Annotated in this window: 53 protein-coding genes, 1 tRNA gene and 4 pseudogenes; 15 read left to right on the top strand and 43 right to left on the bottom strand. The window is 60.8% G+C overall.

The genetic code is table 11. The features are described from left to right. Positions 1–96 precede the first annotated feature (96 nt). Positions 97–744: a LemA family protein gene (locus ACNA0I_RS04050; protein WP_415804755.1), complete on the top strand. Its 648-nt coding sequence runs from the start codon at positions 97–99 to the stop codon at positions 742–744. Positions 745–1,060: 316 nt separating this feature from the next. Next, positions 1,061–1,749 (top strand): annotated as a pseudogene (locus tag ACNA0I_RS04045) (TPM domain-containing protein); the annotation flags it as partial. 221 nt (positions 1,750–1,970) lie between these two features. Here the strand turns inward: ACNA0I_RS04045 and ACNA0I_RS04040 are convergent. From ACNA0I_RS04040 to ACNA0I_RS04010, 7 genes are all read right to left on the bottom strand, one after another. After that, on the bottom strand, positions 1,971–3,707 hold the full coding sequence (locus ACNA0I_RS04040; protein ID WP_415804754.1) for a dipeptide ABC transporter ATP-binding protein: 1,737 nt from the start codon (positions 3,705–3,707) through the stop codon (positions 1,971–1,973). A 9-nt stretch (positions 3,708–3,716) separates the two neighbouring features. Then, a complete protein-coding gene (locus tag ACNA0I_RS04035) occupies positions 3,717–4,643 on the bottom strand; it encodes an ABC transporter permease (protein WP_415804753.1) in 927 nt (308 codons plus the stop codon). A gap of 10 nt (positions 4,644–4,653) precedes the next feature. Then, the gene (locus ACNA0I_RS04030) at positions 4,654–5,625 is read right to left on the bottom strand and encodes an ABC transporter permease (RefSeq protein WP_415804752.1); all 972 of its coding nucleotides are present in this window, start codon (positions 5,623–5,625) and stop codon (positions 4,654–4,656) included. Between the two features lie 201 nt (positions 5,626–5,826). Then, positions 5,827–7,431, bottom strand: coding sequence for an ABC transporter substrate-binding protein (locus tag ACNA0I_RS04025; protein ID WP_415804751.1), 1,605 nt, complete (start codon positions 7,429–7,431; stop codon positions 5,827–5,829). A gap of 407 nt (positions 7,432–7,838) precedes the next feature. Further along, a complete protein-coding gene (locus tag ACNA0I_RS04020; RefSeq protein WP_415804750.1) occupies positions 7,839–9,224 on the bottom strand; it encodes a GTPase/DUF3482 domain-containing protein in 1,386 nt (461 codons plus the stop codon). Beyond that, a complete protein-coding gene (locus tag ACNA0I_RS04015) occupies positions 9,217–10,662 on the bottom strand; it encodes a DUF2868 domain-containing protein (RefSeq protein ID WP_415804749.1) in 1,446 nt (481 codons plus the stop codon). Before ACNA0I_RS04015 ends, ACNA0I_RS04020 begins: the two co-directional genes overlap by 8 nt. After that, positions 10,662–11,039 (bottom strand): YkvA family protein, encoded by a 378-nt coding sequence (locus ACNA0I_RS04010; protein WP_415804748.1) that lies wholly within the window; start codon positions 11,037–11,039, stop codon positions 10,662–10,664. The genes ACNA0I_RS04015 and ACNA0I_RS04010 overlap by 1 nt, the downstream gene beginning before the upstream one ends. Before the next feature lie 281 nt (positions 11,040–11,320). Between ACNA0I_RS04010 and ACNA0I_RS04005 the strand changes: the two genes are divergently transcribed. Further along, on the top strand, positions 11,321–11,506 hold the full coding sequence (locus tag ACNA0I_RS04005) for a hypothetical protein (RefSeq protein WP_415804747.1): 186 nt from the start codon (positions 11,321–11,323) through the stop codon (positions 11,504–11,506). 27 nt (positions 11,507–11,533) lie between these two features. On the opposite strand, the gene ACNA0I_RS04000 is transcribed toward ACNA0I_RS04005, so the two are convergent. The 6 genes from ACNA0I_RS04000 to petA all read right to left on the bottom strand — a co-directional run bounded on the left by ACNA0I_RS04000 (position 11,534) and on the right by petA (position 15,946). Continuing rightward, a tRNA-Thr gene (locus ACNA0I_RS04000) sits at positions 11,534–11,609 on the bottom strand. 132 nt (positions 11,610–11,741) lie between these two features. Further along, positions 11,742–12,200, bottom strand: a complete 459-nt coding sequence (locus ACNA0I_RS03995) for a ClpXP protease specificity-enhancing factor (protein ID WP_415804746.1) — start codon at positions 12,198–12,200, stop codon at positions 11,742–11,744. Between the two features lie 17 nt (positions 12,201–12,217). Continuing rightward, on the bottom strand, positions 12,218–12,829 hold the full coding sequence (locus ACNA0I_RS03990) for a glutathione S-transferase N-terminal domain-containing protein (protein ID WP_415804745.1): 612 nt from the start codon (positions 12,827–12,829) through the stop codon (positions 12,218–12,220). 160 nt (positions 12,830–12,989) lie between these two features. After that, positions 12,990–13,832, bottom strand: coding sequence for a cytochrome c1 (locus tag ACNA0I_RS03985; RefSeq protein ID WP_415804744.1), 843 nt, complete (start codon positions 13,830–13,832; stop codon positions 12,990–12,992). Positions 13,833–13,851: 19 nt separating this feature from the next. Continuing rightward, the gene (locus tag ACNA0I_RS03980; RefSeq protein ID WP_415804743.1) at positions 13,852–15,240 is read right to left on the bottom strand and encodes a cytochrome b; all 1,389 of its coding nucleotides are present in this window, start codon (positions 15,238–15,240) and stop codon (positions 13,852–13,854) included. Between the two features lie 64 nt (positions 15,241–15,304). Then, on the bottom strand, positions 15,305–15,946 hold the full coding sequence (petA, locus tag ACNA0I_RS03975; protein ID WP_415804742.1) for a ubiquinol-cytochrome c reductase iron-sulfur subunit: 642 nt from the start codon (positions 15,944–15,946) through the stop codon (positions 15,305–15,307). A 146-nt stretch (positions 15,947–16,092) separates the two neighbouring features. On the opposite strand from petA, the gene mscL reads away from it, so the two are divergent. After that, complete coding sequence (gene mscL / locus ACNA0I_RS03970; protein ID WP_415804741.1) at positions 16,093–16,539, top strand: large conductance mechanosensitive channel protein MscL; 447 nt, start codon at positions 16,093–16,095, stop codon at positions 16,537–16,539. A 159-nt stretch (positions 16,540–16,698) separates the two neighbouring features. Here the strand turns inward: mscL and ACNA0I_RS03965 are convergent, their stop codons facing one another. Then, complete coding sequence (locus tag ACNA0I_RS03965) at positions 16,699–17,475, bottom strand: Nif3-like dinuclear metal center hexameric protein (RefSeq protein WP_415804740.1); 777 nt, start codon at positions 17,473–17,475, stop codon at positions 16,699–16,701. Positions 17,476–17,495: 20 nt separating this feature from the next. Between ACNA0I_RS03965 and ACNA0I_RS03960 the strand changes: the two are divergent. Together ACNA0I_RS03960 and ACNA0I_RS03955 are read left to right on the top strand one after the other, a co-directional pair. Then, a pseudogene (locus tag ACNA0I_RS03960) lies at positions 17,496–17,708 on the top strand (2-alkenal reductase); the annotation flags it as partial. Position 17,709: 1 nt separating this feature from the next. Next, on the top strand, positions 17,710–18,683 hold a 974-nt coding region (locus ACNA0I_RS03955; RefSeq protein ID WP_415804739.1), incomplete at its 5' end, for a S1C family serine protease. Between the two features lie 176 nt (positions 18,684–18,859). On the opposite strand, the gene tatC is transcribed toward ACNA0I_RS03955, so the two are convergent. The 25 genes and pseudogenes from tatC to ACNA0I_RS03830 all read right to left on the bottom strand — a co-directional run bounded on the left by tatC (position 18,860) and on the right by ACNA0I_RS03830 (position 37,756). Further along, positions 18,860–19,573 carry a twin-arginine translocase subunit TatC gene (gene tatC / locus ACNA0I_RS03950; RefSeq protein WP_415804837.1) on the bottom strand — a complete coding sequence of 238 codons (714 nt, stop codon included), beginning with the start codon at positions 19,571–19,573 and terminating at the stop codon, positions 18,860–18,862. 86 nt (positions 19,574–19,659) lie between these two features. Beyond that, positions 19,660–20,220 carry a Sec-independent protein translocase protein TatB gene (gene tatB / locus ACNA0I_RS03945; RefSeq protein WP_415804738.1) on the bottom strand — a complete coding sequence of 187 codons (561 nt, stop codon included), beginning with the start codon at positions 20,218–20,220 and terminating at the stop codon, positions 19,660–19,662. Between the two features lie 97 nt (positions 20,221–20,317). After that, on the bottom strand, positions 20,318–20,548 hold the full coding sequence (gene tatA, locus ACNA0I_RS03940; RefSeq protein WP_094824085.1) for a Sec-independent protein translocase subunit TatA: 231 nt from the start codon (positions 20,546–20,548) through the stop codon (positions 20,318–20,320). An 18-nt stretch (positions 20,549–20,566) separates the two neighbouring features. Continuing rightward, positions 20,567–20,935: a histidine triad nucleotide-binding protein gene (locus tag ACNA0I_RS03935; RefSeq protein WP_415804737.1), complete on the bottom strand. Its 369-nt coding sequence runs from the start codon at positions 20,933–20,935 to the stop codon at positions 20,567–20,569. Positions 20,936–20,948: 13 nt separating this feature from the next. Beyond that, the gene (locus tag ACNA0I_RS03930) at positions 20,949–21,296 is read right to left on the bottom strand and encodes a phosphoribosyl-ATP diphosphatase (RefSeq protein ID WP_094824087.1); all 348 of its coding nucleotides are present in this window, start codon (positions 21,294–21,296) and stop codon (positions 20,949–20,951) included. Further along, entirely contained in the window at positions 21,293–21,697 is a 405-nt protein-coding gene (hisI, locus tag ACNA0I_RS03925) for a phosphoribosyl-AMP cyclohydrolase (protein WP_094836990.1), read from the bottom strand. The genes ACNA0I_RS03930 and hisI overlap by 4 nt, the downstream gene beginning before the upstream one ends. A 9-nt stretch (positions 21,698–21,706) precedes the next feature. Continuing rightward, positions 21,707–22,549 carry an imidazole glycerol phosphate synthase subunit HisF gene (gene hisF, locus ACNA0I_RS03920; RefSeq protein ID WP_415804736.1) on the bottom strand — a complete coding sequence of 281 codons (843 nt, stop codon included), beginning with the start codon at positions 22,547–22,549 and terminating at the stop codon, positions 21,707–21,709. Next, on the bottom strand, positions 22,546–23,286 hold the full coding sequence (gene hisA, locus ACNA0I_RS03915; RefSeq protein WP_415804735.1) for a 1-(5-phosphoribosyl)-5-[(5-phosphoribosylamino)methylideneamino]imidazole-4-carboxamide isomerase: 741 nt from the start codon (positions 23,284–23,286) through the stop codon (positions 22,546–22,548). The genes hisF and hisA overlap by 4 nt, the downstream gene beginning before the upstream one ends. Before the next feature lie 62 nt (positions 23,287–23,348). Then, on the bottom strand, positions 23,349–23,999 hold the full coding sequence (hisH, locus tag ACNA0I_RS03910; protein WP_415804734.1) for an imidazole glycerol phosphate synthase subunit HisH: 651 nt from the start codon (positions 23,997–23,999) through the stop codon (positions 23,349–23,351). A gap of 25 nt (positions 24,000–24,024) precedes the next feature. Further along, positions 24,025–24,612 (bottom strand): imidazoleglycerol-phosphate dehydratase HisB, encoded by a 588-nt coding sequence (gene hisB, locus ACNA0I_RS03905; RefSeq protein ID WP_415804733.1) that lies wholly within the window; start codon positions 24,610–24,612, stop codon positions 24,025–24,027. 16 nt (positions 24,613–24,628) lie between these two features. Further along, positions 24,629–25,729 (bottom strand): histidinol-phosphate transaminase, encoded by a 1,101-nt coding sequence (hisC, locus tag ACNA0I_RS03900; RefSeq protein WP_415804732.1) that lies wholly within the window; start codon positions 25,727–25,729, stop codon positions 24,629–24,631. After that, the gene (gene hisD, locus ACNA0I_RS03895; protein WP_415804731.1) at positions 25,726–27,030 is read right to left on the bottom strand and encodes a histidinol dehydrogenase; all 1,305 of its coding nucleotides are present in this window, start codon (positions 27,028–27,030) and stop codon (positions 25,726–25,728) included. Before hisD ends, hisC begins: the two co-directional genes overlap by 4 nt. 92 nt (positions 27,031–27,122) lie before the next feature. Further along, positions 27,123–27,803 (bottom strand): ATP phosphoribosyltransferase, encoded by a 681-nt coding sequence (gene hisG / locus ACNA0I_RS03890; protein WP_415804730.1) that lies wholly within the window; start codon positions 27,801–27,803, stop codon positions 27,123–27,125. Next, complete coding sequence (murA, locus tag ACNA0I_RS03885; protein ID WP_415804729.1) at positions 27,800–29,068, bottom strand: UDP-N-acetylglucosamine 1-carboxyvinyltransferase; 1,269 nt, start codon at positions 29,066–29,068, stop codon at positions 27,800–27,802. Before murA ends, hisG begins: the two co-directional genes overlap by 4 nt. Then, entirely contained in the window at positions 29,068–29,313 is a 246-nt protein-coding gene (locus ACNA0I_RS03880; protein ID WP_094824096.1) for a BolA family protein, read from the bottom strand. The genes murA and ACNA0I_RS03880 overlap by 1 nt, the downstream gene beginning before the upstream one ends. A gap of 4 nt (positions 29,314–29,317) precedes the next feature. Continuing rightward, positions 29,318–30,130 (bottom strand): ABC transporter permease, encoded by an 813-nt coding sequence (locus ACNA0I_RS03875; protein WP_415804728.1) that lies wholly within the window; start codon positions 30,128–30,130, stop codon positions 29,318–29,320. After that, entirely contained in the window at positions 30,127–30,936 is an 810-nt protein-coding gene (locus tag ACNA0I_RS03870) for an ABC transporter ATP-binding protein (protein WP_415804727.1), read from the bottom strand. Before ACNA0I_RS03870 ends, ACNA0I_RS03875 begins: the two co-directional genes overlap by 4 nt. An 88-nt stretch (positions 30,937–31,024) precedes the next feature. Then, positions 31,025–31,657 carry an MlaC/ttg2D family ABC transporter substrate-binding protein gene (locus ACNA0I_RS03865; RefSeq protein WP_415804726.1) on the bottom strand — a complete coding sequence of 211 codons (633 nt, stop codon included), beginning with the start codon at positions 31,655–31,657 and terminating at the stop codon, positions 31,025–31,027. A 29-nt stretch (positions 31,658–31,686) separates the two neighbouring features. Next, on the bottom strand, positions 31,687–32,490 hold the full coding sequence (locus ACNA0I_RS03860; RefSeq protein WP_415804725.1) for an MlaA family lipoprotein: 804 nt from the start codon (positions 32,488–32,490) through the stop codon (positions 31,687–31,689). Positions 32,491–32,585: 95 nt separating this feature from the next. After that, positions 32,586–33,095: an outer membrane lipid asymmetry maintenance protein MlaD gene (mlaD, locus tag ACNA0I_RS03855; RefSeq protein ID WP_415804724.1), complete on the bottom strand. Its 510-nt coding sequence runs from the start codon at positions 33,093–33,095 to the stop codon at positions 32,586–32,588. Between the two features lie 14 nt (positions 33,096–33,109). Further along, positions 33,110–33,898, bottom strand: coding sequence for a lipid asymmetry maintenance ABC transporter permease subunit MlaE (gene mlaE / locus ACNA0I_RS03850; protein ID WP_415804723.1), 789 nt, complete (start codon positions 33,896–33,898; stop codon positions 33,110–33,112). A gap of 77 nt (positions 33,899–33,975) precedes the next feature. Next, positions 33,976–34,800 (bottom strand): annotated as a pseudogene (locus ACNA0I_RS03845) (ABC transporter ATP-binding protein); the annotation flags it as partial. A 195-nt stretch (positions 34,801–34,995) separates the two neighbouring features. After that, positions 34,996–35,982 carry a Bug family tripartite tricarboxylate transporter substrate binding protein gene (locus ACNA0I_RS03840; protein WP_415804722.1) on the bottom strand — a complete coding sequence of 329 codons (987 nt, stop codon included), beginning with the start codon at positions 35,980–35,982 and terminating at the stop codon, positions 34,996–34,998. An 84-nt stretch (positions 35,983–36,066) separates the two neighbouring features. Further along, positions 36,067–36,693 carry an OmpW/AlkL family protein gene (locus ACNA0I_RS03835; protein WP_415804721.1) on the bottom strand — a complete coding sequence of 209 codons (627 nt, stop codon included), beginning with the start codon at positions 36,691–36,693 and terminating at the stop codon, positions 36,067–36,069. Positions 36,694–36,814: 121 nt separating this feature from the next. Continuing rightward, positions 36,815–37,756, bottom strand: a complete 942-nt coding sequence (locus tag ACNA0I_RS03830) for a LysR family transcriptional regulator (protein ID WP_415804720.1) — start codon at positions 37,754–37,756, stop codon at positions 36,815–36,817. Between the two features lie 208 nt (positions 37,757–37,964). On the opposite strand from ACNA0I_RS03830, the gene ACNA0I_RS03825 reads away from it, so the two are divergent. Genes ACNA0I_RS03825 through cuyB form a run of 3 tightly spaced genes read left to right on the top strand, consistent with a single transcriptional unit; the run spans position 37,965 to position 41,213 of the window. Next, on the top strand, positions 37,965–38,948 hold the full coding sequence (locus ACNA0I_RS03825; RefSeq protein WP_415804719.1) for a Bug family tripartite tricarboxylate transporter substrate binding protein: 984 nt from the start codon (positions 37,965–37,967) through the stop codon (positions 38,946–38,948). A gap of 23 nt (positions 38,949–38,971) precedes the next feature. After that, a complete protein-coding gene (locus ACNA0I_RS03820) occupies positions 38,972–40,423 on the top strand; it encodes an N-acyl-D-amino-acid deacylase family protein (RefSeq protein ID WP_415804718.1) in 1,452 nt (483 codons plus the stop codon). A gap of 55 nt (positions 40,424–40,478) precedes the next feature. Then, a complete protein-coding gene (gene cuyB, locus ACNA0I_RS03815; RefSeq protein WP_415804717.1) occupies positions 40,479–41,213 on the top strand; it encodes a cysteate racemase in 735 nt (244 codons plus the stop codon). 211 nt (positions 41,214–41,424) lie between these two features. Here the strand turns inward: cuyB and ACNA0I_RS03810 are convergent, their stop codons facing one another. The 3 genes from ACNA0I_RS03810 to ACNA0I_RS03800 form a co-directional block, all read right to left on the bottom strand. Next, entirely contained in the window at positions 41,425–42,891 is a 1,467-nt protein-coding gene (locus ACNA0I_RS03810) for a glutamate synthase subunit beta (RefSeq protein WP_415804716.1), read from the bottom strand. 16 nt (positions 42,892–42,907) lie between these two features. Beyond that, positions 42,908–47,644, bottom strand: a complete 4,737-nt coding sequence (locus ACNA0I_RS03805; protein WP_415804715.1) for a glutamate synthase-related protein — start codon at positions 47,642–47,644, stop codon at positions 42,908–42,910. Between the two features lie 376 nt (positions 47,645–48,020). Then, on the bottom strand, positions 48,021–48,737 hold the full coding sequence (locus tag ACNA0I_RS03800) for a hypothetical protein (protein ID WP_415804714.1): 717 nt from the start codon (positions 48,735–48,737) through the stop codon (positions 48,021–48,023). Between the two features lie 177 nt (positions 48,738–48,914). Here ACNA0I_RS03800 and fghA point away from each other — a divergent pair, with 177 nt between their 5' ends. Both fghA and ACNA0I_RS03790 read left to right on the top strand, forming a co-directional pair. Next, a complete protein-coding gene (gene fghA / locus ACNA0I_RS03795; protein ID WP_415804713.1) occupies positions 48,915–49,763 on the top strand; it encodes an S-formylglutathione hydrolase in 849 nt (282 codons plus the stop codon). Positions 49,764–49,856: 93 nt separating this feature from the next. After that, on the top strand, positions 49,857–50,546 hold the full coding sequence (locus tag ACNA0I_RS03790; protein WP_415804712.1) for a hypothetical protein: 690 nt from the start codon (positions 49,857–49,859) through the stop codon (positions 50,544–50,546). Positions 50,547–50,604: 58 nt separating this feature from the next. Here ACNA0I_RS03790 and ACNA0I_RS03785 read toward each other — a convergent pair whose 3' ends face one another. Further along, the gene (locus ACNA0I_RS03785; protein ID WP_415804711.1) at positions 50,605–51,546 is read right to left on the bottom strand and encodes a LysR family transcriptional regulator; all 942 of its coding nucleotides are present in this window, start codon (positions 51,544–51,546) and stop codon (positions 50,605–50,607) included. 156 nt (positions 51,547–51,702) lie between these two features. Here ACNA0I_RS03785 and chvE point away from each other — a divergent pair, with 156 nt between their 5' ends. The 4 genes and pseudogenes from chvE to ACNA0I_RS03765 all read left to right on the top strand — a co-directional run. Then, entirely contained in the window at positions 51,703–52,758 is a 1,056-nt protein-coding gene (chvE, locus tag ACNA0I_RS03780) for a multiple monosaccharide ABC transporter substrate-binding protein (RefSeq protein WP_415804710.1), read from the top strand. 9 nt (positions 52,759–52,767) lie between these two features. Then, a complete protein-coding gene (gene mmsA / locus ACNA0I_RS03775) occupies positions 52,768–54,303 on the top strand; it encodes a multiple monosaccharide ABC transporter ATP-binding protein (protein WP_415804709.1) in 1,536 nt (511 codons plus the stop codon). Beyond that, positions 54,300–55,502, top strand: a complete 1,203-nt coding sequence (mmsB, locus tag ACNA0I_RS03770) for a multiple monosaccharide ABC transporter permease (protein WP_415804708.1) — start codon at positions 54,300–54,302, stop codon at positions 55,500–55,502. Before mmsA ends, mmsB begins: the two co-directional genes overlap by 4 nt. A gap of 45 nt (positions 55,503–55,547) precedes the next feature. Continuing rightward, positions 55,548–56,137: pseudogene (locus ACNA0I_RS03765) on the top strand (dihydroxy-acid dehydratase domain-containing protein); the annotation flags it as partial. Positions 56,138–56,148: the final 11 nt, after the last annotated feature.

Here is a 56,148-nt window from a genome sequence, read left to right as displayed (position 1 = left end):
TAACAAGAGATAGGGGGCGCGTTACATCGCGCGCTGGGCAAAGCAGGCTCAACCTGCTGTAATGTTCCTCTCTCTGTTGAAAGGATTGAGGATACGATGAACATTCCCCGTTGGCTGGGTCTTTCTTGGTTGGCGTTGATTGCCGCTTTGCTGTCGGGTTGCGGCTACAACAGCATTCAGGCGGCGGACGAGGAGGTCAGTGCCTCATGGTCCGAAGTGCTTAACCAATATCAACGGCGTGCGGACCTCGTGCCGCAGTTGGTGAAATCGGTCGATGCCTATATGACGCACGAGCGCGAGGTACTGACCCAGGTGACCGAGGCGCGCAGTAAAGTCGGCAGCTTGCAGATTTCTGCGGATCAACTGGACGACCCTGCTGCGCTGGAGCGTTTTCAACAGGCACAGGGTCAGTTGACGTCTGCATTGTCGCGCCTGATCGCGGTGTCGGAAAATTATCCGCAACTCAAGGCGGATGGCTTGTTTCGCGATCTGATGACGCAGCTCGAGGGCACGGAAAACCGCATTTCGGTTGCGCGCGGCCGGTATGTGAAATCGGTGCAGGCGTATAACGTGCTGGTGCGCCAGTTCCCTGCCGTGATTACCGCCAAGGTGTTCGGCTATGCGCCCAAGGCCAATTTCAGCGTGGAGAACGAGGCATCCATTTCGCAGGCGCCGAACATTCAATTCAGCAATCAGGCTCCGTCTTCTGCCCCGGCAACGACTGCGCCTGCTCCGGCTCAGTAAGCGGGTGATGGTAAATCGGGTGTTGTCGCGTATGGTCTGGCGCAAAGGTGAATCCTGGCTCCCCCGGGGGCTGACACTGGTGTTGTCCGGCATGCTGATTGGCATGCCGGTGAGTGCGCAGCTCGCGCCGGCCGCACAGCATGATGCTGTGCCTCCTGTCATACGGACGATTCCGCCGGTTTCGCCGGCAGCGCCTGGTACGGGAACGGTCCCCGCTGTTCCCCTGGCGCCCGCGCCAGAGACCCCGGCGTCGNCGCCGTCGAGGGCGCCGACGGCCTTGCCAGCCGATGGCTCGACAGCGGATGCTCCCGTCGGCGTGCCGACATTGCAGGCGCGTGTCACAGATCTGACGGGCACGCTGGATACGGCACGTCGCCAAGGGCTGGAGCAGCGCCTGGCCGCATTGGAGCAACGCAAGGGTGCGCAGGTCGCCGTGTTGATTGTGCCGACGACGGCGCCGGACACGATCGAGCAATATGCCACGCGTGTGTTCGATGCCTGGAAACTGGGGCGCAAGGGCACAGACGATGGCGTGCTGCTGATCATGGCCAAGAATGACCGCACATTGCGTATCGAAGTCGGCTATGGCTTGGAAGGCGCCATTCCAGATGCGATTGCGGGCCGCATTATTCGCGAACAGATCGTGCCGAGGTTGCAGGCGGGTGATTATGCCGGGGGTATCGAGGCCGGCGTCGCGGCGATCGAGAAATTGGTCGATGGCGAGGCGTTGCCTGCTCCGTCCGCAAATCCCGACGAGTCCATGTTCAGCGGGTTCGGTGTATCGGAGCTGGACTTGGCGTTTGTGATCGGAATGATCGTCTTGTTCCTGGCAGGATCCACCCTGGTAGCAGGACTGGGAGCGGCAGTCGCCTCATGGTTCTTTTTTGGCACGTGGTGGGCTGCCGCCGCGGGCGGTGTGGCGGGCCTGTTGCTGAGCGGTGTGTTGGGGGTGTTGGGGGTCAAACGCCTATTTCGGGAATGGCTCGGCCGGGGTGGCGGTGGTGGNGGNGGCGGTTTTGGTGGTGGNTTTGGCGGTGGCCGNGGGGGCCGCGGNGGGTNCGGNGGCGGAGGCGGATTTCGCGGAGGCTTCGGGGGCGGCGGTGGCCGCAGCGGAGGCGGCGGCGCGTCAGGGCGTTGGTAGTGCTGCTGCGTGAGGGGCGCTCTGTTGGGTTCTTAAGACGTCCCGGGTGCGTGCCGGCAGGAATGCAGTGTGGGAAGCGATCACGTTAGGCGGTGGTTGCTTCTATTTCCAGTGATTCCCGGGACATGGCTTGTAGTTGCGGCATCAGGTTCAATAGATGGCGGGAATATTCGTGCTGCGGGGTCTTGAATAGCGTTTCGGTGTCTGCGACCTCTAGCAGTTCTCCGTGACGCATGACGCCGACACGGTCGCACATCTGGCGGATGACGGGCAGGTCGTGACTGATGAACAGCATGGTCAGGCCCAGTTGTTCCTGCAGGTCTTTGAGCAGGTTCAGGATCTGCGCCTGGATGGATACGTCCAACGCTGACGTCGGCTCGTCGCAGATCAGAAAGCGGGGCCGTGTCGCCAACGCGCGCGCAATGCATATACGTTGGCGTTGCCCACCGGAAAACTCGTGCGGATAGCGTGGGGCCGCACTGGCGCCCAGTCCGACGACATCGAGCAGGTCGGACACAATGCTGCGGGTCTGGGCTTCGTTATCGGCCAATTTGTGAAATCGGATTGGCTCTGCAACGATGTCGAGTACGCGCATGCGTGGATTGAGAGACGAAAACGGATCCTGGAACACCATCTGGATCTGGCGTCGAAAAGCGTTCATGCGTTTTTCGTCTTTCAGTGTCGTGAGATTGGTGCCGTTGAAAATCACGGATCCGCCGCTGGGGGTATACAGTCCGCTGATCAGGCGCGCGACGGTCGACTTGCCTGAGCCCGATTCACCGACCAAGCCAAACACCTCGCCCTGTGCAATCGAAAAATTCACTTGTTTGACCGCATCCAGCGTGCGCCGATTGCGCGCCAGAAAGGCACTCTTGAGGACAAAGCGCATGCCGATGTCTTGCACCTGGACCAGCGGCCCATCGACGTGTTCGCCAAAGTCGCGGCGCTGGCCTAACCAGTGCGTGGCGATGTCCATTGGCTTGACTGGTGTTCTGACGTCCTCGATGTAGGTCACCAAGGGGAAGCGCCGCAGTTTGATATCGGGGCGTGGGACGGCTGAAATCAGGCTGCGTGTGTAGGGATGGTCGGGGTTGCCCAGGATTTTGGCAGTGGGGCCTTGTTCGACCAGCTTGCCGCGATAGAGCACCGCAACACGATCGGTGATGTCTGCGATCACACCCATGTCGTGCGTGATGATGATCATGCCGACCTGTTTTTCTTTACATAGCTTGCGCAGCAGATCGAGGATCTGGGCTTGAATCGATACGTCCAGCGCCGTGGTGGGCTCGTCGGCGATGATGATCTCGGGTTCGCAGCACAGGGCCAGCGCAATCACCACGCGTTGACGCATTCCTCCCGAGAATTGATGCGGATATTGTTTGACGCGCAGTTCTGGCTGATCAATGCCGACTTGCCTGAGCAGATCAACCGCACGTTGCTGTGCCTGGGCCTGGCTCAAGTCCAGATGCACCAGCATGGTTTCGACCAACTGGCTTTCTACGGTTTGCAGCGGGTCCAGCGATGTCAGCGGATCTTGAAAGATCATGCCGATGCGGCGCCCGCGCACTTTGCGTTTGTCGGATTCGGACAAGGTATCGATGCGCTGTCCATCCAGATGCACCTCGCCACCAGCGAGGCGCCCTGGATATTCCAACAAGCCGATCACGGCGTTGCCGATGGTGGATTTCCCCGCCCCGGACTCCCCGACCACACCGAGAATTTCGCCTCGATCCAACGAGAGCGATACGCCATCGACGGCGACCAGGGTGCCGCGTCGGCTGGCGAATTCTATGCGCATACGGGCGATATCAAGTAATGCCATGACAGTCCTTTAGCGCAATTTGGGATTGAGTGCGTCGCGTAGCCAATCGCCCAGCAAATTGACCGACAACACTAATGCGACGAGGGCAATGCCCGGGAAAATCGATATCCACCACATCCCGGAAAACAGATAACTGTTGCCGATGCGAATCAACGTGCCCAGCGATGGTGCGGTGGGTGGAACGCCCACGCCCAGGAATGACAGCGTGGCCTCGGTAATGATGGCAATGGCCAGGTGGATGGTCGCGATGACCAGCACCGGGCCCATGACATTGGGCAAGATATGCCGGCGCAAAATCGTCAACGGACCGATGCCTATCAGTTTGGCAGCCTGCACGTATTCCTTGTTGCGCTCGACCATGGTCGAGCCGCGCACCGTGCGTGCGTATTGCACCCAGCCCGAGATGCCGATGGCAAAGATCAACACATACAACGCCAATTGATCATGCATGTCGCGCGGCAACAGGCCGCGTGCCACGCCGTCGATCAATAGCGCAATCAAAATCGCGGGAAACGAGAGTTGTACGTCGGCGATACGCATGATGATGCTATCGACACGGCCGCCCACGTAACCGCTGATCAAGCCCAGCGAGACGCCCAGCACCATGGAAAACAGCACGGACGCAAAACCGACAAACAGGGATACGCGAGAGCCATACAGGATCGCTGACAAAATATCGCGGCCCTGATCATCGGTACCCAGTAGAAAGTCGGTCGTGCCGTCAGGATTCCACGCGGGCGGCGTGTTGGCATCCATGATATTCAACGATGCCAGATCGAAAGGATTGTGTGGCGCGATGAAAGGTGCGCATAGCGCACCGATCACGATGATCAGTGTGATGACGGCAGAAATGACGGCGCTGGGTGTACGTTTGAAGCTATACCAAAGGTCGCTGTCGGCCGCGCGTGCAAACAATGGGGCCAGGCGGGCAATCATGAGTGCTCCTTCACTTGCTTTGCACGCGCAGGCGCGGGTCGACGACGACATACAGAATGTCGACAATGAGATTGATCAGCACAAAAAAGAACGCAGTCAATACCAAGTAGGCTGCCATCACCGGAATATCGACCGTGCTGATGGCCTGAATGAACAGCAGCCCCATGCCGGGCCACTGGAAGACGGTTTCCGTAATGATGGCAAAGGCAATGATTGAGCCCAGCTGCAGGCCCGTGATGGTGATGACGGGAACCAGCGTGTTTTTTAATGCATGGCGGAAATTGATCAAGCGCTGCGGCAGGCCGCGCGCGCGGGCGAATTTGATGAAGTCCGCACGCAGGATCTCCAGCATCTCGGCGCGCACCAGACGCATGATCAGCGTCATTTGGAACAATGCCAGCGTGATCGCCGGCAGGATCAGTGCAGCCAGACCCGACGGCGTGAGCAGACCCGTCGTCCAGCCGCCGATCGCGATGACCTCGCCGCGGCCGAAGCTGGGCAGCCAACGCAACTGCACACTGAATACCAGAATGAGCAAAATGCCGATCAGAAAGGTCGGCAAGGAAATGCCCGCTAGCGATAAGGCCATGAAAGCCCGGGACAGTACGCCGTGGCGACGCAGCGCGGTGTAGATGCCCATGGGAATGCCAAAGGCCAAGGCCATCAACGCAGAGACAAAAGACAGTTCCAATGTGGCAGGCAGTCGCTGCTCGATGAGGTCGCTGACAGGCTGGCGCTGCCGATACGAGATGCCGAAATTTCCCTGCACAGCATTGCTCACAAAGCGCGCATACTGTACGACGAACGGATCGTTGAGTCCTAAACTCTCGCGCAGCTCGGCGCGTTGAGCCTCGGTGGTGTCTTGCCCTACCATGCTGACGATTGGGTCGCCAACATAGCGGAACATGGCAAATGCAATGAGCGCGACGGTCAGCATGACCAGGACCGATTGCAGCAGGCGTCGCCCGATAAAAGCCAGCATGAGCGGATTCCGTGAGGGGAAAATCAGATACGCGCGATGTGACGGATCGTGCGTATCGTGTTTTCGTGTGCGGCGTATCGCGCAGCAGGGACCGAGCCTGCCGCGCGAGACATGAATTCAGCGTGTCCCGCGCTGCGCGACGATGCGAGATGACCAGCGAGTCTTATCCTGCAAGTCTGCTCATCCTCGCGCAGCGGTTCGTCAAGGCATGACGACGTTGCGTAGATCCAATACGTCGTCGGCGCGCTGTACGACCTGGAGCGAGTCTTTGATGCCCCATGACATGGGTTGCTGATGTAAAGGCAGGTAGCCGTAGTCTTTGCGCACGATCTCAAAGGCTTCTTTGATCATGGCGTTGCGCTTGGCCTGATCGGTTTCTACACCGATCTTGTTGGTAAGCTCGTCGACTTTCGGATTGCAATAACCCCCCAGATTGAATTGCCCCGCCGCTGTCTTGCTGTCTCGGCACGATGCCAGGTTCAACAGCACGTTGTGGGCATCGGTCGAGCTTGGTGTCCAGCCGAGCATATACATGCTGGTGTCGTTGCCGGCCTGCAGCAGGATCTTGCCGAAATACTTGGACTTGGTTTGCGCAAGCAGATTGATCTTGATGCCGATGCGCGCCAGCATGCCGGCGACAGCCTGGCAGATTTTCTCGTCGTTGACGTAGCGATCGTTGGGGCAGTCCAGCGTGACGGTAAAGCCATCGGGATAGCCGGCATCGGCCAGCAGTTTCTTGGCGCGGGCGGGATCGGGTTTGTAGGGTTCGCCGTAGGAGGCATCGTAGCCGTTGACCGAGGTCGCGACTAACGAGCCCAAGGGTTTGGCGGCGCCGCGCATGATCTTCTGGTTGATGGCGTTGATGTCTACTGCCAGCACAACCGCCTCGCGCACGCGGGCGTCCTTGAAGGGGTTTTTCCCCTTGATGTTCGAGTACAGCAGTTCGTCGCGGTGTTGATCCATCCCGATGAACACGGTACGGGCCTCGGGTTCGGTCAGGGGCTTCACGCCGGGGGCGTCTTCCAGGCGTTTCCAATCCTGTACCGGCACGGGTTGCACGATGTCCATCTCGCCCGATATCAATGCCGCGACCCGTGTGGCTTCTTGAGTGATCGGTTGGAACACGACTTCGTCGATATTGGTCTTGATGTCTTTATTCCAATAGCCGTCAAAGCGTTTAAGCGTGGTTTTTACATCGGGCTGGCGCTCTACCAGGACAAATGGTCCCGTGCCATTGGCATGCAGGTTGGCATAGTTGCCCTGATTGTCGCCTTTGACGTTTGTGGCCTCGGTGGTCTTGTTTTTCTCCGACCATGATTTGCTCATGATGTAGAGAAAGGTCCATTCCCGCGGCAAAATCGGGTTCGGCGTGGGCGTGATGACCTCGATGGTGTGGTCATCGATTTTCTTGACCTCGGAAGCTTTGGCGCCATAGCCCTTCATGTCCGAGCCCGGCGTCATGCTGCGTTTCCACGAGAAAATCACATCGTCTGCGGTAAAGGGGGAGCCGTCATGAAATTTGACGCCTTTGCGCAGCTTGAACACCCATTTCGTCGGTTCGGTGTTTTCCCAGCTCTCTGCCAATAGCGGGACCAGCTTCATCTCGCCGTCGTAACCGGCGAGCGTTTCGTAGATGTTGCCTTGAAAGCCCAGTGTGAAGGTTTCATTCAACGCCATGGGATCCATGGAGGTGGCATCGCCTTGGTAGGCCCAATGCAGGGTCTTGGCGTGCGCGGTGCCCGCGACTGTCGCGGCGCAAATGGCTAGCGCCAACGCCGAACGCTTGATGAGAGGAGTGATACGCATAGCCCTTTGTGCTCCGTGTAATGCGCGGATTGCGCGACAGAAGTAACAGGGCCCCCGCCCCAATGGTATGTACAGGCCGGGGGCTCGGCGTATTGCTTACAACGATGCGAGGTCTCGTATGAGGCGACGCACGACGACGTGCGCATGAAGGCGCGCAGCGGCGGCGTTGATCACTGCATAGGACTTCGAATTCACGATAGACCTGACCTCGGGTGATTCGGTTGCTCGGCGTGGGATAAGTGCTGCCAAGGTACGTCGAATCTTATAGAGGCAGTGATTTAAGCGTCAACTGTTTTGGCTTGGGGTTAGTACTCGGTTGCGGGTAGTGAAAAACCCGGGTGTGACGGTGTGGATCACCGGCCGAGGGTGTCTTGGCCGTGCGGCGGAAAGCGCCGATACCGTCTGGCTCAGGATGCGCTGTCCTGCGTGGCCAACACGCGAGACAGGTCGGCGACGGCGCGTTTGCGGCGCTCGTCGTCGTCGTGGCCCTTGTTTAGTGCGGACCACTCGGGCCGGCTGCGGGCTTCTTTCAAGATATCGGGCAGGCGACCCGAACGCCACGTCTGGTCGGCGGGCCGATCCAGGTGTACCGGGTCGCGCGCGGCGTGGCCGCGACGTTCCAAGGCGCGAATCAATTGACGTTGTCGCAATGCCAATAAACGCAGTACCGCATCGTCGACGGTGATTTCACGATAGCCGCGCAGTTTGCCCATCAGCCGCCCGCCAAAGCGTTCGACGCCCTGCCAGAGGCCTCCTGCGGCGGCGCCAATCAGCATGCCGGTACCCAGGCTCAGGCCCGCGCTGAGCATATCGACGGCGGCGCCCGCCATGGCGCCAGCGGCCATGCCTGTGCCCAATTGAATCCCCATGTCTTTCAACGCCTGTGGATGAAACAAATCCATGCCCCAACGTGCATCCGTCAACGGCAGATCATCGTCGGCGTAGTCGTGGCGATGAAAGTTGTAAAGCGCGAGCAAGGCATCGACACAGGCCTGTTCGCGGCGGCGGACATGTTCGCGCAACGTCGCAGCGTGCGTGCGTAGCGCCTCGTCATCGGCCGGGCTGGCCATCCGTAGCGCGGCCACGTCTATCAGCAGGTCTGCCGCCAATTGCCACGCCGCCTGGCGGCGTTCGTCACGCTGGCGCGCCAGTGCATCGGAGAGAAGATGCAGCGTGGCGGCATGGCGGTCCAGCAAGACGGCCAATTTGCCATACAACTGCCGCTCGCCGTCCAGGGGCGGTGCGATCGTGTCGAACTCCAGTGCCGCATGCAAACCCAGACGCGCCATGGCGTCTCGCCATTCATCGGCGCGGTGCGCAGGTGCGTTGACGAAATTCAGCACCGGCAACAAGGGCCGGCCGCACGCCGCGAGCAAGGCCAATTCGTCTCGATGCTTGCTCAGCACGGGATCGCGCGCGTCGATCACGTACAAGGCCGCGTCGCAGTCCAGCATCTTGGTCAGTACGCGAGCTTCTTGTTCGTAGCGTCGATGCGCTTCGGGGGAATCCAGAAAACGGCGGATACGCGCAGGCCCATCGCGGCGACTATCCGGGTCGTCCAGTCTTTCCAGATATTCGAGCAAGGCGATGCTGTCTTCCATGCCTGGCGTGTCAAACCATTCCAGGGCAGGTTTGCCGTCCAATTGCAGACGCGCGCCTTCGACATGGCGCGTGGTGCCTGGACCGTCGGCCACGTCGCCGAAGTCACTGTTGCGCGTGAGCGTACGCAGCAAGGAGGTCTTGCCGGTATTGGTGTGTCCGACGACCGCGATTTTCAGCATCGGATCAGTCATCGCCAGTCTCCAGCCAGCGTAGCGGTTGATCGGAATTCTGCACAATGGCCGCCGGTGCCATGCCTGCTTCCGTGAGACGTTCGCGCCACGTTTGCGTGCGATGCGATGTCGACGACGGCTCGTCGTTTGTGTATAACCAGACGCGCGTTTGAGCGGCTTTATCGGTCAATGATGCGATCAAGCCCAGCGTGCCGCGATCAGGGGTTTGCCGCGCGTCGCAGGCGATCAGCAGACGCGGAGTGTGGCTTTGCGCCAGCGCGTCTTGCAAGCGATTGCGTTGTTCGCGCGAGTCCAGGTTGCCCGCGTTGTATATGCCGGCGGGGAGATCGCCCGGTGGCCAGGGGATATCGGAGGGCAGCTCCAGGCTGACCAGCAGGGGGTGGGTGCCCAATGCCTCCAGCGCGCCGGATTCGATGGTGCGCCCGGCGCCGATCTGCGGTTGATGTAGGGGATCCACGGGACGATCGATGCCGCTGGACTGTACTGCCGGCAACAACCGGTCGCGCAGCGTGGCGTAGCCCGGCAATGCGGGATCGATGTGTATGCGTCGTTGAGCGCGGATCGTCTGCATCAGGCAGAGCAGCCAAGCGATCAATCGGGGCAATACGCCATACACCACGATCACGCCGATGAGCCAGACGGACCATTGCGCCTGCGCCGTCGCAGGCAGGACCTGACTGTTGTCGCTGGCTCGCACGATATCGTCGGCCGGGACGGCAAACCCCAGTTGTGCCGGTAACCAGCCGAGCGCGCGCGTCAGGAAAACGAAGGTGTCCGGTTGCAATAGCGTCGTTGCCCAGACAAAACGATAGCTGGCGGTGGAGAGCATGATCAACAAGGTAATCAATGCCGCTGCCAAGCCCGCCAGCCAGAGTGTGTGGCTGATGGTGCCGAACAACCCGCGCAGGGCGCCCGCCCGCGCCTGCAGATTCATCAAGGCCTGGGGCACGAGCGCGGCATCCGGACCGCGCGCGAATTTGCGGGTGGCCCATAGCCATATGCGCCCCAGTCCCGTCGTGTGAGCGGGGCGCAGCAGGAACGAAAGCAGCCACAGCAAAAACGTCAACGCATGCAGGCCGAGCAGCGCGCCGACCGCCCACAGCACGTTTACCGGACGTGTCCCGTCGCCCAGTGCGCCCGCGGCCGAGCCTATCCCCGCCACGACGGCAATCAACAGCAATAGCAGCAAGCTGATGATCGCGCCTTGGCGCCAGCGCCCTATCAACTGGTCCAGTCCTTCGCGCCGGCCGAGCCATTGGGCTCGCACCAAAATCCGGTCTTCGAGGGCACCCGGTCCATTACGCGCCTGGCGTACGGCGTCGGCGTCTTCGAGCGGGCCCCAGTGTTCTTCGCGCAGGCGTATGGTCTCGGCCAGCCAGTGGGCTTGCCATGGCGGGTTGTCCTGGGGGGCCGTCGTGATGGCGGCGCGCGAAGTCATTAACGAGCGTTGGGAGCGTCGGTCGTGTCTGCTGTGCCAAACCAGTTTTGCAGCTTGACGCTGGCCTGTTGTTTGACGTCGTCGTTGATGTAGAACGCCACGGTCGCGAGCGCCGCCGTCATGACGCTCAGGTCATCGGTGTAACCCACCAGAGGCGCCAAGTCCGGAATGGCGTCCAGCGGCAGCACGAAATAACCCAGCGCGCCATAAATGACGCGGCGTGCCCACTTGGGCGTGTCGGGGCTCTTGACGGCGTAATACAGCCAAAGCGCTTTTTCCAGGGCCTGCTTGCCTGCCGCCGACGCATGGCGTGTCGCCTTGCGCCAGAAGCGCTGGTCGGAGTAGGCCTTTTCGTAGGTAGGGTTCGCAGTCGACATAGTGCAGTGGGCACGAGGCCCAGCGTTGATCAGGTGATGCCCCATTGTAGACCCCGAGCCGGGATTTCAGTGGCCCCCTCAGCGTTGTGAAATTCGGACAGAAAGGAGGTTGTTAAAAATAATATTTATTATTTGCATGTTGCTGCACTGCGTTTGGCCTAATTCGATCAATTAATTTTAATTAATGTTAATAAATTGATCGTGCCGCTGAGCGGGCCGTCACGCAATTATGCAGCGAGAGTCATTATGTTGAACAAAAATGGCTAGTCGCATGCACTGTCATGGCCGCTTTCGGCCAATCTCCGGCATCCGTTGCCGGCTCGATTTCTGGGCAGATCGGCCTGCAAACGTTCATCGAGCCGAGTTGCATGATCAGCAATGGGAGCAGCGGTGCCGAATCCACCGAACAATGGGCACGATTGATTTTGGTCGTGCCACGGATCTTTGCTCTGGCGCAGACGCAGTGAGTATGGTGGACGGGGTTATGTACTGTGTGGTGCCGGTGAAAGGAATCGAACCCTCGACCTTCTCATTACAAGTGAGCTGCTCTACCAACTGAGCTACACCGGCAGACGCACCGCCATGGAGGGCATGGGGGCGAAGGGTTTGCATTGTATAGGAAACTCAGGGCGGGCATGTGCCCGTCCTGGAGTTCCTTCGGCAAATCTGAGGCATTTACCGATGACGAACGGTCTTGCCGCCCTACTTGACGATGGTCAGCCGGGGGCGTTTGGGTTCGTCATCATCGCCGTCGCCATTGCTGTCATCGGCAGCCGGGGCGAGCTCGCCCGGTTCGACGTCTGCGGCATCGGCGGGTACGGCGGCATCATCTGCACTGGGAGCCTCGTAGGGCTGGACTTCGAAGCCCATGCCGGCACCTGTTTCACGCGCGTAGATCGCACTGACGGCAGCCACTGGTACCCAGACGTTTTCCGCGACGCCGCTGAAGCGGGCTTGGAATTCGATGAATTCGTTGCCCAATACCAGCTTGTTGGTAGCCAGCGTGCCCACGTTGAGCGTGATCTGGCCATCGCGGACGTGTGCCATGGGCACCCGGGTGTGCTCGTCGACTTGTACGGTGATGTACGGCGTATAGCCGTTGTCCGTGCACCATTCGTGCAAGGCGCGCAACAGATACGGTTTGGTGGAAGTTTCACCCATCGTACACAGCCCTCCGCTTAGCGACGCATCACTTTTTCAGAGGGCGTCAGCGCCTCGATGTACGCAGGACGCGAGAAGATGCGTTCGGCGTACTTTTGCAGCGGTGCGGCGTTCTTGGGCAGCTCGATGCCGTAGTGATCCAGGCGCCACAACAAGGGGGCGACTGCCACGTCCAGCATGGAGAACTCTTCACCCAGCATGTACTTGTTTTTCAACAGCAACGGAGCCAACTGAGCCAGACGGTCGCGGATGGCTTGACGAGCGGTGGCCAGTTTCTTTTCGTCGGGCTTGCTGCTGCGGTCTTCCAGGGTGGAGACGTGCACGAACAGCTCTTTTTCGAAGTTGTACAGGAACAGGCGGGTGCGCGCGCGCATGACCGGATCGGCCGGCATCAATTGCGGGTGAGGGAAACGCTCGTCGATGTATTCGTTGATGATGTTGGACTCGTACAGCACCAGGTCACGTTCGACCAGGATGGGTACCTGGCCGTACGGGTTCATGACGGCGATGTCTTCGGGTTTGTTGTACAGGTCGATGTCGCGGATTTCGAAATCCATTCCTTTTTCGAAGAGCACAAAGCGGCAGCGTTGCGAAAAAGGGCAGGTGGTTCCGGAATAGAGCACCATCATGGCGGTGAGTCCTTGTATGAAAAGCGAAAGGCCAGCGCCGCTAATCTAGCAAACGCTGGCCCCGATTACCAGGGTGGGGCGGGCGGACCGTAGCCCGATCGGGATTAGGTTGCCGGCCCCGAAGTGTATTGCATAGTCCAGCTGTCCGGTGGGGCGAACTTCAGCGAACGTGTTTCCAATAGGAAGCGTTCAGACGCCAAGCCACCAGCAGGAACAGGCCCAGGAACAACAGCACCCAGACCCCTAATTGCTTGCGGAACAACTGTTGGGGTTCGGCCATCCAGGACAAAAATGCGGTCAGATCGGCCACATCATTGTCGTAGCTGGCCACTTTGGCCGGGTCCAGAGCCTTGAACTTAGCCTCAAGTGTAGCGTGTCCGTGGAAATTCGCGACTGGCTCGGTCTTGACCTGGGCGTAACCCTGGCTGTCGTAGGTGGTGGTGACGCGTTCCCAGCCGCCGCCCGAAACCTCGTGCATCGCCACGGTGGTGAGCTCGCGCGGGCCTTGCAGTTCCCAGAGTACGTGCGGCATCCCTACGTTGGGAAAGACCAGGTTGTTCCAGCCGGTGGCCCGGGCGGTGTCCCGATAGAACGTGCGCAGATAGGTATAGATGTAATCGGCGCCGGTCGGGCCCGCGTTGACGGATTTGGCGCGGGCAATGACGGACAAGTCTGGCGGCGTGGTGCCGAACCATTTCTTGGCGTCCTGCGGCGTCATGGCGACATGCATCAGATCGCCGACTTTCTCGCCGGTAAATAGCAGGTTTTCTTTGATCTGCTCGTCGGTCAGTCCGATGTCCTGGAGCTTGTTGTAGCGCATGGAGGATGCGCTGTGACAGTTCAGACAGTAGTTGACGAACAGTTTGGCGCCGTTTTGCAGGGCGGCCACGTCGTTGACGCGGTTGGGGGCGGTTTCCAGGGGGTAGCCGCCCTCTGCGGCGTAGGCGCCAGCGCACGCGAACATGAACGCGACAGCACCAATCAGCTTCTTGATCATGGTCATTCCGTTTTCGGTTCGTGGGTCAATGGGCATGGAACGTCACGCGGTCGGGCACGGGCTTGAAAGTCCCTAACCGGCTCCAGACCGGCATCAGGAAGAAAAAGCCCAGATAGATCAGCGTGCCGATCTGCGACATGAGGTTGTACACGTCGTTGGGTGGTTGAGTACCCAGGAAGCCCAGCACCAGGAAATTGACAATGAAAATGCCGTAGAACCATTTATGCCACGTGGGGCGATAACGGATGGATTTGACCGGGGAATGGTCCAGCCACGGCAGGAAGAACAGGATGACCACCGCCCCGCCCATGGCGACCACGCCCCAGAATTTGGCGTCGATCGTGCGCAGCAGGACAGCGACGATGATCAGCACCGCGGGGATGGCGATGCGCAGGATGCCTTTCAGGCTGCTCTTGAACAACAACGCGATCGCGCCCAGGACAGCCGCGCCGGCCAGGATCCAGGTGAATTCGGCCGTGGTGGCGCGCAGCATCGAGTAGAACGGCGTGAAATACCACACTGGAGCGATGTGCGGCGGCGTCTTGAGCGGGTCGGCAGGGATGAAGTTGTTGTATTCCAGGAAATACCCGCCCATTTCAGGCGCAAAGAACACAATCGCTGCGAAGACGATCAGGAAGCCGGCGACCCCCATGATGTCGTGCACGGTGTAGAACGGATGGAATGGAATGCCGTCTTTCGGGCGGCCGTATTTGTCTTTGGGACCTTGCTTGATCTCGACGCCGTCGGGGTTGTTGGAGCCGACTTCGTGCAGCGCGACCAAGTGTGCAGCGACCAGACCGATCAGCACGAGCGGAATGGCGATGACGTGGAACGAGAAGAAGCGGTTCAGGGTGGCGTCGGACACGACGTAGTCGCCGCGGATCCAGATCGACAGTTCAGGCCCGATGAAAGGAATGGCCGAGAACAGGTTCACGATCACCTGGGCGCCCCAGTAGGACATCTGGCCCCAGGGCAGCAGGTAGCCGAAGAACGCCTCGCCCATCAGGCACAGGAAAATGGCGACGCCAAATATCCAGACCAGCTCGCGCGGCTTGCGATAGGACCCGTAGAAGAGCCCGCGCAACATGTGCAGGTAGACCACGACAAAGAACATCGAGGCCCCGGTGGAGTGCATGTAGCGCACCAGCCAGCCCCATGGAACCTCGCGCATGATGTATTCGACCGACTGGAACGCGCGTTCGGCGTCGGGCTTGTAGTGCATGACGAGGAAGATGCCGGTGACGATCTGGATGACCAGCACCAGCAGGGCCAGGGACCCGAAGAAATACCAGAAATTGAAGTTCTTGGGCGCGTAGTATTCGGAAAGATGCGCCTTCCAGGTTGAGGTTACCGGAAAGCGCCGGTCCAGCCAGCCCAGCAGCCCTGTTGTCTCGACGGTTTTTTCGCCAGCCATGAATGGCTCCTTCTATACGAGGCGTATTTTGCTAAGGTCGGGGTAAAGCCGCGCGCAGCGCGCGTCAGGCCTTGTTGTCTTCGTCAACCCCGACGATGATGCGGGTGTCGCTCAGGTATTGATATGGCGGAACTTCGAGGTTATCGGGCGCGGGTTTGTTTTTGTACACGCGACCGGCCAGATCGAAGGTCGAGCCGTGGCAGGGGCACAGAAAGCCGCCTTCCCAGGATGCGGGCAGGCCACCGCCGCCACCGGTTTCGAAGTGCGCAGTGGGGGAACAGCCCAGATGGGTACAGATGCCCACACAGACGAACAGATCGGGTTTGCGAGACCGGTCTTCGTTTTTGGCGTATTCCGGCGTGAAGCCTGGACGCTCGGAATTGGGGTCCGCGAGATACGGATCTTGTTTTTTGATGCCGGCGAGTTGGGCATCGCTGCGGCGCAGGATCCAGACCGGCTTGCCGCGCCATTCGACGGTGCGCATTTGACCGGGGGTCAGGTCGGCAACGTCGACTTCGACGGGGGCGCCCGCAGCGCGCGCTTTTTCGGATGGGGCAAAGGTACTAACTAATGGAATGGCGGTCGCTACACCGGCCACACCGCCCACCGCACAGGCCGTAGTGACCCAGAAGCGGCGAGAAGGATCTGGTGGCAGGTTGGGATCAACCGCACCATCTTCGTCATGCAACAGCGTATCCTGACTCATCTTCCCATCCTTATTGATGCGCCTGCATTACCTGTATAGCATCAGGATTCACGCACGCAGCACCTGTTGTGTGAAACATGTAACAGTGTCGCAACCGCTTATTATAGCGCCTGCCCAGTCACGGGCGAACGACCTAAGGAGCATTCATGAGCAAGACATCGGGTTTTCTCAAAGAGTTTCGCGATTTTGCGGTTAAAGGTAATGCAGTTGATCTGGCGATTGGTGTCATTATCGGTGCGGCGTTTGGCAAGATCGTGGACTCGATAGTGAAGGACTTGATCATGCCGTTGGTGAATTTCATCCTCGGCGGCTCGGTTGATTTTTCCAACAAGTTCCTCGTTTTGTCTATGCCCGAGGGCTACACGGGCCCCATGACCTATGCGGATTTGAGCAAGGCTGGCGCCAATGTGTTGGCTTGGGGCAACTTCTTGACGATCCTTATCAATTTCATTCTGTTAGCGTTTGTTGTTTTCATTATTGTCAAGATGATCAACACGGCGCGCCGCAAGGAAGAAGAAGCCCCTGCCGCGCCTGAAGCGCCTCCTGAGGATGTGGTGGTTCTGCGCGAAATCCGCGATTTGCTGAGGAAGTAGTCTCCGATGATGCTGCCCCACGGCGCACGACTGGGCTTGGTATGACGCATGCCCCTGGCTGGGATGGCCAGGGGCATGCGTCATCATCGGGGTTGTGGGCGTAGACCGTGGACCATCCGTCGAGGCTCGGTTGCCGCGATAGCCGTGGGCTGCGTGGGTTTATACGGGGTTGTCGATGTCGATGAATTCGACGCGAATGCCGAAGTGTTTTGCCACGGCTTCACCCAATGCCTGGGCACCATAGCGTTCTGTGGCGTGGTGGCCGGCGCCAATAAATCCTGTGCCGGTTTCGCGCGCCAAGTGGTAGGTAGGTTCTGAAGCCTCGCCCGTGATGTAGGCATCCGCGCCGGCATCGATGGCATCGGCCAACATGCTTTGTGCGCCGCCAGTGCACCACGCGATGCGGCGCAGCGGCCGGTCGGGATCGCCGATGAGCAGGGGCTGGCGCCCCAGGCGTTGTTGCACGCGTGTCGCCAATGCGCCCAGCGTGCTCAAGTCTGGCGCATTGCCGAGCCAGATCAGGTCACCGTGGCCACACGTAATGGGTGCCCCTGTGTCGTCGCGCTCGGGTGTCAATCCCAGTACACGCGCCAGTTGAGCGTTGTTGCCCCATTCAGGGTGAGCATCCAACGGCAAGTGGTACGCGAACAGATTGAGATCGTGCGCCAGCGTGAGTGCCAGGCGGGTGCGGCGAGGGCCGCGTACGCGGGGATCCTCATTTTTCCAGAACCAACCGTGGTGCACGAGTACGGCATCTGCGTTACGTTCGATGGCAGCGCGTATGAGCGCCTCGGAGGCGGTGACTCCGGTGATAATGTGGCCTACGCGCGGCTTGCCTTCGACTTGCAGGCCGTTGGGACAGTAATCTTTGAATCGCGGCGCTTGCAGCGTGGCGTCCAGCCAGGCCGCCAGTTCGCGGGTGTCGATCGTTTTCATTGCCCTACCTTGTCAGGATTATGCGTCGCTATTGGCTGATATTTGCTCAGGCCGTCACGGTGTGTCTGGCCATTTTATTCGTCGTGACTACGTTGCGGCCCGATTGGCTGCGTCTGTCGGCGCCTGCGCCCGCCTCCGATGCGGCCAGGCCAAGCGCGCCTGCCGCGCCCGTCAGCGGTGCAGGTGTACCGGCCGTCATTGAGCCTGGTGTCTCGTCATACTCCTACGCCGTGNCGCGCGCGACACCGGCTGTGGTGAACGTGTACACCAGCAAGCACGTGGATGTACCGGTCGTGCCGTTGCCCGAGGATCCGATTCTGCGCCAGTTGTTTGGCCAGGTGCCGGGCTTGAGCCGCCGCCAGGCGTCCACGAGTCTGGGATCCGGCGTGATTGTGAGCAGCGAAGGCTACGTGCTGACGAACTATCACGTAGTCGAGGCGGCCGACGCGATCGAAGTGGCGCTGGCCGATGGCCGTGCGGGAACCGCGAAGGTCGTGGGGGCCGACCCGGATACCGATCTGGCTGTGTTGAAACTGGCTGATAACTTGCGCCCGCTGCCGGTAGCGGTGTTGGCGACCGATCGCAGCCTGCATGTAGGCGACGTGGTGTTGGCGATTGGCAATCCGTTCGGGGTGGGGCAGACCACGACACAGGGGATTGTGTCGGCATTGGGCCGTAATGGCCTGGGCATCAATACGTACGAGAATTTCATCCAGACCGATGCTGCGATCAACCCTGGAAACTCAGGCGGTGCGCTGATCGATACACAAGGCAATCTGGTGGGGATCAATGCAGCGATTTATTCCGAGACGGGCGGCTCTCTGGGAATCGGATTTGCGATTCCTGTGGATACGGCGCGCAAGATCATGGAAGAAATCATCAAGACGGGAGCGGTACGGCGGGGGTGGCTGGGGATCGAGCCGCAAGACATCACTCCCGATCTGGCGCGCGCCTTCAGTCTGCCGGCCAATACCAAAGGTGTGGTGATTGCAGGCGTGATTCGTGATGGTCCTGCAGGCAAAAGTGGGCTGCGCGTCGGCGATATTGTGCAGACAGTGGATGATGCCGAGGTGCAGGATACGATGACGTTGCTGCGCTTGATCGCGGCATTGCCGCCGGGAGAAAAGGCTACGCTGGGTGTGATGCGCGGCGGCAAGTTGCGCGATATGTCGGTGACCATCGGGACGCGGCCGACACAGCCACGTTGAATCGGGAGAGCAGCGAGGCGGGCATTCCCGTGCGGCATACCGTGCGGCGCTAGAAACCGGATTGGTGTTCAGCAGACGCCTGGCGTGCCGAGCTGAGGCGCGAATGATACTGCCCCCAGAGGCTTGGATGTTGATCCAAGGTCTGGGGGCAGTGTTATTGGGGCGCCTGTGTACGGTTACCGTTGTTCTGTGAGGTTGCCTGTGTCGTCTGAACCGGTGTCTTTGCTGTTAGGTGTGACCATGCGCGCCACGATCAAGCCGACCTCGTACAACAAGCACAGCGGGACGGCCAGCATGAATTGGCTGACGACGTCGGGTGGTGTGACGACCGCAGCAATGACAAAGGCGCCGACGACAACGTAGCCGCGCGCGCTGCGCAGTTTGCTTAGTTCGACGATACCGGTCTTGACCAGTAAGACCACGGCGACCGGGACTTCGAACGTGATACCGAATGCCATGAACATCGTCATGACGAAGCTGAGATAGGCCTCGATATCCGGTGCTGGCGTGATGGATTGCGGGGCGAAGGTCGAAATGAAGTGAAAGACCGTGCGAAAGACAAAGAAATAGCAGAAGGCCATGCCCAGCATGAACAGCAACGTGCTGGATACGATGAGCGGCAAGGCCAGGCGCTTTTCGTGACGATACAGACCAGGCGCGACAAAGGCCCAGGCCTGGTACAGCACGACGGGCAACGAGATGACAAAGGCGGCCATCAAGGTGACCTTGACCGGCACCATGAATGGCGTGATGACGCCCGTGGCGATCATGCGTGTGCCTTCGGGCAGCGAAGCCAGCATGGGTTGGGCCAGGATGTCATAGATGACCGAGGCGCCCGGATAGAGAAACAAAATGATGAAGACACCGAGTACGGCGGCGGCAGCCTTCATGAGACGGCTACGTAGCTCGACCAGGTGCGAGATGAAGGTTTCTTGCGGCTGATCCTGGTCCAGCTCGTCGTGCTTGGTGGTCTGAGTCACGGCGTGGTCGAGGTTTTCGGTTGGGGGGGCGCCGCCGAGTCAGTAACGGCCGCGGTATCGTTAACGGACGCAGAAGCCGGCGATGCCGTTGGGGCGGGCGATTCCGCACCAACAGGGGTCGTTGCTGCGGTCGAGGCCTCTGCACGGGCAGTTGCCGTGCCGGTCGCGACAGGCGGGGTTGCATCCAGTGCAGGAGCGTCCGTGGCTGTCGAACGGTTATCGGCGCCCGCGGGGGCCTCGACTTCTTTTTTCAGATCCGAAATGCTTTGCGTGGCTTCGCGGGCTGTATCGTTCAGACCCGTACGCAGCGAGTTTTCGGTGTCTCGCAGCGACGTTTTCACGCTGCTTGCGGCATCGTCCATTTCGCTTTTGAACTTGCGCAGTTCATCGAGCTCGATCTCGCGTTGGATGTCGCTTTTGACGTCATTGACGTAACGTTGGGCACGGCCGAGCAAATGTCCGACGGTGCGTGCCACTTTGGGCAGCCGTTCCGGCCCGATGACAATCAGCGCAATGACGCCAATCACCATCAGCTCAGTGAAACTGACATCAAACATGCGACATCTGCTCGCTTAAACAAAGAGACAAGGACAACGCAGCAAGGCAACGTCTGACGACGTTGCCTGCGGGACGGTTAAACCCGAGCCACGTGGATTAGGAGTTGTTGGTCTTTTCTTTGGCCTGGACGTCGATGGTGTCGTCGGCGACTTTCTGCTGCGAGACCTGTTCGGGCTTGGTATCGCTGTTGGCTTCTTTCATGCCTTCCTTGAAGCCTTTGACGGCGCCGCCAAGATCTCCGCCGATATTGCGCAGTTTCTTGGTGCCGAATACGAGTGCCACGATGACCAGGACGATCAACCAATGCCAGATGCTAAAGCTACCCATGATGACGGTTCTCCGGGGTTATGCGTTGGGAGCCACGCGCCCTTTCCAGGGACGCTGACCGCCGATGATATGGAAATGCAAATGCGGTACTTCCTGGCCACCGTCGATGCCGGCGTTGGCAACGAGACGGAATCCCCCATCGGGGCCCGGTCGGCAGCCATTTTCCGCTGCTAGGCGGGATGCCAATACTGTCATTTTACCTAACCAGCCCGCATCGTCTGCGCCGACGTCCTGCAGCGAGACAATGTGTCGGCGCGGGATGAGCAGCAGATGGACGGGCGCGGCTGGGTTAATGTCGTGAAACGCAACGAATTCCTCGTCCTGGTGGACGATTTTCGAGGGAATTTCGCCGCGGGCGATTTTGCAGAAAATACAGTTGTCGCTCATGGTTGTTCCGTACTCAAGACGCGGGGCGCCGTGCTTTTTCTTCGAGACCCGAGAGGCCTTCCCGTCGTGCCAGCTCGGCCAACACGTCTTCGGGGCGCAGATTGTAGTGAGTCAACGTGACGAGACAATGAAACCACAGATCGGCGGTCTCGCTGATGATGCGGTCTGGCACGCCGTCTTTGGCCGCCATGACGAGTTCGGTGGCTTCTTCGCCGATTTTCTTCAAAAAGGCGTCGGGGCCTTTGGCCAGCAGTTTGGCGACATACGACGATTGCGGATCGCCGCCGTTTTCGGGGCGGCGGGTCTCCAGAGTGTCGGCGATACGCGCGAGCGTGTCGGCGCCGGATAAGGGCTGGCTCATTTGTAAATGTGTTCCGGGTCTTTCAGGACGGGGTCGACAGTCACCCAGGAGGCGCTGTCGGCCGGGCCCTCCAGGTGGCGGAAAAAGCAGCTGGCCCGACCAGTATGGCAGGCGATACCGCCCTCTTGGTGCACCTTGAGCAGGATGACATCGCCGTCGCAGTCCAGGCGCAAATCGTGCACGGTCTGTGTGTGGCCGGATTCTTCGCCCTTGCGCCAGAGGCGTTGGCGTGAACGAGACCAATAGACGGCGCGCCCCGTGGCGGCAGTTTCGGCCAGGGACTCGCGGTTCATCCAGGCCACCATCAGGATCTGGCCGTTTTCGGCGTCTTGAGCGATGGCGGGAATCAGGCCGTTGTCGTCAAAAACAACCTCGGCCATCCAGGCGGGATCGGTATTCATGGGTACAGTCTAATCTAGTCTGACGGCGATGCCTTGGTTGGCCATGAATGTCTTGCATTCGCGTACCGTGTGTTGACCAAAGTGGAAAATGCTGGCCGCGAGCACTGCACTGGCGCGCCCGGCGGTGACGCCGTCGGCCAAGTGCTGCAGGCTGCCTACGCCGCCTGAGGCAATCACCGGAACCGGCACGGCGTCCGAGACGGCGCGGGTCAGTTCGATATCAAAGCCCGATTTGGTGCCGTCGCGGTCCATACTGGTCAACAGGATTTCGCCCGCACCATAGGCCGCCATCTGGCTGGCCCATTGCACAGCGTCCAGCCCCGTCGATTTGCGTCCGCCGTGGGTAAAGACCTCCCAACGGGCTGGCTCGCCAGGCGCGGAGACCCGGCGGGCATCGATGGCGACCACGATGCATTGCGAGCCGTGGTAACTGGCAGCAGCACGCACCAATTCCGGGTTGGCGACGGCCGCGCTGTTGATGCTGATCTTGTCGGCGCCAGCATTGAGCAGGCGCTGCACGTCGGAGACCTGGCGTACGCCACCGCCAACGGTCAGGGGGATGAATACCTGCGAGGCGACCTGCTCGATGATCGGCAGAATCAGATCGCGATCATCGCTGGTGGCGGTGATGTCCAGGAACGTGAGCTCGTCGGCGCCCTGCTCGTCGTAACGGCGCGCGATTTCAACCGGGTCGCCGGCGTCGGTCAGGTTGACGAAGTTGACCCCTTTGACGACGCGTCCCGCCGTGACGTCCAGGCACGGAATGATGCGGCGGGTCAGCGCACCGGATGGTCCAGCGGTATTCGCGGACGTGGCCGGTGTTGCGGTTGTCGTGGCGGTGGGCGTGTTCATGGATTCAGTTCGTCGGCGCGAGCCTGGGCGGCCTGAAAGTCGAGCGTGCCTTCGTAGATGCTGCGGCCCAGAATGGCGCCCTCGACGCCTTCGTCTTCGACTGCGCACAGGGCCTCGATGTCTTTCATGTCGGCAATGCCGCCCGAGGCGAACACGGGAATGCGGACGTGCTGCGCGAGCTTGACTGTGGCATCAACGTTCACGCCCGAGAGCATGCCATCGCGGCTGATGTCGGTGTAAATGATCGATTCGCAACCGTAGTCTTCGAACTTTTTGGCCAAGTCCAGCACGTCGTGGCGGGTGAGTTTGCTCCAGCCGTCAGTGGCGATCTTGCCATCCCGGGCGTCCAGGCCCACGATGATTTTGCCGGGAAAGGCGCCGCAGGCGTCTTGCAGGAATCCCGGGTTTTTCACCGCAGCCGTGCCGATGATGACGTACGAGATGCCGGCATCCAGATAAGACTCGATGGTGTCGAGGTCACGGATACCGCCGCCGATTTGCACGGGAATTTCGTCGCCCACGGCCTCCAGAATGGCTTTGATGGGAGCGTCGTTCTTGGGCTTGCCGGCGACGGCGCCGTTCAGGTCGACCAAGTGCAGGCGGCGTGCGCCCAGGTCGAGCCAGTGCGAGGCCATGGCGGCGGGTTCTTCAGAGAATACCGTTACCTCGTCGAGGTCTCCCTGGCGTAGGCGTACGCAGCGCCCGTCTTTGAGATCGATGGCGGGGATCAGCAGCATGGTGAATAGCGAGCGTTGAAAAAGGTGGTTGAAAAAAGTCCGGCCCGAGGCTCGTACGGGAGTTATGGGTTCCAGTCTACAAAATTGCGATACAGGCGCAAACCGTGAGCCGCACTTTTCTCGGGGTGAAATTGCACCGCGAAAATGTTAGCGGCTGCGACAGCGCACGTAAACTTGCCGCCATAGTCGGTTTCCCCGATAGTCAGCGCGGGATCGGCAGGCGCGGCATAGTAGCTGTGCACAAAGTAAAAATGCGTGAGATCCGGAATCCCGTCCCACAAAGCATGGGAGCGCGTTTGTCGGACTTGGTTCCAGCCCATGTGAGGGACTTTCAGGCGTTCAGTGCCGGTGGATGGGGTGCCGTCCGCAAACTGGTCGCCCGAAAATCGGCGTACGGTGCCCGGGAACACGCCCAGGCACGGGGTGTTGCCCTCTTCGCTGCTTTCGAACAGCATCTGTTCGCCTACGCATACGCCCAGCAGCGGTTTGGCGCGAGCAGCGCGCACGACGGCGTCGCGCAGCCCCGATTCGTTCAGGGTGCGCATGCAGTCGGCCATGGCGCCCTGGCCGGGAAATACGACGCGATCGGCCGCATCAATATCGGCGGCACGGTTGCAGATGCGAATGTCGGCATCGGGCGCAGCGTAGCGCAGCGCGCGCGCCACGGAATGGAAATTGCCCATTCCATAATCGACGATGGCAATGGTGGTCACTGAATTCTGCCTGCGGGTGGTGGAGTTACAGCACGCCTTTGGTGGAGGGCACGACGTCGCCCATACGCGGATCGATTTCCAGCGCCATGCGCAGGGCACGCCCGAACGCCTTGAAGACGGTCTCGCATTGGTGATGGGCGTTGAAGCCGCGCAGGTTGTCGATGTGCAGCGTGGTCAACGCGTGATTGACGAAGCCCTGGAAAAATTCGCGGGTCAGGTCCACGTCGAAATTCCCGATGCGCGCACGCGTGAACGGGATGTGATATTCCAGGCCCGGCCGGCCGGAAAAGTCGATGACCACGCGCGACAGGGCCTCGTCCAGCGGCACGTAGGCATGTCCGTAGCGGCGCAGGCCGGCCTTGTTGCCGACGGCTTTGGCGACGGCCATACCCAAGGTGATGCCGACATCTTCGACGGTGTGGTGCGCATCGATGTGCAGATCCCCTTCGGCCTTGATGTCCAGGTCGATCAAGCCATGCCGGGCGATTTGATCCAGCATATGGTCCAGAAACGGTACGCCTGTGTCCAGGGTTTGCTTGCCGGTGCCGTCCAGATTGACGGACACGCGGATGCGCGTTTCGTTGGTGTTGCGGGTGATATCGGCGGTACGCATAAAAAGAGGGGCGAGCCTAATGGGAACGGAGAATGTCTTGTAGAGCGGATAGCAACGCGGTGTTTTCGGCGGGCGTGCCTATCGAGATTCGCAGGCAGTTGGCCAGCAACGGGTGCGCGCTGGAAACGTTCTTTACCAGTATTTTGCGCGTTTTCAGCGCAAGATGCACAGCGTTACCGTCGAACTCGCCGGAAAAGCGGGCAAGAATGAAGTTTCCGGCGCTCGGAAACACGGTGACGTCCGGCAAATCGGCCAGCGCGCGGGCCAGCGGCTCGCGATCGGCGCGCAACTGGGCTGCCTGCCGGTCGAGGACGGCTTTGTGGCGTAATACCACACGCAATGCGGCTTGCGTCAGCACGTTCAGGTTGTACGGCGGACGGACTTTGTCGAACTGTGCGATCCAGTCGGGATGGCCGGACAGGTAACCGAAGCGCAGACCCGCCAGGCCGATCTTGGAAACGGTGCGCAAGATCACGGCATGGGGCAGCGTAGGCAGACGCGTCATCCAAGTATGGTTGGCGAAGGGCTGATAGGCCTCGTCCAGGACCACCAACCCAGGCGCGGCATCGATGATGGCCTGCACGGCTTCGTCGGGCCACAGGCCGCCGGTGGGGTTATTCGGCAAGGCTAAAAAGACCACTTTGGGACGATCTTGGGCGATGGCCTGCAACATCGCGGGCAAATCCAGCTGCAGATCCGCAGTCAGTGGTACGCCGACGAAACGCGCGTGATCAAAACGCGCCGCCATGTCGAAATAGACAAACGATGGCCACGGCGACAGCACGGTGTCGCCGGGCTCGCAACAGGCTTGAACGATCAGGTGGATGAGTTCGTCGGAGCCGTTGCCAAACAACAATCCGGACTCGGCAGGAATGCCGAACGCCTGGCGTACGTCATGGGCGAGTTCGGTAGTGTCGCCCGCCGGATAACGATTGAGCGCCGTATCGTGGACGGCGCGAGCGATGTCGTCGCGTACGGCATCCGGCAACTCGTATGGGCATTCCATGGCGTCGAGCTTGATGCCGCCCGCGGCAGGCGGCACAGGATAGGCGCTCAACGCCCGGATATCCGCCCGAACCGTACCGGCGATGCGGTCGGCCGCGGTGCGCGGCGTCATGGTTTGTCCAGCCGGTATTGCGCGCTGGCTGCGTGGGCCTGCAGACCCTCGCCCAGCGCGAGTTCGGCGGCAATGCGGCCCAGTGTCTGAGCACCCTGATGAGATACCTGAATCAGGCTGGAGCGCTTTTGAAAGTCATACACGCCCAGCGGCGAGGAAAACCGGGCGGTGCGGGATGTGGGCAATACGTGGTTGGGGCCGGCGCAATAGTCGCCCAGCGATTCGGAGCTGAAACGGCCCATGAAGATGGCGCCAGCATGCCGGATGCGCGCGGTCCAGTGTTCGGGCTGCTCCGTCGAGATTTCCAAGTGCTCGGGAGCGATGTCGTTCGCGATGGCACAGGCTTCGTCCAGATCCCGCACCAAAATCAACGCGCCGCGATTGGCGAGGCTCACACGCAGAATGTCGGCGCGTGGCATGGTGGGCAGCAGACGCTCGATGGCGGCCTCGACCTCGTCGATGAAGGCAGCATCGGGGCACAAGAGAATGGATTGTGCCAATTCGTCGTGCTCGGCCTGCGAAAACAGGTCCATGGCGATCCAGTCGGCCGGGGTATTGCCGTCGCAGATGACCAGGATTTCGCTGGGGCCCGCGATCATGTCGATGCCCACGGTGCCGAATACGCGACGCTTGGCGGCCGCGACATAGGCGTTGCCCGGACCGACGATCTTGTCTACTGCCGGCACGGTCGCCGTGCCGTAGGCCAATGCACCGATCGCTTGGGCGCCGCCGATGGCGAATGCGCGGTCCACGCCGGCTATGGCGGCAGCGGCCAGGACGATCGGATTGCGTACGCCGTCAGGCGTGGGCGTGACCATGATCAACTCGGGGACGCCTGCCACTTTGGCGGGGATCGCATTCATCAGGACCGACGAGGGATAGGCAGCCTTGCCGCCCGGCACGTACAAGCCCACGCGGTCCAGCGGGGTGATCTGCTGGCCCAGCAAGGTGCCCTCGGCGTCGGTGTAGGTCCAGGTCTCGCCACGTTGGTGTTCGTGATAGGCGCGGACGCGATCGGCGGCGGTTTCCAACGCATTACGTTGCGCGGCGGGCAAAGCCGCCAAGGCGGCATGCCAGTCGGCCTTGGGAATTTCGAGAGCGTCGGCCGACGACACGGCAACGCGATCAAAGCGCTGGGTATATTCCAGCAGCGCCGTGTCACCGCGATGGCGTACATCCGCCAGAATGCCGGCCGCGGCGCGGTCGATGGATTCGTCTTCGGTGGCTTCGAAAGCCAGCAGTTTGGACAGCGCGGCAGCAAAATCCGGCTGACGGGAATCGAGGCGATTGATCAGGGCCATGGCGTCATGGTGAAGCAAAGAGACCCCCGGCGGCGTATATCAGCACGGCCACCGGAGCAGGTAAAGACATAGTGTAGCGGGCGCAGGCCGCGTCAGGCCGCGGCGCCGGCATTTGCCGCCCGTTGGAACGCGTCCAGCAGGGGTTGCAGCCGCGCGCCGCGCGTCTTGAGCGAGGCCTGGTTGACGATCAGGCGCGACGAGATAGCCATGATGTCTTCTACGGCGACCAGGTCATTGGCGCGCAGCGTGCCGCCCGAGGACACCAGGTCGACGATGCAGTCGGCCAGTCCGACCAGCGGGGCGAGCTCCATCGAGCCATACAGCTTGATGATGTCGACGTAGACGCCTTTGGCCGCAAAGTGCTCGCGTGCAGATTGCACGTATTTGGTGGCTACGCGCAGGCGTGCGCCTTGGTGGACAGCGGCTTCGTAGTCGAATCCGTTGCGCACCGCGACGCACAGCCGGCATTTGGCGATGTTCAGGTCGATGGGCTGATACAGGCCACCGGGCTGCTGGGCTGCGTGCTCGATCAGCACGTCTTTACCGGCGATGCCGAGATCGGCAGCGCCGTACTGGACGTACGTGGGAACGTCGGAGGCACGAACAATGATCAGGCGCAGGCCGGGGTCGCTGGTCGGCAGAATCAGCTTGCGCGAGCTCTCCGGGTTTTCGGGGACCTCAATACCGGCCTCAGCCAGCAGTGGCAGTGTTTCCTCGAAAATGCGGCCCTTGGATAACGCCAGGGTGATGGGAGCGTTGGCGACGGGGCTCATAGGGATTCCTTGCCGCTCAAGCGCTGAATGTCAGCGCCCAGCGCGCGTAGTTTGACTTCCATGCGGTCGTAGCCGCGATCCAGGTGGTAAATGCGGTCGATGGTGGTTTGCCCTTCGGCGGCCAGGCCGGCGATGACCAGGCTGGCCGAGGCGCGCAGATCGGTGGCCATGACGGTGGCGCCCGACAGGCGTTCAACGCCGCGCACCACCGCGGTGTGGCCATCGATGTCGATGTCCGCACCCATGCGGCGTAGCTCTTGCACGTGCATGTAGCGGTTTTCAAAGATGGTTTCTACGATCACCGAGGTGCCTTGCGCGATAGTGTCCAAGGCCATCAGCTGGGCTTGCATGTCGGTGGCAAAGCCCGGGTATTCGTGAGTGCGGAAGCCGACCGCGCGCGGCCGGCCTTGCATGGCGCCGCGAATCCAGTCCGGGCCGGTTTCCAGCGTAAGGCCGGCTTCGGTGAGTTTGTCCAAGGTCGCACCCATCATGTCCGGGGCGACGTTGCGCAGAACGATGTCGCCGCCCGCCGCACCCACGGCGCAGAGAAAGGTCCCGGCCTCGATCCGGTCGGGGCTGACACGATGCTCGGCGCCATGCAGGCTGTCCACGCCATCGATCACGATGCGGTCCGTGCCATGACCCTGGATACGCGCGCCCATTTTGATCAGCAGCTCGGCCAGATCGACGACTTCTGGTTCGCGGGCAGCATTTTCGAGAACGGTCTGGCCCTCGGCCAATACGGCGGCCATCAGCAGGTTTTCCGTGCCTGTGACGGTGACCATGTCTGTGAGAATGGAGGCGCCCTTTAGCCGTGCAGCTTTGGCGATGACGAAGCCGTGTTCGATGCGAATGTCGGCGCCCAATGCCGCCAGGCCCTTGATATGCTGGTCGACGGGGCGTTGCCCGATGCTACATCCGCCCGGCAGGCTGACGCGAGCCTCGCCGAAGCGGGCGAGCAGCGGCCCGAGCACCAGGATCGAGGCACGCATGGTCTTGACCAGATCGTAGGGAGCTTCCAGATTGTCGACCTGGTGGGCTTGCAAGGTCACGATGCCGTCGGCGCCGCGTTCTGCCTTGACCCCCATGCGGGCCAACAGGCGCAACATGGTGGACGTGTCATTCAGGGCTGGCACGTTGGCCAGAGAGACGGTGTCGGCAGTAAGCAGGCCTGCGCACAGAATAGGCAATGCCGCGTTCTTGGCGCCAGAAACGGTGACCTCGCCGCGCAGGGGCGCGCCGCCGGTGATACATAGCTTGTCCATCAGTTGCCCGCCTTGGTGTATTCGTCGGGAGTCAGGGTGCGCATGGATAGCGCGTGGATTTCGGCCTTCATGCGGTCGCCCAGTGCGGCGTAGACCAATTGATGGCGTGCGATCAAGCGTTTACCTTCGAATGCGGGGCTGACGATAACGGCGTCAAAATGGGAGCCGTCGCCCTGCACATCCAGATGATCGCAAGGCAGCCCGTCGGCGATATATTGGCGAACCTGCTCGGGGGTAGGCAGCATGGCGTCAATTCCTGAGTTTGTAACCGCTGGCCAGGAGCCGCAAGGCACAGATCACCAAGGCGGCGAAGACCCCTGTCACGACGGCCAGGCTGTGCCATGGCGAGACGTCCGATACGGAGAAGAACCCGTAGCGAAAGCCATCGATCGTATAAAAAATGGGGTTCCAGTGCGACACGGTTTGCCAGAACGGCGGCAGTGTGTGAATGGAGTAGAACACGCCGGACAGAAAGGTGGCCGGCATGATCAGAAAGTTTTGGAATACAGCGAGCTGGTCGAATTTTTCCGACCATAGACCGGCAATCAGGCCCAATGTGCCCATGATGCCGCAGGCCAGAATAGCGAATACGACGATCCAGCCTGGATGGGCCAAAGGCAACGATGTGAAGCAGATGGCCACCAGCCACACACAGGCACCCACCGCCAGGCCGCGCACAATCGCCGCCAGAAGATAGGCCGAGAAAATCTCGCGATGCGATAACGGAGGCAGGAGCACGAACACCAGGTTGCCGGTGATACGGCTCTGGATCAACGACGATGACGGATTCGCGAAAGCATTTTGCAGCATGCTCATCATCATCAGCCCCGGGATCAGGAACGCGGTGTACGGCACGGTGTTGTACACCATGACGCGCCCTTCCAGGACGTGGGCGAACACCAGCAGGTAGAGCAAGGCCGTGACAACGGGGGCGGCAATGGTCTGGAACGCCACTTTCCAGAAACGCAGGAGCTCCTTGCGCAACAGCGTAGGAAAGCCGGAGCCCGCATCCAGACGAGGCTGCACCAATGGTTGTTCGGTCGGGGTCAGCGGCGGGGTCACGAAAGGGCCTCTTCAGGTTCGAGTTCGGCCGACAACGGCGTGTCCTGGTGCATGATGCGCACAAAGGCGTCTTCGAGGTCCACACCGCCCACGCGCGCCAGCAAGGCCTGCGTGGTGTCCAGCGCCACGATGCGCCCGCCTTTCAGCATGGCGATACGGCCACACAAAGCCTCGGCTTCTTCGAGGTAGTGCGTGGTCAGCATGATGGTGTGGCCGGCTTTGTTCAGCCGCGAGATGAATTCCCACAGGGTGCGGCGCAGGTCGACATCCACGCCCGCGGTGGGCTCGTCCAGCACAATGACGGGCGGACGGTGCACCAGCGCCTGAGCGACCAGGACGCGTCGTTTCATACCGCCCGACAAGGCACGCATATTGCTGTCAGCCTTGTCTGCCAAGCCTAAATTGAACAGGATTTCGTCGATCCAGTCGTCGTTCTTGCGCAGGCCAAAATAGCCCGACTGGATGCGCAGCGTTTCGCGCACGGTGAAAAACGGGTCGTAGACCAATTCTTGCGGTACGACGCCCAGCGCGCGGCGGGCCATTTTATAGTCGGCGGAAACATCGTAGCCACAGACACTGGCACTGCCGCTGGAGGCACGCGCCAAGCCGGCCAGGATGGAAATCAAGGTGGTCTTGCCGGCTCCATTAGGCCCCAGCAAGCCAAAAAACTCGCCGGGCTCGATGCGCAGGCTGACATCGTTCAGGGCCTGAAATCCCTGGCCGGGGGTACGTCCAAGCCATTTTTTCCAACCCGCCTGGCGTGGTGGATAAATCTTGGATACGTGTTCTAGACTGACTGCTGACATGGCGACGGCGAAGGCCCAGGAAAGAGCGAATCGCCCATTATAAATGGCGGCCCCGCCGGGACGGCTTTGTCCCGGTTGCCGCCTGGGTTTATTGGTTGCGCTGGTTCAGCGCCTTGATCAATCCGTCAATGCCGGACTGCTCGATCTGTTGCGCGAATTGATTGCGGTAGTTCTGGATCAGCCAGATGCCTTCGACGTTCATGTCGTAGATTCGCCAGCCCTGCTTGGGGTCTTTTTCGAGTCGATAGTCAACACCGACGGGCTGGCCGTTTGCCTGCGTGATCAGGCTGCGCACGACCACATCGTCTGCGTTGGGATCATCCCGAAACGGCAGCAATTTAATGGACGTGTTTTGCGTCACACCGGTCAGGGCGCCGCTATAGGTGCGCACCAGGGTGCCGCGAAAAGCGTTGGCCAAGGCCGTTTGTTGCTCGGGCGTGGCTTGGCGCCAGTAACGGCCGGCAGACAACTGCGTGGTTCTACGGAAATTGACGTACGGCAGGATGTAGGTGTCGACGACCTGGTTGATGTGGGCGAGATCGCCGGATTTGACCTTGGAATCGGCCTTGAGCACGTCCAGCGCCTCATTGGCGGCGTCAAGCACGAACTTGTCGGGCGCGCCGTGGGCATCGGGCTTGGCGTGGGCCGCGGTAGCGGCCATCAGGCCGATGGCCGCAGCCAGGAATAGACGTTGCAGCAAGGAAAAAGCGGAAATTCGCATGAGAGCTCCTTTTGAGTGGGGCGTCTTGATTATTGGGTAGGCGTAGGCGCAGGGCCGGCAGGTTGAGCCGGCGTGGCGGCTGCATCGTCCTCGTCCTCGATGCTGTAATCCGGCAGATTACCCTCGCCCTCGGCGCTGCCTCGCACCATGGCGGCGCGGCGTTGCAGGTAGGCATCGCGAATGAAGCTGTAGGGGTCCAGCGCTACCCGGTCGACCGTATCGGTGGTGTCGAGCAGGCTCGCACGCGTGTCGACGAGATCCAGGCCCCACAGGCTGTTGCGGATCGGTACGTTCTCGATCGCGCCCGGGCTGCTGTAGGTGTAAAGACCGCCTTGCCAGTCGCCGATCAGGCCCACGCCGTCACGCACGCTGCTCGAGCCAAAGAACGGCAGCACCAAATAGGGACCTTGGCCAAGGCCCCATACGCCCAGCGTCGTGCCGAAGTCGTTGGGGATCTTGCGGGCGCCATTGGCCGAAGCGACGTCAAAGCAGCCGCCCACGCCCATGGTGGTGTTGAACAGGAATCGTCCGAGCGTGTTGACGAAATCGTGGCCGCGGCCCTGCAGGAAACTGTTGGTGGCTGACCAGAGATCGCCCACGTTACTGAACATGTTGTGGACGCAGCTACGTACCGGCTCGGGCGTGACATAGGTGTATGCCTGCGCGACGGGCTTGAACAGGGCCCGGTCCACAGTGTCATTGAACTTGTATACACCGCGGTTGAAGCCTTCCCAGGGATCGCGGGGATCCGGGTTGCCTGGAGCGGCGCAACCGGCGGTCAGTGCGCAGACGGCCAGGACAGAGGCAAATCGAGCGTAGGTGGGCATAGTCATGATGGGGTCAATGCCAAGCAAAGGTTCTGTTCTCAAGTAGCCTGCCGCAGCAGGCCGCGCAAGGGCGTTCGGTCAGCGTCAGGCGGTGCGGTATTTCAGTTCGCCGGCGGCGCACTGGGTGTTTCGCCGGATTTTTCCGAATTGGACCCTTGGTTTTGCGCGCTGTTGTAGAGGAATTGGCTAATCAGGTTTTCCAGGACAACGGCGCTTTGGGTATAGCGGATTTTGCCTCCATCGGCAAAATTTTGCTCGTCGCCACCGGCCGTCAGCCCTACGTACTGCTCGCCTAGCAGCCCCGAGGTCAAAATGGAGGCCGACGTGTCTTTGGGGAATTGATAGCCTTCTTCCAGGTTGAGCGCGACAACGGCCTTGAAAGAACGGTCGTCAAAGGTGATGCTGCTGACGCGCCCCACCACCACGCCGGCGCTTTTGACGGGCGCGCGGGCTTTCAGGCCGCCGATATTGTCAAAGTCGGCGGTCAGCGTGTATGTCGGCGCAAACGAGAAACTGCTGAGGTTGCCGGCACGCAAGGCCAGAAACACCAGGGCGGCTGCGCCGAGCAGCACGAAGAGCCCTACCCAAAAATCGGTTTTTTCGCGTGACATGATGCAAATCCGTATTAATTGCCAAACATCAGGGCGGTAAGCAGGAAATCCAGGCCCAGCACGGCGAGCGAGCCTACGACGACAGTGCGGGTGGTGGCTCGTGCCACGCCCTCGGGGGTGGCGCGGGCGTGCCAGCCCTCGTAGAGGGCGACGAGCGTGACCGTGACGCCGAACACAATGCTTTTCAGGACGCCATTGGCGACATCATCCCAGACGTCCACGCCATTTTGCATCTGCGACCAGAAAGCGCCGGCATCTACCCCGATGAGCAGTACGCCGACGACCCAGCCGCCCAGGATGCCCACCATGGAAAATACAGCGGCCAATACCGGCATGGCGATGATGCCGCCCCACAAACGCGGCACGAGCACCCGCCGCATCGGATCGACGGCCATGACTTCCATGGCCGAGAGCTGCTCCCCTGCCTTCATGAGGCCGATCTCGGCCGTCAGCGAGGTACCGGCACGGCCGGCAAACAGGAGCGCCGTCACCACAGGGCCCAACTCGCGAACCAGGGACAGAGCGACCAGCAGGCCGAGGGCTTCTTCGGAACCGTAGCGGTTCAGTGTGTAATAGCCCTGCAATCCCAGCACAAAGCCGACAAACAGGCCCGATACGACGATGATCAGCAGGGAATAGTTGCCGATGAAGTGCACTTGCTGGGAGACCAGCCGGGGACGCGACAAAGCGATGCCACTGCGCGCCAGGAGACTGTTTACAAAGCGGGTGAACCCGCCGACGCCGCTGATGCTGTCGCGCACCCAGCGGCCCAGGGTGCTGATCGCTCGAACTGGCCCGGTCATGATTTTCGGCCTCCGAGGGAAGATTGGGCTGCGTCGGCTTTGGGAGACGGGGTCGATTTCGCCCCAGCCCCGGAGGGGCCCGCCTGTTTGGCGAGCCAGGCCTGAAATGCCGGCGTGTCGGGATACTGAAAGGCGACAGGGCCGTCGGGCTCGCCGCCCAGGAATTGTTTGACGTAAGGGTCTTGCGATTCGGATAGGGATTGCGGTGACCCGGAGATAACCAAGCGGCCCTGGCCTACCAGGTAGACCTGATCGGCAATGGCAAAGGATTCCTGGACGTCATGGGTGATCAGCACCGATGCGCAGTGCAGCCGGTCAGACAGATCGCGGATCAGGCGGGCCGTGATGCCCATCGAGATCGGATCCAGCCCCGCGAAGGGTTCGTCGTACAGAATGAGTTCGGGCTCCAGCACCACGGCGCGAGCCAGCGCTACCCGCCGGGACATGCCACCAGAGATTTCCGCTACGCGCAGATGTGCCGCGGCACGCAGTCCGACGGCGTCGAGCTTGTCCAGGACGCGGGACACGATCTCTGCCTCTGGCAACTGGGTGTGCTCGCGCAGGGGAAAAGCGACATTTTCAAAGACATTCAGGTCTGTAAACAGCGCGCCTTGCTGAAAAAGCACACCCATGCGTTTGCGCAACGCCTGCAATTCATTATGATCGACGCGGCCTAGATCGGTGCCGAATGCGTGGACTTGGCCGCGCAAGGGCTGAAGCTGGCCTGTCGCAGCCCGCAACAACGTGGTTTTGCCGGAGCCGGAGCCGCCCATGATGGCTACAACCTGCCCGGGCTGGACTGTCATGGTGATGTCTTGCAGCACCGTGAATTCGCCATAGCCAAGCGCCACTGCGTCCAGTGACAAAACAGGGGGCGGGCTATCGGGCGTGTGATCGGGCATAGGCAACAGTGTGGGCCTGGACAGGTGAACAGTGTCCTACAAAGGGGACGACCATAGAGTTTTTGGCCGAACCGGTCAAGGCGTCGACCTCGGGTACTGTACCTGCCAGGCGACCGTGATTATTGCGGCGGCATGTTTCAGGCAGATGCTATTGTAACTTGCCGCCTCACGGTGATTGTCGCCGCAACCGTGCCGTTACTGCAGCGTAATGTTGCCTTTCTGGATCACTTCTGCCCATTTCCGGGTTTCGCTGGCGATGAATTTGGCGAAATCTTCCGGGGTGCCGCCTCCTGCCTGGCTACCCGTATCGGCAATGGCTCGTTGCACTTCCGGGTCTTGCAGGATGTTGTTCAGCTCCGCGTTCAGCTTGGCGATGATGGGGGCGGGCGTACCTGCCGGTGCGATGATCCCCTGCCAGTTATATGACTCGAACCCAGGCAATCCTGCCTCGGCCAGTGTGGGCACATCGGGCAGCACCGTCAGGCGTTTGGCGGACGTCACGGCAATAGGATGAACTTTTTTGCTCTGAATGGCGGGCAACGCTGCATATCCCATTTCAAACATCATCGAAATATGTCCACCCATCAGATCCGCAGACGCCGGGCTGCCGCCTTTATACGGCACATGGACGATATCGATGCCTGCCTGTTCGCGGAACATTTCGCCTGACAAGTGGTGCGCACCGCCTACGCCCGAGGAACCAAAGGTCAGTGTCCCCGGTTTTTGCTTGGCCAGAGCAATCAATTCCTGCAGGTTTTTGACCGGCAATGCATTCGTCACGCTCAGCACGAGAGGGCTGTTCTCGACCAGAATGATGGGCGCCAGGTCTTTGTCTGCTTTGTAGGGCATCTGCGCCATCAGACTGGGATTGACTGCCAGGGGAGCCAGATTGCCCGCGCCGATGGTGTAGCCATCGGGAGTCGCTTTGGCGACCAGGTTTGTGCCGATGACACCGCCCGCGCCCGCCTTGTTTTCGACAACGACGGTTTGCTTGAGCACATCGCCCAGCTTGCGTGCGATGAGACGCATACGAGTATCGGCAAAGCCGCCGGGCGCATAAGGCACGATGAAGGTAATCGGCTTGGACGGCCAATCACCGAGATCTTGGGCGCGGGCCTGCGACGCGCCGGCTACAGTGGCGATCGCCAACAGGCTGGCGAGCAAGGGACGTAAAGATTTCATGCGCGAGCTCCTCTTTCTTAGACGTAGCGCGGAGCCAACAATTATGACCGTTATGACCTCTTCGCGCCCGCTGCCGCGCTGGCGTTAAAAGCGATAACCGACCGCCAAGGTCGTGACCCACGGGTCAATGCGCGCCGTGCCGATGCGTTGGCCGTCGAGTTTTACCTTTGACGAGATGTCGATGTAACGGACATCCGCATTCATAAACCAGCGGTCGCTGAGTTTAATATCAACGCCAAGCTGTCCGGCGAATCCCCAGGAGTCGCTGAGCTTCAGGCTGGAGCCGGCGAGTGGGCCGCGTGTGTGCGTGTCAAAGAAATGGGTGTAGTTCAGCCCCACGCCGACGTAGGGTTGTACCGTGTGATCCGGCAGGAAATGCCATTGCACGCTGAGCGTGGGGGGCAGCTGTTTGGTTGTGCCGATTTTTCCCAACCCGGCGTCACCGGATACGTTGTGCTGAAAGGGCAACGCGCCCAGCAGTTCGATACCGATATGTCGAGTGGCCATATAGGTCACCGTGAAACTCGGCCGCACGCTGCTGCTGACATCGAGATCGACTGTGCCATCGAGCACGCTGCCATTGTTGGATTTCGGGCTGACCTGGGTGACGCCCAGTTTGAAAAGCCAATCGCCGGCTTCGTGGGCGTGGGCGGGGATGGCGCTCAGGCTGGTCAGGCAGAATGCGGCCGCCAAGGTACTGCGTAATGACATGACTTCTCCGTAAAGACCGAAAGCTATCGGCACGGAGATGGTGGCAGGGTCTATCGATATCCGGCTTGATCCATATCAAGCAGGGCAGCATTGCGCGAAAAACTCATGCAGCGCGTCAGGGCTAAGCGCCCTGTTCGATGACGCATCGCGCGGCGTCGAGAAAACGGCGGCCGAGCAGCGGCAACGGAGCGAGCGTGGAGTGGGTGGCCCAGATTTCCACATGAGCGTCTGGATGAATGGGCCGGATTGCCACGCGCTCAGCCAACTCCGGCGTGATGCACCAGCGATCTACGAGGGCCGGCCCCAAGCCCTGCAGTACGAAAGCACAGGCCGTGACTGGAGAATGGACTTCGACTGCAGCAGGACAGGGCTGCGTGTCACCAAAGAACGCGGTGAGTGCATGATCGAGGGGCGTTCCGGTGGGGTAACCTATCCACTGCGCAGAGCCGAAGTCGTCAGCGTGCACGATATCGTGGCTTGCCAACGGGTGACCTTTCGGCGCGATACAGACAATGGGCACGGTTCCCAGCCGCACGGAATTCAGATGGGGATGTTGAGGTGGGGACATGGATAGTCCGACATCGGCGCGTCCCGTCAGAAAGTAGCCCGCGAGTTCGTCAAAGGTAACGCTGCGGTAGTCGACTCGGCTACGTTCCGTACGCCCGCGCATGGCCAACAGCGTACGCGGCACCAGGCGCTGCCCGTAGCTGGCAGAGCACACGACGCGCAATACGCCGGCGCCTGCTTCGCCTAACGCAATCGCGAGATCGTTGACGCGCTGAATGCCGCCATAGACTTGCTCGACTTCCGCGTAGAGGCGCAGCGCTTCAGGCGTAGGCGTCAGCCGGCTTTTCGCACGCTCGAAAAGCGGATAGCCGAGGCGCGATTCCGTGAGCGACAGCACGCGGCTGACCGCGGGTTGCGAGACGTGCAGCAACCGGCCCGCTCCACTGATCGAACCCGCCATCATGATGGCGCGAAAGACTTCGATCTGGCGCAGATTCAGAGGCCTCGCGGCGGGGTGGGCTGGGGTGCCTGCTTCGGTGATCGCGTCGTCCTGCATCGCGGTTTTCCTGTCTGGGGCAATAACGGCGGATTATAGGTGTGGGACATTTTTCGATGAGTGCTCTGGCGGATGCCGGTGATAACCTGACTTGCAAGAAGACGCCGGGTCACTCCTCGTTTTCTTGCTCCCGCGGGCCTGGTTCGGTAACGCACGGTCCCGAGGAGTGCAGCAATGAAACCAAACCACATATATCCAGGGGAATTACATGTATCGAACTCTTGCCCGTTGTTTGAGCGCTCTAGCCGTTGCTTGCACGGCAACGGGCGCCGCCGTCAGTGCCCACGCCGCTTTTCCGGACAAGCCGATTACCTTCATCGTGCCCTCTGCCGCAGGGGGATCGCCCGACGTGTTATCGCGCTTGATCACAACGCAGATCGCCAAAGACTCTGGCGCGACGCTGGTGATCGAGAACCGTCCTGGTGCGGCGGGCAACATCGGCGTGTCGCAGATCAAGCGCGCAACGGCTGATGGCTACACCATCGGCTACGGCAATATCAACACCTTGGCCGTGAACCGCTCGCTATTCAAAAAGCTGCCTTACGATGTGGACAAGGATCTCGTCCCGGTAGGCCAGATGTTCAATATTTATAACGTGCTGATCGTGCCGGCCGATTCGCCGATCAAATCGGTGCAAGACCTGATCGACCGTGCCAAGGCCGAGCCGGGCCGCCTCTCGTATGGCGCCTCGGGTGTCGGCACCACGGGCCACATGGGTGGCGAGCTTTTTAAAAGCATGGCTAAAGTCGATGTCATGTTCATCCCCTATAACGGCGGACCGGCCGCGATGCAGGATTTGATGGGCGGACGGTTGGACTTTACCTTTGCGAATACGTCGGAGGCCGTACCGCTGATTCAAAGCGGCAAAGTGCGCGCCTTGGGCGTCAGCAGTCTCAAACGCCTGGCCTTGCTGCCCGATGTTCCGACACTGGACGAAAGCGGTCTGAAGGGCTACGAGACAATCGCCTGGGGAGGTGCGGTGGCGCCTGCAGGGACGCCGGCCGATATCATCAAAAAGCTCAACGCCGACTTGAACAAGGCGCTGGAAAATCCCGAGGTCCAAAAATCATTGGCAGCGCTCGGCGCCGATCCTGCTGGCGGCAGCCCCGAGGATTTCAAGCGGCTCATGGATGCGGAAACCGCTAAGTGGGGCAAACTGATCGAGAGCGCAGGCATCGAAAAGCTGGACTGACCAACACAACCCATCATCATTCTATGCAAGCTGATCTGATTATTACGAATGCCCTGCTGGTTGACGGCAGTGGCGCAGAACCGGTGCAGGGCGACCTGGCCATTAAAGGTGAGCGTATCGCCGCTCTGGGCGATTTCCCGCACCCGGCCGGCATTCCTGTTCTGGATGCCGCCGGGCGCGTGTTGGCGCCGGGTTTTATCGACTCGCATACGCATGATGATGGCTATCTGCTGGCACATCCGGAAATGACGCCGAAGGTGTCGCAGGGCGTCACGAGTGTGGTCACGGGTAACTGCGGCATCAGCCTGGCCCCGTTGACGCGTCAGGATGTGCCGCAACCGCTGGATCTGCTCGGCCCTGCCGAGTTCTTCCGTTTTTCTACCTTTGCGCAGTGGATAGAGGCTTTGCGCGAGGCGCCGGCCGCCACCAATGTGATTCCATTGGTGGGGCACACGACGCTGCGTGTGGCAGTGATGGGCGACGCGGTCGATCGCGCTGCCGACGCGGGTGAGCGCCAGGCCATGCGCGAGTTGCTGGCCGAGGCGTTGGCCGCAGGCGCTTTCGGGGTATCGACCGGGACGTTCTACCCCCCTGCCGCCGCGGCGCCCACCGACGAGATCATCGAGGTTTGCGCGCCGATGGCTGGACGTCATGCCATCTACGCGACGCATTTACGCGATGAGGCTGATCACGTCGTGCCGGCCATGGAGGAGGCGCTGGCCATTGGGCGTGCCGTCGATGCGCGGGTTGTGTTCTCGCATCACAAAGTGGCGGGCAGCCGCAATCATGGCCGCACCCGCGAAACGCTCGATATGATCAGCCGAGCCGCGGCGAGTCAGCCAGTCTGCCTGGATTGCCACCCGTACCCTGCGACGTCCACGATGCTGCGCCTGGACCGTGTGCGCATTGCCAGCCGCACCATGATCACGTGGTCCAAGGGATATCCGGCTGCCACGGGGCGTGATTACGCCGATGTGCAGGCCGAATTGGGCCTGGACGACGAAGCCATGCTGGCGCGGCTGGCGCCCGCGGGCGCGATCTATTTTTTGATGGACCCCAACGATGTGCGGCGTATTTTCGAGCACCCGCTCACCATGGTCGGATCCGATGGCCTGCCCTTTGATCCCCATCCGCATCCGCGTCAATGGGGCACCTTTCCCCAGGTGTTGCGCCGCTTAGTGCGCGAAGAAGGCGTGTTGACACTCACGGCGGCGATTCATCGCATGACAGGCTTGGCCGCAACGCAGTATGGCCTGTCGCAGCGAGGCCTGCTCCAGCCCGGTTATTATGCTGACTTGGTATTGCTGGATCCCGAACGCGTCACCGATCTGGCGACCTTTGAGAAACCTGTCCAGGTCAGCCAGGGCATTGACGGTGTCTGGGTCAACGGCCAATCTGTCTGGAACGGGGACCAAGCCAGCGGCGCACGGCCCGGCCAGGTATTGCGCCCCGGCATCGTCGGCATGAGCCCATAGGGGCAGCCGCAACAAGCAGGATTGGAATGTTGCGCCGTCGGGCGCTCGAACGTGCATGGAAACAAGACATATGTTGGGTGTATTGGGTGGAATGGGGCCGCTGGCAGGCGCAGCGTTCGCACTGCGATTGGCGGCGCTGACGCCGGTCGACAGGGATCAAGAACACATTCCCACCCTGTTGTTGAATGACCCGCGGATACCCGACCGCAGCGCAGCGCGGCTGGCTGGCGGCGAAGACCCGTTGCCAGCAATGCGCGCAGGCATTGAATTTCTGAATGCGTCGGGAGCGGACCTGATCGCCATTCCTTGCAATACGGCGCATCTCTGGTACGACGAACTGGCCCTGGCCTCGCAATGTCCCGTCCTGCATATCATCGAGGCCGTTGCCGACGATCTGCGCCGCCAAGGCGTGACGCGCGGCCGGATAGGATTGATGGGGACCTCGGCGACATTGGCATTGGGCCTGTATCAACGCACCCTGGAACAGCACGGCTACGAATGCATCGTGCCACAGGACGACGAGGTAGAGTCATTGTGCATGACATCTATCCGCGCGGTGAAAGCCAACCGGCTGGATGATTCCTTGGGGCCTGCAGTGGAGTGCGTGCAGCGGCTACGTGCACGTGGTGCTGATGCCGTGGTGTTGGGATGTACGGAGTTGCCGTTGGCCATTCCCCACGCGGTGCGGCCATCGTTGGGCGTGGTGACGACGGACTCGATCGACGCGCTTGCTCTGGCCGTGATTGAGCATTACCAGAAGGCCGGCAAACTCGCGACGCATCGCGTCTAGAAATAAAAAACGGCCCCCACGCTGCGCCTTTGGCTTGCTGCCCCCGGAGGGGGCGTTTTTGCCTTGGGACGGCCCGGCGGCAAAAAAGGCCCCCACGCTACGCCTTTGGCTTGCTGCCCCCCGAGGGGGCATTTTTGCCTTGGGACGGCCCGGCGGCAAAAAACGGCCAGTCCCCGCAGAAACTGGCCGTTTGATGGCATGACGGTGCTGATCAGCGTGGCAATTCGCTGGCGCCCATCAGATACTCATCCACTGAGCGAGCACATTGACGTCCTTCGCGGATGGCCCAGACCACCAGCGATTGGCCGCGACGCATGTCGCCAGCGGCAAAGACTTTATCGACATTGGTGCGATAGTCGTCAGTATTCGCGCGCACATTGCCACGTGCATCGCGATCCACGCCAAAGGCGTCCAGCACCTGCTGCACCGGCGAGACAAAGCCCATCGCCAATAGCACCAGGTCCGCCTGGATTTCGAATTCCGAGCCTTCGACCTCACGCATTTTCATCTGGCCGGTGGCTTCGTCCTTGAACCATTCGACACGTGCGCCGACCAGTTTTTCGACTTTACCGTTGCTGCCCTTGAGCAGCTTGGTCGTTACCGACCAGTCGCGCTCGCAACCCTCTTCGTGCGACGACGAGGTGCGCATCTTCAGGGGCCAGTACGGCCACACGAGCGGCTTGTTTTCCGACTCAGGCGGTTGGGGCATCAATTCGAATTGCGTGACCGAGGCTGCGCCATGGCGGTTGCTGGTGCCCACGCAATCCGAGCCCGTATCGCCGCCGCCGATCACGACGACGTGCTTGCCCTTGGCCAGCGTTTGTTTGGTCAGACGATCGCCTGCCACGGCCTTGTTCTGCTGACGCAGGAAGTCCATGGCGAAGTACACGCCTTCGAGCTCGCGGCCCGGCACAGGCAGATCGCGCGGCGTTTCCGAACCGCCCGTCATGACGACGGCATCGAATTCATCGGTCAACGATTTCGGGGTGCGCACGGTCAAGCCGTCGGCCACGGAATCGCTGGCGTTGCCCACATACGTGGACGGTGCGAACTCGACGCCTTCGGCTTCCATTTGCGAGATACGGCGGTCGATTTGCGATTTTTCCAACTTGAAGTCAGGGATGCCGTAGCGCAGCAGCCCGCCAATGCGGTCGCTTTTTTCGAACACAGTCACGGCGTGGCCCGCGCGCGCCAACTGTTGCGCGCATGCCAGGCCGGATGGGCCGGAGCCCACGACCGCGACTTTCTTGCCGGTCTTGCGAGCAGGGACTTGCGGCACAACCCAGCCTTCCGCCCAGCCCTTGTCGATGATGGCGTGCTCGATCGATTTGATGCCCACCGCATCGCTGTTGATGTTGAGGGTACAGGCCGCCTCGCACGGTGCCGGACAGATGCGGCCCGTGAACTCTGGAAAGTTGTTCGTCGAATGCAACACGTGCAGCGCGCGGCGCCATTCCTGACGGTAGACCAGGTCGTTCCAGTCAGGAATGATATTGTTGACCGGGCACCCGCTGTTGCAAAACGGGATGCCGCAGTCCATGCAGCGAGCTGCCTGTTGCTTGGACTGGTCATCGCTCAGGTGCAGGACGAATTCGCGCCAGTTCTTCAGGCGTTTTTGCGGAGCTTCAGAGGCTTCCTGCAGCCGCTGATATTCCATAAAGCCAGTGATTTTTCCCATGATTGGTCCTTAGGCCTTACGCAGCCAATTGTTCAGGATTGGCTGCACGCCACATTTCGCCCAATGCGCGGCGGTATTCCGTCGGCATCACTTTGATGAACTTGCCGCGCGAGGTTTCCCAGTCGCCCAGGATTTCGCGGGCGCGGAAGCTGCCGGTATAACGGAAGTGATCCTCGATCAGCTTGCGCAGAATCGCCTCGTCGGTGTCGCGTTCGCCACCGCGCTGAGCGCTGTGCCAGCAGGACTGATCGTTTTGCGCCAGCTGTTCCGCATGCGGCACGATGCCTTCCAGTTCGACCATCGACAGGTTGCAACGGTGTTTGAAGCTGCGGTCCGGATCCCAGACATAGGCCACGCCGCCCGACATCCCGGCCGCGAAGTTACGGCCGGTCTCACCCAGCACCACGACCGTACCACCGGTCATGTATTCGCAACCGTGGTCGCCGGTGCCTTCGACAACGGTCGCTGCACCCGAGTTGCGCACGGCAAAGCGCTCGCCTGCCACGCCATTAAAGAAAGCCTCGCCAGCCAGGGCGCCGTACAGCACCGTATTGCCCGCGATGATGTGATCCGGGCCAAAGCCACGGAAATCATTAGGCGAGCGCACGATGATGCGGCCACCCGAGAGGCCCTTGCCCACGTAGTCGTTGCCTTCGCCCACCAGGTCCAGCGTGATGCCATGCGCCAGGAACGCGCCAAAGCTCTGTCCTGCGGTGCCGTTGCACTGAATATGGATGGTGTCATCAGGCAGGCCATCGTGGCCATAGCGTGCCGCGACCGCGCCCGACAGCATGGCGCCGATCGTACGATTGCGGTTGCGCACCGGCGTGATGAACGAGACTTTCTCGCCGCGTTCGAGCGCAGGCTTGCTGCGTTCGATCAACAGGTGATCCAGCGCGCCGGCCAGGCCGTGGTCTTGTGCTTCGGTTTGGCGTTTTTCGGTATCGATCTGCGGTTGATAGAACACGCGGCCGAAATCCAGGCCTTGCGCTTTCCAGTGCTCGATGCCGGCACGCATGTCCAGCAGATCCGAACGGCCGATCAGGTCGTCGAATTTGCGGATACCCAACTGCGCCATGATTTCGCGGACTTCTTCGGCGATAAAGAAGAAGAAGTTCACGACGTGCTCGGGCTTGCCCTGGAACTTGCGGCGCAGGACCGGGTCTTGCGTGGCCACGCCTACCGGGCAGGTGTTCAGGTGGCACTTGCGCATCATGATGCAGCCTTCCACGACCAGCGGTGCGGTCGCAAAGCCGAATTCGTCGGCGCCCAGCAGCGCGCCGATGACAACGTCGCGGCCGGTCTTCATCTGGCCGTCGGCCTGCACGCGAATGCGGCTGCGCAGGCGGTTGAGCACCAGCGTTTGCTGCGTTTCGGCCAGGCCCAGTTCCCAGGGCGTGCCCACGTGCTTGATCGACGAGACGGGCGATGCGCCGGTACCGCCGTCATGGCCGGCGATCACGACGTGATCGGCTTTCGCCTTGGCCACACCCGCGGCCACAGTACCCACGCCCACTTCGGATACGAGCTTGACCGAGATCGAGGATTTGCTGTTGACGTTCTTCAGATCGTGAATCAGCTGAGCCAAGTCTTCGATCGAATAAATGTCGTGGTGCGGCGGGGGCGAAATCAGGCCGACGCCAGGCACCGAGTAACGCAGCTTGGCGATGTAGTCCGTGACCTTATGGCCGGGCAATTGGCCGCCCTCGCCGGGCTTGGCGCCCTGCGCCATCTTGATCTGGATCTGGTCGGCGCTGCTCAGGTATTCGGCGGTGACACCAAAACGGCCCGATGCAACCTGTTTGATGCGCGAACGCAGCGAGTCGCCGGCCTTCAGCGGGACATCGGCTTCGATGCGGTCGGTGCCCAGGACGGACGACAGCGTATCGCCGTCCTTGATGGTGCTCTTGCCATCGCGCATTTCGGCGCGATAACGCAATTCGTCTTCGCCACCTTCGCCCGTGTTCGATTTACCGCCGATGCGGTTCATCGCGACAGCCAGCACCGAGTGGGCTTCTGTAGAGATCGAGCCCAGCGACATCGCGCCCGTGGCAAAGCGTTTGACGATTTCCTTGGCAGGTTCGACGTCTTCCAGGGGAATCGCGCGCGAGGGATCAAAACGGAATTCGAACAAGCCGCGCAGCGTCATGTGACGGCGGGTCTGGTCGTTGATGATCTGCGCGTACTCCTTGTACGTGCGGTAGTTGTTGGCACGCGAAGCATGCTGCAGCTTGGCGATCGAGTCCGGCGTCCACATATGCTCTTCGCCGCGGATACGGAATGCGTACTCGCCGCCTGCATCCAGGTCGTTGGCCAATACGGGATCGCTGCTGAAGGCCGCGCGATGCTGGCGCAGAGCTTCTTCGGCGACCTCGAAAATGCCAATGCCTTCGACGTTCGATGCCGTACCCGTGAAGTACTTGTCCACCAGGCTGCGTTGCAGGCCGACGGCTTCGAAAATCTGCGCGCCGGTATAGGACATGTAGGTCGAGATGCCCATCTTGGACATGACCTTGTTCAGGCCCTTGCCGATGGCCTTGATGAAATTCTTGACCGCCTTTTCCGGATCGGCCATGCGTCCCAGCGATTCCAGCGCCAGATAGGGGTGGATCGCTTCGGCGCCGTAGCCGCCCAGCAGCGCGAAATGATGCACTTCGCGGGCCGAGCCTGTTTCCACGACCAGGCCGGTTGCCGTGCGCAGACCCGAACGGATCAGGTGCTGGTGGACTGCCGACGTGGCCAGCAACGCCGGGATGGCGACGCGCTCGCTGTCGACCAGGCGGTCAGACACGATCAGAATGTTGTAGCCGCTTTGTACGGCATCCACTGCACGAGCGCACAACGCGGCCACGCGGGCCTCGATGCCCTCGGAACCCCAGGCGGCCGGATAGGTGATATCCAACTCGTAGCTGCGGAATTTCTTGCCCGTGACTTGCTCGATGTCGCGGATCTGCGCCATGGCCGCGAAATCCAGCACCGGCTGCGAGACTTCCAGGCGCAGCGGCGGATTCACGTTGTTGATGTCCAGCAGGTTCGGCTTGGGACCGATGAACGACACCAGCGACATCACCATCTGTTCGCGGATGGGGTCGATGGGCGGATTGGTCACTTGCGCGAACAACTGGCGGAAATAGTTGTAGAACGGCTTGGCGCGGTTCGACAGCACGGCCAGCGGGGCGTCGTTACCCATCGAGCCGATGACTTCTTCGCCGGACGTGGCCATGGGTTCCAGAATGAACTTGTAGTCTTCCTGGGTCCAGCCAAATGCTTGTTGGCGATCGAGCAGCGAAATCGACGATTCGGGTGCTTGTGCCGCCTGGCGCGGCGTGGGCAGGGCTTCCAGCTTGAGCTGCAGGCGTTCGATCCATTGGCGATACGGGCGGCTGTTGGCCAGCTGCAGTTTGATTTCCGTATCGTCGATGATGCGGCCCTGTTCCAGATCGATCAGGAACATCTTGCCCGGCTGCAGGCGCCATTTTTTGACGATGCGATTTTCGGGAATCGACAGCGTGCCGGCTTCGGACGCCATGATGACCATATCGTCATCGGTAATCAGGTAGCGTGCAGGACGCAGGCCGTTGCGGTCCAACGTGGCGCCGATCTGGCGGCCGTCGGTGAACGCCACGGCCGCGGGGCCGTCCCACGGTTCCATCATGGCCGCGTGATATTCATAGAACGCGCGGCGGCTCGCGTCCATCTGCGTATGCTGTTCCCAAGCCTCGGGAATCATCATCATCATCGCGTGCGACAGCGAGTAGCCCGAATTCACGAGCAGTTCCAGGCAGTTGTCGAACGTCGCCGTATCGGACTGCCCTTCGTACACGATGGGGTAGAGTTTTTTCAGATCATCGCCCAGCACGGCCGACTGCATCATGCCTTCGCGAGCGCGCAGCCAGTTGAAGTTGCCCTTGACGGTGTTGATCTCACCATTGTGCGCAATCATGCGGTAGGGGTGAGCCAGCGGCCAGGCGGGGAACGTGTTGGTCGAGAAACGTTGATGCACCAGCGCCAGCGCCGACACCGTGCGCGGATCGGCCAGGTCGCGGTAGTAGCGGCCGACCTGATCGGCCAGCAACAAGCCTTTGTACACGACGGTGCGCACCGAGGCCGACGGCACGAAATATTCCTTGCCATGCGCCAGCTTCATTGCCTGGATGGCGTGGCTGGCGGTTTTGCGGATGACGTAGAGCTTGCGTTCCAGCGCGTCGGGTACCATCACGTCGGCGCCACGGCCGATGAACAGCTGGCGGATGACGGGTTCGACCGAACGCACGGTAGGCGACATCGGCATGTCGACGTCCACCGGCACATCGCGCCAGCCCAGCACAATCTGGCCCTCGGCGCGCACGGCGCGTTCGAGTTCCTGCTCACAGGCTAGTCGCGAAGCGGTTTCCTTGGGCAGGAACATCATGGCCACGCCATATTCGCCCGGTGCCGGCAGCGTGATGCCCTGTTGGCTCATCTCGTCGCGATAAAGCGCGTCGGGAATTTGAATCAGAATGCCGGCGCCATCGCCCATCAGCTTGTCGGCGCCGACGGCACCGCGGTGATCCAGGTTTTCCAGGATCTTCAGGCCTTGTTGAATGATGGCGTGGCTCTTGCGCCCTTTAATGTGTGCGACGAACCCGACGCCACAGGCATCGTGCTCGTGCTGAGGGCTGTACAGACCCTGTGCGGCGGGAATGCCGATGCGGGTTGCATCAATAGGCGTCGCCACCGGGCGACAGGAATCGGTTTGAGAATTCGAGGACATAGCGCGCTCCGCAGAGAACTGCGTCGGAATGTTGCAGTGCAAGGTCTCGACAATACTGCGGTACGGGTTAGGGCGCAACAAAAATAAATGTGGTACGTCCCTAATTTAAGCAGGGCACTGTTTTGGTGCCAATATATGGGGACATATTAAAATCATATAAAAATCAAATGCCTATGTATTCACGTTAATCTAGGTCAGAGGCAGGCACCTTCCAACAGGACAAAAACATGTTTATGTGTCCCTATTTTAGGGGGCGTTTTTGTTGTGAAATGGCGGCGCAGTTTTCAATCAATGCGCTCGCGGCGCCTCGTTGTCGCCACATGGTGCGGCGCATGACGTCATGTTGTGATGTGAGCCGGTGCGTTGGCGCCGAAGCCTATGAGGTTTTTGTTTCTACGGGCGTCTTGCGCGGTCGGCCCCGTCGGCCGGGGGCGACGCGGCGGCTGGCGGTATGCGTCAGGCTGGCAATGAAATCGGCGCCGCCCAGTGCCCACTGTCCGGACACTGCCTGGTCGATGCGCTGGCTTTCCTCACGCGACAAGCCCTCTTGCAGGCGCCGACGGTAATTCGCCTGGCGATCAAACGGCGTATTGCCGCAGGCCCAGTAGTCGGCATGATCAGACTGCCACGGCGACGGGGGCGTGGCCGCTGCCGTGTTGCCTGTGTGGCTGCCTGCCGATGACCAAGGCCAGGAATCGGGGTCGTGTGCGGCACCGCTGCGTACCGGGTAAGTCTCGAGCCAGACCAAGGCGGGCAGCACCCAGACACCCGGCTCCAGCAAGGCGGATCGATAACGCCCGGCAAAAACCCGCCCGCCGCGCAAGCGAGCCGCCAGATTGCGGCCCAGTGTCTGCATCAAGCGAGGCAAACCCTCCTCGTCACTGGGCGTCGCCAGTAGCAGGATGCGATCGTTGGCCAACACCCATCCGTGCACCGCAACGCGGTGCCGCTGAGCAGAATCGCCAAGCCAGGCGGCCAATTGGTTGAGCACTTCTTGGGGCGCCGGCTGCGAAGGCGCTGCCAGCGGCTGAACGAAGTTGGCCTGTACCAGTTGCGGTAACCCGGGGGCGTACAAACGGGGCAGTCGAGCCATAGCGTGTAGGGGCACCAAGCCAGAAAGAACGGTGGTGTTGACCACTATATATAAATAGTGCCACAGCCGTCGAGAGGGGATGGTACCCGTAGACAATTGTGTCTCTCTCTGTCAGCGCGGTCAGACACGCAGGTTAACATCGGTCGTATACGCAACCAGTAAGGAAAACCCTGCGCCATGGCAGACTTGGAATTGATCTCCCAGCACCGCTGTTTCGGTGGATGGCAACGTTATTACCGCCACGACTCGGTCCAGATCGGCTTGCCCATGAGATTCTCGGTGTATGTCCCCCCGCAGGTAGAACGGGGGCCAGTGCCGGTGCTGTTTTATCTGGCCGGGCTGACCTGCACCGAGGAAACCTTCATGATAAAGGGCGGCGCGCAACGTCTGGCTGCCGAATATGGCTTGATGCTGGTTGCCCCGGATACCAGCCCCCGCGGCGCTGGCGTCGCTGGCGAGGACCAGGATTGGGATTTCGGCACCGGAGCGGGCTTTTATCTCGACGCCACAGCGCAGCCCTGGAGCACCCATTATCGGATGGAAAGCTATGTGACCGACGAGCTATACGGCATCGTCACCCAGGATTTGCCCGGTGATGTCCAACGCGTAGGGATCTTTGGCCATTCCATGGGCGGGCATGGCGCGCTGGTGCTGGCATTGCGCCATCCTGACAAATTCCGTTCCGTCTCCGCCTTTGCGCCGATCGCGGCGCCGACCCGTTGTCCATGGGGTCAGAAGGCCTTTAACGGCTATTTGGGGCCCGATATGAACGCCTGGAGGGCCTACGATGCCAGCGAGCTCATGTCGCGCGCCCGGCAGCCGTTTCCGCACGGCATTCTGATTGATCAGGGTCTGGCCGATGGTTTTCTGGCCGAGCAACTGTATCCCGAGGTATTCGAGCAGGCCTGCCAACAGGCCGGCCAGCCGCTGACGTTGCGGCGTCATGCCGATTACGACCATGGGTACTATTTTATTTCTACCTTCATGCAGGATCACGTGCGGTTTCACGCTGATCAACATTGTTAACGGTACGCCAGCAAATCGAGCTATTGTTGACGGCGGCCGCCTTGCTGCCCGTTTAGCAGGGCCGCCCTCGCCCACAAACGTGAGGATTGCCTAGTGATCAATGGTTTTGCCCCCTTTGTCTGGATGGCCCTGGCGGCCTTGATTGTGTTGATACCGGGGATGGCCCTGTTATTCGGGCGTGGAGGGCCGCGCGATGCTTCCGGGCGCCGGGTATTCAGGCTGCGGCCGATACGGCGCTTGTTCGGTGTTCTGCTGATCGCCCTGGCAGGCGTATCGGCCATGCTGGCATTGACGCTGGTTCAGTTCGTCCGATTGACTACCGATGTGCCCGTTGCGACGGTAACCATGCATGAACAGACGCCGGGGCAGTTCCTGGTTACGACCGACCTCCCCGGCAAAGGCGAGCGTATTTATCCTCTTTCGGGGGATCAGTGGCAGATCGACGCCAAGGTTATACGCTGGCGTTTGCCTGCGTTGCTCGCAGGCGCGCCGCCCCTGTATGCGTTTGAACGCCTGTCCGGGCGTTATCGTGACGTTGAACAGGAGAAGACGGCGACGCGCAGCGTTCACGACTTGTCCGATTGGCCCGTGCCCGATCTGGCTCAGTTGAGAAAGGTGTTCCCGAACTGGCTGCCTTTTGTTGATGTTCAATATGGCAGTGCTGCCTATATGCCCATGCTCGACGGAGCGCGCTACCAGGTCTATATGGACCCCCGGGGTGGCGTCGTGATACGGCCCGACGGTCAGGCGACCGAGGATGCGCTGCGCCAAGCGGGTTGGTAACGCAGGTCAAGGCACCATTCAGAAAAAAAGGACCAATCCGGCCGCCTTGCCCGAGCGGTCAGCGCGACGCTTGGTGAACCTCGTGCGAGGCCTCGAGCACGTGCTCGCGCAGTTTTTGCGCGGCCGGTGATAACGGCCGGTTGCGCAAGGTCAACAGGAAGTACGGTGGCACGCGCATTTCGCCGCCTACCGGAAGCACGGCAAAGGCATTCCCCATGTCGTCCTGCGTGAGTAATTCGGCCACTTCTTCGGACAGGGCGACGATGGCATCGGTCGTACGCAGATAGGCAATGGTAAAGACCAGGGACGGCGAATTCATGATGTTGGCCGGCTCGGACAGGCCGAGTTGACCAAAACACTCGAGCACGGTTTCCCGGATCGGATTGCCGCGTGCCTGCATGATCCACTCATAGTCCGCCAACTCTGCCAGCGAGGCCGGGTGCTGATGTGCCAGGGGATGCGAGGCTCGTACCAGCAATACGATTTTTTCATCGCGCATGGGCTGCAGGTCGAATTCGCGGCTATCGAATTCTGACAGCAGCCGAGCCAACGCGAAATCCAGCTCGCCTTTGGCCAATTGCTGAACCAGCTCGCGCGAAGGTAATACCTCGACGGTGATTACTGCGCCGGGATTCGTCTGTTTGAAGGCACGGACGGCATTGACCAGGACGCCTGCGGCGGGACCGGTCACCGCCCCGATTTTCACTTCGCCGCCGCCGCCTGAGTGGTAGGTCTCGATGTCCTCTCGCAAGCTATGCAATTCGCGCAACAACGCGCGCACGCGCCGAATGACCAGCAGGCCGAGTTCGGTGGGCACCATGCCCTTGGCGTGTCGATGAAAAAGCGTCCCGCCGGCCGCGGCCTCGATGTCGGCCAGCATCCGGGATGCGGCCGGTTGCGACATGGCGATTTTCTGCGCGGCGAGTTGAAGCTGGTTCAGGTCGGCGATTGCCGCGAGTAATTGCATCTGCGCGGGTTTGAGCAGAAAGCGAGATCGCATATCTCATACCTTTATTGGTATGTAAAAGTCAAAAAATAGCATTTTACTGTTATGTTTTGGGCGGCGTAGCATGCATGCGCTACCCCTAGATCGAGGGGCTGCAGGCCCGGCGAGCACCAGCCCAGCCTGAGATCAAAGATCAAAGGAGACAAGACAATGTTCAAGAAAATTGTGACCGCCGTACTGGCGGCCGGGGCGGCGTGCGCGGTTTCGGTGGCCGCTGCCGAGACCGTTGGCATTGCGATGCCCACCAAGTCGTCTCCGCGCTGGATCGCGGACGGTAACGCGATGGTCAAACTGTTCCAGGAAGCGGGCTACGACACACAGTTGCAGTTTGCCGAGGATGACATTCCGAATCAGTTGGCCCAGATCGAAAACATGATCACGCGGGGGGTGGATGTGCTAGTCATCGCTGCCATCGATGGCAGTACGCTGACCAACACACTCGAGAACGCTGCGGCGGCCGACATCAAGGTCGTTGCCTATGATCGCCTGATCCGCGGCACCGAACATGTCGATTACTACGCCACGTTCGACAATTTCAAAGTGGGCGTAGAGCAAGCGCAGTCGCTGATCAGCGGGCTGAAGCAGCGCTTTGGCGGCGTCAAACCCTGGAACGTGGAGTTATTCGGCGGCAGTCCCGACGACAACAACGCCTATTTCTTCTACGACGGCGCCATGTCCGTGCTCAAGCCGTTGATTGATGCCGGTGACATCAAGATCGTGTCGGGTCAGACCGGCATGGACAGGGTGGGCACCCTGCGCTGGGATGGCGCCGCGGCCCAAGCCCGTATGGATAACCTGCTGTCCTCGAGCTATACCAAAGAGCGCCTGCACGGCGTGCTGTCGCCGTATGACGGCATGTCCATCGGCATTCTTTCGTCGCTCAAAGGCGTGGGATATGGCTCGGGCGGGCAGAGTATGCCCGTGGTTACCGGTCAAGACGCGGAGTTGCCGTCGATCAAATCCATTCTCGCCAACGAGCAGTATTCCACGATATTCAAGGACACCCGAGAGTTGGCACGCGTCACGGTAGGGATGGTCGACGCGATGCTCAAGGAAGGCAAACCGCAAGTCAACGACACCAAGACATACAACAATGGCGTGAAAGTCGTTCCCGCCTTCCTGCTGCAACCCACGGTGGTCAACGCAGACAATTGGGAGGCGGTGCTGGTCCAGTCGGGTTATTACCAGAAATCAGATATCCGGTAGGTCGCATCTATGGCCTATCTTCTGGAAATGCGCGCCATCACGAAGACCTTTCCAGGCGTGAAGGCGCTGAACCGGGTCGATCTGGCGGTCAGGCATAACGAGATTCACGCCATTTGTGGCGAGAACGGCGCAGGCAAGTCCACGCTGATGAAGGTATTGTCGGGCGTCTATGCTCACGGCAGCTACGACGGCGAGATCGCCTACGACGGCGAGGTTATGTGCTTTCGCTCCATCCGCGACAGCGAGGCGCACGGTATCGTCATCATCCACCAGGAACTTGCGCTGGTGCCGCAGTTGTCCATTGCCGAGAATATCTTTCTGGGCAATGAGCGTGCGTCAGGCGGCGTGGTGTCGTGGCACGAAACCTTTCGCCAGGCGGGAGAACTGCTGCGCAAGGTTGGTTTGACCGATGCGCCCGGCACGATGGTCGGAACGCTCGGAGTCGGCAAGCAACAGTTGGTCGAGATCGCCAAAGCGCTCTCCAAGAACGTGCGGCTGCTCATTCTGGACGAACCGACGGCAGCTTTGTCCGAAACGGACAGCCAGGCTTTGCTGGACTTGCTGCTGGAGTTGAAGGCACAGGGCGTGACGTCCATCATCATCAGCCACAAGCTCAACGAAGTGCGCCGCGTCGCCGATCGGGTCAGTGTGATACGTGACGGATCGACGGTCTCGACCTTGGATGCCGCGACCGAAGCTTTGTGCGAGGACCGCATCGTGCGCGACATGGTGGGACGGGACATGTCGCAGCGCTATCCGCCGCGCGAGCGCCGTGCCGGCGAGGCGGTGCTCGAGGTACGCGACTGGAACGTCTGGCATCCCGAGCAGGCAGGCCGGCAGATGATCAAGAATGTGTCCTTCACAGTGCGCGCCGGCGAAGTGGTGGGTATTGCCGGACTGATGGGAGCGGGCCGAACCGAACTTGCCATGTCGATCTTCGGGCGTGGATATGGCCGCCATATCTCCGGTCAGGTGCGAATGCGGGGAAAGCCAGTCGATGTGTCGGACGTACCCAGGGCCATCAAGGCCGGCCTGGCTTACGTCACCGAAGACCGCAAGTCGCTGGGTCTGCTTCTGGAGGACACGGTCTTGCGCAACATCACCCTGGCCAGCCTGGAGCGCGTCGCTCGCGCAGGGGTAATCGACCGTCGGCGCGAAATCGAGATATCGGAAAAATACCGAACGATCATGCGCATCCGCACGCCTTCGGTATTTCAGAAGGTCGCCAATCTGTCCGGCGGCAATCAGCAGAAGGTGGTCTTGTCCAAATGGCTTTTCACCGAACCGGACGCGCTGATTCTGGACGAACCCACGCGCGGCATCGATGTGGGCGCGAAATACGAAATATACGGAATCATCAACGAGTTGAGCGAACAGGGTAAAGCCGTGGTCATGATCTCTTCGGAACTGCCCGAGTTGCTGGGCATGTGTGACCGCATCTACGTGATGAACGAGGGCGCTTTCATCGGAGAACTCGACGCCGGGCAGGCAACCCAGGAACGCATCATGTCGCTCATCGTCAGCGACGAGGAGCAGAGCTTATGAATACCTCGACTTCCCTGTCAGCGCCGGGCGGCAACCGCAACAGCGTCGGCGCCTATTTTGCGAAGCATGTGCGCGAATACGGCTTGCTGATCGCCTTGGTCGCCATCCTGATCATGTTTCAGGTGCTGACCGACGGCACGCTGATGCGGCCGGTCAACATCACCAACCTGCTGCTGCAGAACAGCTACATCGTCATCATGGCCTTGGGCATGTTGATGGTGATCGTGTCGGGACACATCGATCTGTCGGTGGGGTCGGTGATGGGCTTTGTCGGCGCGCTGGCCGCCGTGCTGATTGTCCAACAGGATTGGCCCGTCTGGACAGCGGTGCCGGCATGCCTGCTGGCCGGCATGGCTATCGGTGCGGTCCAGGGATACTTCATTGCGTTCTGGAAGATCCCAGCCTTTATCGTGACATTGGCCGGCATGTTGATCTTCCGGGGGCTGTCACTGTGGCTGCTGCAAGGGCAATCGGTCGGCCCCTTTCCTCGCGACTTCCAACTGCTGTCCACCGGTTTCGTGCCGGACCTGTTCGGCGCGGGCAAGCCCAATGTCACCGCGCTGATAGTGGGAATCGTGGGTGTGGCGCTGCTGATGTACTCATCCTGTCGGGCGTGGTCGCGTAATCGCCGATATGGTATTGACGCAGAGCCGCTGGGGTTTTTCGTGGGACGCCTGGCCATCATCTCGGTGGCGATCCTGTTCTTCACATGGAAGCTCGCGGGTTTTCGCGGTTTGCCCAACGTGCTGCTCTCCATGGGAATACTGACTGCGATTTACGTCTTCATCACTGAGAAGACGACCCTGGGTCGACGCATTTATGCACTGGGCGGCAACGAGAAGGCCGCGCGTATCTCGGGCATCAAGACCGAACGATTGACCTTTCTCACGTTTGTGAACATGGGTTTCCTGGCGGCGTTGGCGGGACTGATCTTTGCCGCGCGCCTGAACACGGCCACACCCAAGGCCGGCTTCGGACTCGAACTGGATGTCATTGCCGCCGTGTTCATCGGTGGGGCCTCGGCCTCGGGCGGCACGGGCAAGATCATCGGCGCGGTGGTGGGGGCTTTCATCATGGGTGTCATGAACAACGGCATGTCTATTCTCGGCATCGGTATCGACTACCAGCAAGTCATCAAGGGATGCGCCCTGCTGGCCGCCGTTTTCTTCGATGTCTATAACCGACGCAGGCAAAGCTGATCCCGATCCGGATCAAATCACTATAAAGAAAGAAAGGGAGACCCTATGGCTTTTCAACCCGCGCCCTGGCCACGTTCGCTGCGCTCACAGCATTGGTATGGAGGCAATACGCGCGATGTCATCTATCACCGCGGCTGGCTCAAGAATCAGGGCCATCCACACGACTTGTTCGACGGCCGTCCGGTCATCGGCATCCTGAATACCTGGTCTGACCTGACGCCATGCAATGGGCACCTGCGCGAATTGGCCGAGAAGGTGAAGGCCGGCATCTGGGAGGCTGGCGGCTTTCCCGTCGAGGTACCAGTGTTCTCGGTTTCCGAGAACACCTACCGGCCGACCGCGATGCTGTATCGCAATCTGGCCGCACTGGCGGTCGAGGAGGCAATGCGCGGTCAGCCCATCGATGGTGCCGTACTGCTGGTCGGCTGCGACAAAACTACGCCGTCCTTGCTCATGGGAGCGGCGTCCACCGACTTGCCCTCCATCGTCGTGACCGGGGGGCCCATGCTCAACGGTTACTTTCAAGGTGAGCGCGTCGGATCCGGCACGCATTTGTGGCGATTTTCAGAGGCCGTCAAGGCTGGCGAAATGACGCAGGAGGACTTCCTCCAGGCAGAGCAGTCGATGTCGCGCTTNGNCAACNATG

Origin of the sequence: Bordetella muralis (genome assembly GCF_965139205.1) — a bacterium.
Lineage (GTDB): Bacteria > Pseudomonadota > Gammaproteobacteria > Burkholderiales > Burkholderiaceae_B > Bordetella_A > Bordetella_A muralis.
This window is presented reverse-complemented; position numbering and strand designations above follow the sequence as displayed.

Coding starts and splice junctions, on each gene's coding strand:
- ACNA0I_RS04050 (WP_415804755.1), top strand. CDS start 97: ATGAACATTCCCCGTTGGCTGGGTCTTTCTTGGTTGGCGTTGATTGCC.
- ACNA0I_RS04040 (WP_415804754.1), bottom strand. CDS start 3,707: ATGGCATTACTTGATATCGCCCGTATGCGCATAGAATTCGCCAGCCGA.
- ACNA0I_RS04035 (WP_415804753.1), bottom strand. CDS start 4,643: ATGATTGCCCGCCTGGCCCCATTGTTTGCACGCGCGGCCGACAGCGAC.
- ACNA0I_RS04030 (WP_415804752.1), bottom strand. CDS start 5,625: ATGCTGGCTTTTATCGGGCGACGCCTGCTGCAATCGGTCCTGGTCATG.
- ACNA0I_RS04025 (WP_415804751.1), bottom strand. CDS start 7,431: ATGCGTATCACTCCTCTCATCAAGCGTTCGGCGTTGGCGCTAGCCATT.
- ACNA0I_RS04020 (WP_415804750.1), bottom strand. CDS start 9,224: ATGACTGATCCGATGCTGAAAATCGCGGTCGTCGGACACACCAATACC.
- ACNA0I_RS04015 (WP_415804749.1), bottom strand. CDS start 10,662: ATGACTTCGCGCGCCGCCATCACGACGGCCCCCCAGGACAACCCGCCA.
- ACNA0I_RS04010 (WP_415804748.1), bottom strand. CDS start 11,039: ATGTCGACTGCGAACCCTACCTACGAAAAGGCCTACTCCGACCAGCGC.
- ACNA0I_RS04005 (WP_415804747.1), top strand. CDS start 11,321: ATGGCCGCTTTCGGCCAATCTCCGGCATCCGTTGCCGGCTCGATTTCT.
- ACNA0I_RS03995 (WP_415804746.1), bottom strand. CDS start 12,200: ATGGGTGAAACTTCCACCAAACCGTATCTGTTGCGCGCCTTGCACGAA.
- ACNA0I_RS03990 (WP_415804745.1), bottom strand. CDS start 12,829: ATGATGGTGCTCTATTCCGGAACCACCTGCCCTTTTTCGCAACGCTGC.
- ACNA0I_RS03985 (WP_415804744.1), bottom strand. CDS start 13,832: ATGACCATGATCAAGAAGCTGATTGGTGCTGTCGCGTTCATGTTCGCG.
- ACNA0I_RS03980 (WP_415804743.1), bottom strand. CDS start 15,240: ATGGCTGGCGAAAAAACCGTCGAGACAACAGGGCTGCTGGGCTGGCTG.
- petA (WP_415804742.1), bottom strand. CDS start 15,946: ATGAGTCAGGATACGCTGTTGCATGACGAAGATGGTGCGGTTGATCCC.
- mscL (WP_415804741.1), top strand. CDS start 16,093: ATGAGCAAGACATCGGGTTTTCTCAAAGAGTTTCGCGATTTTGCGGTT.
- ACNA0I_RS03965 (WP_415804740.1), bottom strand. CDS start 17,475: ATGAAAACGATCGACACCCGCGAACTGGCGGCCTGGCTGGACGCCACG.
- tatC (WP_415804837.1), bottom strand. CDS start 19,573: ATGAAGGCTGCCGCCGCCGTACTCGGTGTCTTCATCATTTTGTTTCTC.
- tatB (WP_415804738.1), bottom strand. CDS start 20,220: ATGTTTGATGTCAGTTTCACTGAGCTGATGGTGATTGGCGTCATTGCG.
- tatA (WP_094824085.1), bottom strand. CDS start 20,548: ATGGGTAGCTTTAGCATCTGGCATTGGTTGATCGTCCTGGTCATCGTG.
- ACNA0I_RS03935 (WP_415804737.1), bottom strand. CDS start 20,935: ATGAGCGACAACTGTATTTTCTGCAAAATCGCCCGCGGCGAAATTCCC.
- ACNA0I_RS03930 (WP_094824087.1), bottom strand. CDS start 21,296: ATGAGCCAGCCCTTATCCGGCGCCGACACGCTCGCGCGTATCGCCGAC.
- hisI (WP_094836990.1), bottom strand. CDS start 21,697: ATGAATACCGATCCCGCCTGGATGGCCGAGGTTGTTTTTGACGACAAC.
- hisF (WP_415804736.1), bottom strand. CDS start 22,549: ATGAACACGCCCACCGCCACGACAACCGCAACACCGGCCACGTCCGCG.
- hisA (WP_415804735.1), bottom strand. CDS start 23,286: ATGCTGCTGATCCCCGCCATCGATCTCAAAGACGGGCGCTGCGTACGC.
- hisB (WP_415804733.1), bottom strand. CDS start 24,612: ATGCGTACCGCCGATATCACCCGCAACACCAACGAAACGCGCATCCGC.
- hisC (WP_415804732.1), bottom strand. CDS start 25,729: ATGACGCCGCGCACCGCGGCCGACCGCATCGCCGGTACGGTTCGGGCG.
- hisD (WP_415804731.1), bottom strand. CDS start 27,030: ATGGCCCTGATCAATCGCCTCGATTCCCGTCAGCCGGATTTTGCTGCC.
- hisG (WP_415804730.1), bottom strand. CDS start 27,803: ATGAGCCCCGTCGCCAACGCTCCCATCACCCTGGCGTTATCCAAGGGC.
- murA (WP_415804729.1), bottom strand. CDS start 29,068: ATGGACAAGCTATGTATCACCGGCGGCGCGCCCCTGCGCGGCGAGGTC.
- ACNA0I_RS03880 (WP_094824096.1), bottom strand. CDS start 29,313: ATGCTGCCTACCCCCGAGCAGGTTCGCCAATATATCGCCGACGGGCTG.
- ACNA0I_RS03870 (WP_415804727.1), bottom strand. CDS start 30,936: ATGTCAGCAGTCAGTCTAGAACACGTATCCAAGATTTATCCACCACGC.
- ACNA0I_RS03865 (WP_415804726.1), bottom strand. CDS start 31,657: ATGCGAATTTCCGCTTTTTCCTTGCTGCAACGTCTATTCCTGGCTGCG.
- ACNA0I_RS03860 (WP_415804725.1), bottom strand. CDS start 32,490: ATGACTATGCCCACCTACGCTCGATTTGCCTCTGTCCTGGCCGTCTGC.
- mlaD (WP_415804724.1), bottom strand. CDS start 33,095: ATGTCACGCGAAAAAACCGATTTTTGGGTAGGGCTCTTCGTGCTGCTC.
- mlaE (WP_415804723.1), bottom strand. CDS start 33,898: ATGACCGGGCCAGTTCGAGCGATCAGCACCCTGGGCCGCTGGGTGCGC.
- ACNA0I_RS03840 (WP_415804722.1), bottom strand. CDS start 35,982: ATGAAATCTTTACGTCCCTTGCTCGCCAGCCTGTTGGCGATCGCCACT.
- ACNA0I_RS03835 (WP_415804721.1), bottom strand. CDS start 36,693: ATGTCATTACGCAGTACCTTGGCGGCCGCATTCTGCCTGACCAGCCTG.
- ACNA0I_RS03830 (WP_415804720.1), bottom strand. CDS start 37,756: ATGCAGGACGACGCGATCACCGAAGCAGGCACCCCAGCCCACCCCGCC.
- ACNA0I_RS03825 (WP_415804719.1), top strand. CDS start 37,965: ATGTATCGAACTCTTGCCCGTTGTTTGAGCGCTCTAGCCGTTGCTTGC.
- ACNA0I_RS03820 (WP_415804718.1), top strand. CDS start 38,972: ATGCAAGCTGATCTGATTATTACGAATGCCCTGCTGGTTGACGGCAGT.
- cuyB (WP_415804717.1), top strand. CDS start 40,479: ATGGAAACAAGACATATGTTGGGTGTATTGGGTGGAATGGGGCCGCTG.
- ACNA0I_RS03810 (WP_415804716.1), bottom strand. CDS start 42,891: ATGGGAAAAATCACTGGCTTTATGGAATATCAGCGGCTGCAGGAAGCC.
- ACNA0I_RS03805 (WP_415804715.1), bottom strand. CDS start 47,644: ATGTCCTCGAATTCTCAAACCGATTCCTGTCGCCCGGTGGCGACGCCT.
- ACNA0I_RS03800 (WP_415804714.1), bottom strand. CDS start 48,737: ATGGCTCGACTGCCCCGTTTGTACGCCCCCGGGTTACCGCAACTGGTA.
- fghA (WP_415804713.1), top strand. CDS start 48,915: ATGGCAGACTTGGAATTGATCTCCCAGCACCGCTGTTTCGGTGGATGG.
- ACNA0I_RS03785 (WP_415804711.1), bottom strand. CDS start 51,546: ATGCGATCTCGCTTTCTGCTCAAACCCGCGCAGATGCAATTACTCGCG.
- chvE (WP_415804710.1), top strand. CDS start 51,703: ATGTTCAAGAAAATTGTGACCGCCGTACTGGCGGCCGGGGCGGCGTGC.
- mmsA (WP_415804709.1), top strand. CDS start 52,768: ATGGCCTATCTTCTGGAAATGCGCGCCATCACGAAGACCTTTCCAGGC.
- mmsB (WP_415804708.1), top strand. CDS start 54,300: ATGAATACCTCGACTTCCCTGTCAGCGCCGGGCGGCAACCGCAACAGC.